Here is a 56,942-nt window from a genome sequence, read left to right on the forward strand (position 1 = left end):
GGACCTGGCCAGATGCTCAATTCGCCGATCGATGCGGCGATTGCCGTCGCCAATCCGTACAAAGGCAAAGGCAAGGACGGCATGTTGGCCGATGAATCGCCTGAGCAAGCCAAGGCCCGCTGGCTGGGAACCTTCGACAAAAACTCTTACCACTCCAGTATCGTCAGTAATCCGATGCACTCCGAAAAAGCCACCGCCTATGATCTGTGCATAGGCGTCAGCGATATTTTGAAAGATGGCGATTTGACCTGGATCCGGTTTTTGCGGGCGGTTGCGGATTGGCGGACGAATTGGTTTGGGAAGGCCGCATCTGACCCTTCCAGTAACAAAAAAGATCCTTCATTTTCTCCACCGGCCGAGGATCTATTGATATTGTTGAATGATTCGAGTGAAATTGATACCGCTGAGCGCATCATTATTGAGGAAAACTACAACTATTATGCTATTTCTGGAAAAAATCCGGGAAGTCTGCCAGATATGGTCAAAGAGTGCACATTAAAAAATTTGGAACCGCATGTCAAATCAGAGACTACACGGGAAGCAAGTGCAAGAAAAGAAAAATATGTCTATGGAGATAATTAAAATGATGGAAATGTGTGTTTTTAAAAATGTGCAGTTAAAGAAATTTATTGCGAGGCAGCATTCAAGAAATTTTCATAGAATAATGTGGCATATTATTTGCACGGTGCTTAGTTTTCCCTTCTTGGCCTGTGCTATGCCGATATCAATATTTACGGAGAATGATAATTTCATGTCATCCATAAAGAAAAGTGGTAATACAGGAATTGAATCGTTGGAAATTGTCGGTGTTGGCATCAGTGTCGAGACATGGAGGAATCATCCAGGCTACCCGAAACTCAATTTGTGGAAGGCCGTTGATGAGGGAAATGGTGCTTACATCATTTCACAAGATCCACAGCAATACCCTCATAATATTGAATCGTCAGGAATGATGAGTGCGAAACGCAAGGAGGACGCTGTAGAGACCGCGATGCGCGATTTTATGGATTGCTATCCACTTCCGATAGCGATTGTAGGGCCCGCTTTGCAGGGTTCGAATAAAGAAAGCGACAAACACAAAGTGCGCGAATCAAACGCCGATAGCTTTGTCGTGACGAAAGATTCTGAACCCTACACATCTGAAGGCGAGTTTGCCGGTCTCCTGACCCAGAGCGGTCAAGTGATGAATTCCTATTTGAACGACAATCCCGACAAGCTCTGGAATACCATTTTCATGACGTTTGACGAGCATGGCGATCTGCCTGCCGTCGGTGTGGCGGCCAAGGATGGTGCGTTTCAACGGACTGGGCGTTATTACTTTAACGACCGGCCTAAATTTAACGACATGGCCGAATTGGCCTACCACCCCAAAAATGTCCGTACGCCCACCGATAGCTGGACCTTCCTGACCCTGATACGGCGTGGCCGCATCGACTGGCTGCGGTCGTTCGCGCCCTTGGTGGAAGACAATATGACCATAAAAAACTGGCCTGCCGGACCTTCCCGCAACCGGTCCGAGTTTGTCGGCTGGAACAAGGAGCCGGATCAGCCTTTCGTGCCGACGCCTTTTATCCCCAAGCCATGGACACGATTCCAGATCGATCAGTACGATCATCTGGAAAACCTGGGTACTTTATACCGGCCGCAAGTGGTGTCTTATCTGGACGATCATGGGCAGCCGGTCAAACCGGCCGAACGACGGATGCGCATGGAAGCGGCCTTGCGCGCTGCGCTGGCGCCGTTGGGCGGCAAATCTCCGGCGCGGATCTTTTTCGATTACGGCAGTGTGCTGGATGACCGTAACGGCGCGGCGCGTTTCTTGCCGCTGGTACAGAGCTTGCAAGCGATAGACGACAATTTCAATCTGCTCGATCCCAGGCAGGGCTACGACCTGGCACGCATCCTCGGCGATATCGGCGCCGGCAGTCCTTTTATCGCGGTGGCGCTGGCGACGATGGCTGGCCGGCAGTCGGGCGGGGCGACGCTGGTGGCCAATATGCGGCGCGACGATGGCGCGACCTTGCTGCTGGTGACGCCGCCGAGCGCCGCACAGATCAAGAAGGACGCCGCCATCCAGCGTCCGTTCTGGCCGCGCCCGGGTTTCGGGAAGCTGCGCGTTTCAGAGGATAACTGAGATGGCGCGCCCGGTTTGCCGTGAAGGCGATGCGACCACCCACGGTGGCAAGGTGATCAAGGTCAGCGGCAATTTCCCGGTCAATGGCAAGCGTGCGGCGCGGGTTGGCGATATGGTCAGTTGCCCCTTGCATGGCGATAACCCTATCATCGAAGGAGGCGGCGCCACATTGGAGGGGGGAATTGCCGTGATCTTGCATGGTTGCCATACCGCTTGTGGCAGTGCCGTGATCGCCAATGCAAGCACCGTGGTCTCCGTATAAACTTTCCACCTTTGAGGCGATGATGATGCCATCTCAATCGGAAGTTCTCGTCGAGCAGGATATTTTCTCCGCTCCCCTGGATGTGCCTGCCGGTGCCGAACACATCGCACCGGTTCCCGCCCGGGACCTGGCGTCTTCAGCGCTGGCGCCTGCACCGTTAGTCGCTCATCTGACGCAACTGACTTCAGCGCCGGCCAAGGCCGGTGCTGCTGAGACCGGCACTTTTACGAAAATATGCGTATCGTCGGTATCGGCCATCTTCGCCATGCTGATATTATTTGCCTGGCTTGACTAAGCTCCCTGCAATACCATCAAGGCTAAGTTTTTACGATTATCAATCAATCTGTTAAACATTTCGCGGCCTGTTTCGTCATGCTTTTGCAATCTTGCGATGTGGATTATCGGCTTGGGCCGCCTGATCGTTTATGAAAGTTAATGTTCTTATGAAGCACGATATCTTTGGCTCCTCGGTGGCGCGCGCCTTTCCATGGTAGTGACCGTTATCGCCGCTGCATGGCTGGCTGCGTCATGCTTCTATCTTGCTTCGCAACATCAGTCACTGTGGGTACGCGCGCGCCAGTGGCCGCGCCTGTTGCGGGCCGGCGCCGGGGTGTTTGCCGTCGTGTCGGTCTGGCTGGCGGTCCTGGCCAGCGGTTTTTTCTGTGGCGTCTTTATCGCCTTGTCGGCATGGATGCCGGCCCTGGTCGCGCTGCCGTATGTTGATGCCTGGCGGCGGGTGACGCATGTGGCTTAAATCATTGGCCGCGCTGGTGCTTGGCCTGCCGTTGGCGGTCGCCGTGATCGGCCTTGCAGTCTTGCTCAGCGGCGATCATGTCCGTTATACCTTGCCGTGGCTGCTGATGTTTTTCCCGGCCTGGGTAGGTGCGATGAGCATGGCCTTCCTGTTCCAGAGCGGCGCACGGGCCTGCTTATGGATGGGCGGCGCCAATCTGCTGGCCTACGCGGTGCTGTATGGCGTGAAGGCTGGCGGCCTGGTCACTATTGGCGCATGAGGTATCCACTGCGCACTGCCTGATGCCGGACGACGCACCGCTGCAAGGCGGTGCCGGCGATCGATGGCAAGGCGACCAGCAAGTTTTTTCGTCGTCATCGGCTATCTGTCTCGTATCGTCAAGAAACGAGCAGGTTGATAGCGCAAACTTGCCGGCGCCTTGCGGGGCGCGCTTATGCGGCTTCGGCCGGATAACCGGCCTGGTTCAGTACCGTCAGTAATTGCAGCTGTGAAGCGCGCTGTTCGTCGAAGCAGACGCTGGCGGCTTGCTGTATCAGCGATACGCTGACGGTGCTGACGCCATCGACCGCTTCCAATACCTGGTTGACTTCATCGGCGCAGCCTTCATGATCCATGCCGATAATACTTAATTGTGCTGTTTGCATCGTAGTATCTTTTCCGAATCAAAATGAAGAGCTTATGTGATATTAATAATATCGTCCAGCCCCGCACGATGCAGCGGAAAGAAATATTGATAATTTTTGATGTAAATTAAAATAGTTATCTGGTTTTCACTTTCATCGGCCGGATTATTGAGAGCGCCTAACAAAACGTTTTAAGGCTAGTGCTGGCGCAAGATGCGGCGAATTTCCAAAATCGCTTGCGGATTTTCCTGCACGCTGTGCCACGAAGGAATCACTTTTTCCGATAGCGCGCCATCCAGGTGCGCGCTGGTATACGGCACCACGCCGTCGCTCGATGCTTGCAGCGGCAGCGCAGGGGTATCGTTGCCCATGATCGAGTAATAACGCACCCGCGGGCTGATCGGCAGATCGGCCGCCAGCCGCACGAAGCCATCCTTGTCGCTCAGGTTGTCGATGCTGTTTGGTATGCGCAGCGGTTCATGGCTGGTTTGACCCGGCCCCAGTTGCGCCAGCGTGCGGCTGACGTCGCTCAACTGGTCCAGCATCGACAGCGGCAACGTGACCAGGTTGGCGATCCAGCGCGCCACCCGGTGGTTGGCGAACGAGGTGCCGCGGTGCGGTGCGGCGATAAAGATGGCGCTGGACACTTGCGGCATCGGCTCGAATTGCAGATACGGCGCCAGGCTGGTCCGCGCCTTGGCCGCCTGCTTGCCGCTGAGCTTGTATTCGGCGCCGACCGCGTCGAGCAATTGCTGGTCCGAACGCGACACCAGCAGGCGCGACAACACACCGCCCATGCTGTGGCCGATCAGCACCATGTCGTGCGACGCGCGCGCCTTGCCGGATGGATCGACGCTGTGCAGCGTCGCTTCGAGCGCCTGGCGAATGGCCAGGTTGTTGACCGCCAGCGGCGCATTGGTCGGATAATACACTTGCCAGATTTGATAGCGGCGCCGCAATTGTTCGTCGCCCAACACTTCATTCGCCACATTGATCCACGCCTCCGGGCTGCTGGCCAGGCCATGCAGCATGACGATGGTGCGCCGTTCGGGATCGTAGGGCTGCATCAGCAATACTTGCGGCCGGTTCAAGCCATCGGCGCGGCCAAACAGCGTGCGCAGCGCCTGGCCGGCAAAACCGGAGCGCGCCAGCCACAAGCCGTAACCGGCGGTGAAATTGGCCGCCACCGGCAATTGCTGGCCGGCCATCTTGACCGACGCCGTGCGGTAGGGATCGACCAGCAACACCATCAATGCGCGCGTCGCCAGTACTTGCTCCAGCGTGTCGCCGCTGAAGCGGATCAGCGCGGTAATCACCGGAAACTGGTTTTCCAGGTAAGGCTGCGGCGTCTCGTCGTCCTGGGCGGGGCGCGGCATCACGGCCACCAGTTCGGCGCCAAAACCGTCGCGCCGGTACACATTGCGCAAGCCGGAGAATTTCAGCGACGCGGCCGCCACCAGTTCTTGCGGAACGCCGCCGTCCTGCGGCAGGCGCAGCGCCGACAGTTCGCTGTCGACCGACCAGCCTGCCACGTGGCTGACCGCGCCGTCCGGCTTGCGTCCGCCGGCGCGGCGGAACATATTGCCGACCGCTTTTTGCACCGCGTAATTGTAATAATCGCGGATCTGGGTCTGGCGCTCCTCGAACGCCCGTTGACCCGGCGTGCGCGCGGTGAAAAACAGGTAGGCATACGCGTGGCGCGCCGTTTCCAGCCAGGCGTTCAGCGTCGCATCGCTGTCCGGCGCGCTATCGCGCTCGGCGGCCAGCGCGCTGCCCAGCCACAATTCGGCCAGCGCGGACAGGCGCTGTTCATCCGACAAACCGTCCGACCTGGCCAGCTCGCCACGGCAGGCTGGCGCATTGCCGGCGCACGCTTCCGGTTCGCTGCCGATCACGCGCAATACCTCCTGCGCCGAAGAGCTGAGCTTGCCAGTGGTCAAGATGTCGCCGCGGCGCTGCTGCAGATAGTCGGCCGGCGAAATCGATTCGACCTTGACGGCGGCGCAGCCGCTCAACAGTAGCAAGGCCAGCATCAGCAGGTAAGGACGCAGGTAAGGACGGCGCAATATTTTCATGGGGTGGACAGAATGGCGATGCGGCGATTATTGGCGGCAGGTGGTGTTTCTTGCAAGCATAATCTATCCAGTGCGCCAGCCATCTTGCCATCGCTGCCGGCGGCATGGCACGCTCGGGTATACTTGTCGATTGGATTAACAGTAATTATCGACAGGCATCGTATCGGAATGGATCAACAGAATAAGAATAACAAGGCGGCCGGCCGCTGGCGTCTGCCGGAATGGGCGCGTGCCGCCGCAACGCGCTGCCAGGCGCTGTATGTCCGTGGCCATGCACATTTGATGCGCCGCCCGCCGGCCCGCCGTGCCTTGCTGCTGCTGGTGTGGGGTGGCGGCGCTCTGTGCGGCTTGCTGCTGATCTATCTGCTCATCCTGATTCCATTGACACCCGGCATTGCCGACTTGCGCCAGGCGCGCATTGCGCAAGCGAGCACGGTAGTGTCGGCGGACGGCAAGTTGCTGGCCAGTTTCGATGAAGGATTGCAAGAGCGGGTGACGCTGAAACAGATTGCGCCGCAAGTGGTCAGCGCATTGATCGCGACCGAAGACCGGCGCTTTTATGACCATCACGGCATCGATTTTCACCGCATCGGCGGCGCCATGCTGGCCAGCGCCAAGGGCGATGCGCAGGGCGGTTCGACGATTACGCAGCAATTGGCGCGCAATATGTTTCCAGAGGAAATAGGCCGTTCGCGCAACCTGAACCGCAAGCTGAAGGAGTTGATTACCGCGCTGAAGATCGAAGCGACGTACAGCAAGACGGAAATCCTGGAAGCGTACCTGAACACCGTGCCCTTCCTGTACAACACGTTCGGCATCGAAATGGCGGCGCGTACGTATTTCGACAAGCCGGCCGCCAGGCTCGACATCCTGGAAAGCGCGACGCTGGTCGGCATGCTGAAGGGCACCAATTACTACAATCCGGTGAATAATCCGGAACGCTCGGTGCAGCGCCGCAATGTGGTGCTGGGCCAGATGCGCAAGCAGGATGTGATCACCGAAGCGCGTTACCGCGAATTGCTGAAACGCCCGCTGCGGCTGCACTTTGCGCGGCAAACCGAGCGCAGCCAGACCGACACCCATTTCACCGCCTATGTACGCAAATGGCTGCTGGACTGGGCCGATGAAAACGACTACAACTTGCAACTCGATGGCCTGGTGGTGCACACCACGCTCGATTTCGCGCTGCAAACGGCGGCGATGAAGGCGGTCGAACGGCAAGGCAATGCGCTGCAAATGATCGCCGACGTGGAATGGAGCCGGCCCGGACTGACCGGTTCGACCTCGACCGGCACGTTTGCAGAAATGCATGGCGGCATCAAGCCCTTCGATTATTTCTGGCAATCGCATGGCGCGCTGGCCGATGCCGTGGTGCGCGAATCGGCGTCCTACCGCAAGGCGGTCGAGGGCGGCGAAGCGCCGGCCGAGGTATTAAAGCGCTTGAAGGCCGACCGCAATTTCATTAGCCAATTGCATGAAGCCAAGTCGCGGCTGGAAGCGGGTTTTGTCGCGATGGACCCGGCCAGCGGCGAGTTGAAGGCGTGGGTCGGCAGCCGCAATTTCCAGCGCGAACAGTTCGATCACGTATCGCAAGCGGCGCGCCAGCCCGGCTCGACCTTCAAACCCATCGTGTATGGCGCGGCGCTGGAAAAAGGCTTGTTGCCGGACCATTTGTACCGCGACGCCGTGCTCGACATCAAGGCGGCCGACGGCACGATCTGGCGGCCGACCGACATGAGCGGCACCAGCGGTCAGCAGATCCCGATGCGCGACGGCTTGATCTACTCGAAAAACACCATTACCGCGCAAGTGATGCAAGACACCGGCTTGCCGGGCATCATCAAGCTGGCGCGCGGGCTTGGCATCCGCGACAGTAAATTACAGGCGGTGCCGTCGCTGGCGCTGGGTACCAGTCCGGTGACCTTGCTGGAAATGGTCAACGCCTATGCCAGCATCGCCGCGCAGGGCGCATACCGCAAGCCGGTGTTCGTCACGCATATTACCGACCGCAGCGGCAAGACCATCGCCAGCTTTAGCAGCGACAAGACCGAGCGCGCGCTGTCGGAAACGTCCGCCGTCGAATTGATCGACATGATGCGCGGCGTCATCAATCGCGGTACCGGCACCGGCATCCGCTACCGCTTCGGCATCAATAGCGACGTGGCCGGCAAGACCGGCACCACGCAAAATAATGCCGACGGCTGGTTCATCCTGATGCACCCGAACCTGGTGGCGGGCGCGTGGGTCGGCTTCAACGATGCGCGAGTGACCATGCGCAGCAATTATTGGGGGCAGGGCGGCCACAATGCGGTGTTGCTGGTCGGCGATTTCTTCAAGACCGCGATCGATAGCGGCAAGCTGGACCGCAACGCCATCTTCCCGGGCGGACACCGTCCGGCGCCGCTCAAGCCGGAAGAACCGCCGGAAGAGGCTGTTGAAGAGCCGGGCGACTTGCAGCCGGAAGGGGGCGTCCCGGCCGTGCCCGCCGCAACTGCTGCGCCGACGGCGCCGTTCCCGTCCGACGCCGAGCAAGTCATGCCGGGTCCCGACCGCACGGCGCCAGCGGCTCCGGCCACGCCGCCGCCGGACGATGCGGTCCGGCCGGAATCGCCATGATGTGCGGATGCGCCTTGCACAGTTCCGCCAGCCATTCGGTAAATACCCGCACGCGCGGCCGCGGATGCTGTTCAGCGATATGCTGCGCCCTTATACTTTTTTAGGCGGCGATGGCGGCGCTAGGGAGCATGCCGATTAATGAGACTGGCCGCGTGCGATTTCCTTGGGGGCGTCAAGATCCTATAGTTCGTCAAGATCCTATAGTTCGTCAAGATCCTATAGTTCCTCAAGATCCTATAGTTCCTCAAGATCCTATATCATGCGACTTATGCCTGCCTCTCCTGCTCCCGCCCCTATTTCGCCCGAACCGCCATCGGAACCATCGGTGCGCGTGTTGCGCCAGTTCCGCATGCTGTTCAACGCGGTCAAGGATCACTTTCGCCAGATCGAGCGCGATGCCGGCATCGGTGGCGCGCAATTGTGGGCGTTGAGCAAGATCAGCGCGAGCCCCGGCATCGGCATCAACGACCTGGCCGCCGCGCTCGATATCCAGCAATCGACCGCCAGCAACCTGGTCAAATCGCTGATCGAACGGCAATTGATCGCCACCGAACGGCGCGAAGACGACCGCCGCGCGGTGGCCTTGTTGGCCTTGCCCGCCGGGCAGAGCGTGCTGGACAGCGCGCCGGCGCCGTTCAGCGGCGTGTTGCCGGCCGCGCTCGATAGCCTGGACCAAGCCACGCTGGGCCGTCTGGAGCAAGACTTGGCCAGCCTGATCGTGTTATTGCGCGCCGACGAGCGCAACGCCAAGACCCCGCTGGCGGATCTTTAATCCGCTGGCGCTTGCGGCAAGCGCCGCAATTGCAGTTGCGCCAGCGCGCCATACAGCGGCGGGCCGAGCACCTTCGACAAGGTGCTGGCCACCACTGCGCACGCCATCAGGCTGAGCACCATGCCGTGGCCGTCGACCATTTCCATGACGATGATGAAGGCGGTCAGCGGCGCTTGCGTGGTGGCCGCCAGGAAACCGACCATGCCCAGCGCGATCAGCGCCGGCGCATGCGGGTAATGGGTCAGCAGCGCGATGTCGTGGCCGAGCGCGGCGCCGATCGACAGCGCCGGCGCAAAGATACCGGCCGGCACGCCCGACCAGACCGTCAGCCAGGTCGCCGCATATTTGAACAGCACGAACGCGCCGGGCATGGCGCCGTCTTCCAGCATGGTACGGGTGGCTTCGTTGCCGCTGCCGTAGGTGGCGCCGCCGCTGGCCACGCCGATGATTGCCACCAGCAAGCCGCACAGGCCGGCGAACAGCAGCGGATGGGCGGCGCGCCAGCGGCTGACCCGGCCGGCCGGAGCGCCGCCCAGCGAGGCCAGCAGCAAACGGGCGAACAAGCCGCCCGCCACGCCGCAGCACAAGGTCAGCAGTAAGCCGGGCCACAGCAACGCCAGGCCGATCGGGCCGGCATGGATCACGCCGAAGTGGGTGGCGTTGCCGTAGAACGATACCGCGATCAAGCCGGCCAGCACGATGCCGGCCACGATCAAGCCGCTGTTGCGCTGCTCCGGCGCGCGCGACAATTCCTCGATGGCGAACATGACGCCGGCCAGCGGTGTATTAAACGCGGCGGCGATGCCGGCCGCGCCGCCAGCCACCAGCAGCGCGTGGGCGCTGACCAGTGCATTTTGCGGCAAGAAGCGGCGCATCGCCAGCATGACGCCGGCGGCGATTTGCACCGACGGGCCTTCGCGGCCCAGCGACAAGCCGCCCAGCAAGCCGGACGCGGTCAGTACGATCTTGGCACAACTCAATTTCAATGAAACGAACAGCCGACGCTGGCCCGGCTCCAGCGCCGGGTCGAGCGCGGCCATTACTTGCGGAATGCCGGACCCGGCGGCGCCGGCCGCATAACGCCGCGTCAGCCAGACGATCGCCGCGCAGCACAGCGGTGTCCAACACAGCGGCATCCACCATGCCTGTCTGGCAAAGTGCATGAAGCAAGCCAGCGCCCCTTCCGCCAGCCAGGTAAACCCGACCACGGTCAGGCCGGCCAGGGCCGCCGCGCCGACCACCACGATGCGTGCCTGCCAGAGGCCGGGCGTGGCGAATTCGCGTTTGAAGGCGGAACGGATGTCGTGCGAGTGTTGCATGTGGGGGTGGGGGGATGAGGGTGGAAAGTACTTCCTATTATAAATACATTTGGACAAATGTATTTGTTGGCGATGAAAATAAGGCCGTTTTTCTGTTGATTGTTGCCAGTCGAACTATTCCGTGTGGAAAATTGTTTCTATATGATGGTATCGATGTGAGCCGGTTCGACCATGCTGTCGCGGCATCGCCGTGGGCGCTGGCTGTATCCGTTTTCAGGCTGGCGCCGTAGCTTGACTTTACAAACAATGGAGTTGAATTGATGCGTTTTATATCGAAAGCAGGAACGACTGTATCCCTTGGTATCTCCGGCTTGCTGTTGCTTGGCGCTGTGCAGGCAAAAGATGCCGCGCCAGCCGTGAAGGTGGAAACCATCTCGAAGAGCAGCGCCGCCTGGGATGGCCAGCAGTACCAGGCCTATCCCGCCGGCACGCCTGAAATCACGGTATTGCGAATCAGCATTCCGGCGCACTCGCAATTGCCTTGGCATACCCATCCGATGCCGAATACCGGTTACATCCTGTCCGGTGAGCTGACGCTCGAGAAAAAGGACACCGGCCAGAAGGAGGTTTTCAAGGCGGGGCAGGCGGTCAATGAAACAATCGGCGAAGTCCATCGTGGCGTGACCGGCGACCAGCCGGTGGAATTGATCGTGTTTTATGCCGGTCAGAAGGGCATGCCGCTCTCTGAAAAAACGCTGCCTTAATATAATGCTTCCTTGATATAACATTAAGGAAGCAGATCCGGGCCGGTCTGGGTGAGCGCAAGACATGCATGCGCTGATGGACGCCTTCCTGCCCGGCATCGGCGACTGGACGAATGTCTGGCTGATGTGCGACCTGTGGCATTTCCATTTCTATGGCAAGACGCCGGAAGCGCTGGTGCAGGGCCGCGAACGGATTTACCTGGAACATTTCTGGAACGACTTTGCGGCCGATCCATCGAAATCGCTGCCGGAAGCCGACCGCCGCTTTTACGCCGCGCAATACGCCAAGCCCGGCCATATGCACGCCGGCATGGAATATTTCCGCAATTTCGAGCAAGACGCCAAGGAGTTTGCCGCCTTTGCCCGGACGCCGCTGACGATGCCGATGCTGCTGCTGAGCGGCGACAAGGCGTCCGGCCGCTTCCTGATCGAACAAGCACGGCTGATGGCCGGCAATCTCGACGGCGTGCTGGTGCAAGATTCCGGCCATTGGCTGATGGAAGAGGCGCCGGGCCAGGTGATACCGAAACTGGTGGCGTTTTTCAGCCGCGAATGAAAGCCGGATAACGTTCATGTTCCGGCAGCGCTTCCTTCAGCATGTGATACAGTTCTTGCGCGCCTGGCGATAATATGCGTCCGGTGCGCCGGATAATGCCCAGCGTGCGGGTGATTTCCGGATCGACCAGCGGTACCGCCCTCAGCGCGCTCGGATTATCGTGCGGCAGCGCCAGTTGCGGCACCACCGCGATGCCCAGTCGCGCCTTGACCATTTCCAGCAGCGACGTCACGTGGCGCACTTCGATAAACGACGGCGGCCGCCGTTCCGCCGGCGCCATGGCCTGGTCCAGCATCATGCGGTTGCCGCTGGACTTGCCGACTGTCATATACGGATATTGCGCGATATCGTCCCAGGTCACCGCGTCGCGGCTGGACAGCGGGTGGTCGGACAGGCAGGCCAGCACAAAACGCTCCAGTACGATGGCTTCGAAATCGATGCCTTTTTCGTGCTCCCCCAGAAAGTTCACGCCAAAATCGGCGTCGCCGCGCGCCACATGGTTCAGCACTTCGTGGGCGCCCTCGTCGACGATGCGGATGCGGATGCGCGGGTAGTGCTGGTGGAAACGCTGCAAGATCGGCGGCAGGAAATTATGCGCCACCGACGGCACGCAGGCGACGGTGACCTGGCTGTAATGGCTGCGTGAAATATCGCTGATGTTGTGCAGCGAACGCTGCACGCCGTCGAGAATTTCCTGCGCCTTGTTAAAAAACTCGCGGCCGACCAGCGTCAGCGCGACGCGCCGCGTGGTGCGCTCGAATAATTGCACATTGAGCGCTTGTTCCAGCTTGGCGATCCGGCGCGACAGCGCTGGCTGCGAAATATTCAAGGCCAGCGCGGCGCTGCGGAAGCCGCCCTGGTCGACTACCGCCACCATCGCCTGCAAATCATTCAAATCGAACAGCAGCTGGTCCATCGGGCCTCACAAGTTGATTGGTTGATGCCTTGCAGGTATCAATTGCAAGGAATTATGCATTTTACTTTATAAATTTCGTTTGTAATAATGCGCCCGCAAGCTCAGCAATTTGAGCGAGCAAAAAGCCGGCTCAATCTAGTCATAAAATAAACAGCAAGAGACAGTGGAATGAAAAAGAATACAGCAGTGTCGCGCCTGCTTGCCGCCGCTGCGGCCAGCCTGGTGCTGTGTTTCGGCACAGCGCAAGCGGAACAAATCAAGGTCATGAATTCCGGCGGTTTTTCCGCCGCCTATAAAGCCCTGGCGCCCAAATTCGAAGCCGCCAGCGGCGATACCCTCGATATCATCTGGGGGCCGTCGATGGGCAAATCCCCCGAATCCATTCCGAATCGTTTGCAACGCGGCGAAGAAGCCGATGTCGTCATCATGGTCGGCTACGCGCTGGACGATTTGATCAGGCAGGGCAAGGTCTTGCCGGACAGCCGGGTCGACCTGGCCGAATCGCGTATCGGCCTGTCGGTCAAGGCCGGCAGCGCCAGGCCGGATATTTCCAGCGCCGAAGCGTTCAAGGCGGCATTGTTGAACGCCCAGTCGATCGCGTATTCCGACAGTGCCAGCGGGGTCTATATCGAAAGCACGCTGTTCAAGAAGCTCGGCATCGAAGACCAGGTCAAGGCCAAGGCGCGCATGGTGGCGCGGATACCGGTGGCGTCGGTGGTGGCCGACGGCCAGTTCGAGATCGGCTTGCAGCAAGTCAGTGAATTGCTGCCGGTGGCCGGCGCCGAGTTTGTCGGCCGCATCCCGGAGCCATTGCAAAGCGTGACGACCTTTTCGGCCGGCATTCCGGTCGGATCGAAACATCCCGAGGCGGCGCGCACGCTGATACGTTATCTGGCGTCGCCGGCGGCGCAGGCCGACGTGCTGCACAGCGGACTGGATATCAAGCAGTAATCAATAAAAGGGCGGCCATCAACGCCATCGGCTGCCGGAAAAACACGATCGAGACCCTACATGACCACACTCTCTACCCCTGTCCAGTCGAAATTCGGCACGGTTTTACGTGTCACCAGCGGCAACTTCATGGAAATGTTCGACTTTTTCCTGTTCGGTTTTTACGCCACCCATATTTCGAAGACGTTCTTCCCGGCCGGCGATGAATTCGCGTCGCTGATGCTGACTTTCATGACCTTCGGCGCCGGCTTCCTGATGCGTCCGCTAGGCGCGATCTTGCTCGGCGCTTATGTCGACCGGGTCGGCCGCCGCCAGGGCTTGATCGTCACGCTGGCGCTGATGGCCACCGGCACCGTGCTGATCGCCTGCGTGCCGGGCTTTGCCACCATCGGTTATCTGGCGCCGTTGCTGGTATTGACTGGCCGCTTGCTGCAAGGCTTTTCGGCCGGCGTCGAACTGGGCGGCGTTTCGGTGTACCTGGCTGAAATGGCGACGCCGGGCCGCAAGGGCTTTTATGTCAGCTGGCAATCGGCCAGCCAGCAAGTGGCGATCATCGTCGCCGCCGCGCTCGGTTATGCCTTGAACCTGTGGCTGAGTCCCCAGCAAGTGGGCGACTGGGGCTGGCGCGTGCCGTTCTTCATCGGTTGCCTGATCGTGCCGGTGCTGTTCATGATACGCCGCTCGCTGCAGGAGACCGAGGAATTCAAGCAACGCAAGCACCGTCCTGAATTGAAGGCGATTTTTCGCTCGATGGTCGACAATTGGCGCCTGGTGATTGCCGGCATGATGCTGGTGTCGATGACGACGGTATCGTTTTACCTGATCACCGTCTACACGCCAACTTTTGGCAAGAGCGTGCTGAAATTGAGCACCAGCGACAGCTTGATCGTGACCTTGTGCATCGGTGTCTCGAACTTCATCTGGCTGCCGCTGATGGGCGCGTTGTCCGACCGCATCGGCCGCAAGCCTTTGCTGCTGTGCTTTACCCTGCTGACCATCGTCAGCGCCTATCCGGCGATGAGCTGGCTGGTGCATGCAGCCAGCTTCGAGAAAATGCTGATCGTCGAACTGTGGCTGTCGTTCCTGTACGCCAGCTACAACGGCGCGATGGTGGTGGCGCTGACCGAAGTGATGCCGGTCGACGTGCGCACCGTCGGCTTTTCGCTGGCTTACAGCCTGGCGACGGCGATCTTCGGCGGCTTTACGCCGGCGATTGCGACCGGCCTGATCGAAGCGACCGGCGACAAGGCCGCGCCGGGATTATGGATGACCTTCGCCGCGATCTGCGGCCTGGCCGCTACCGTGCTGCTGTACCGCAAGGGCAGGACGGCGCCGGTGGTGCGTGCCAGCGAGGCCGGGCAGGATACACGGCGCAGCGCATAATTTGCCGTATAAAAAAAAATCCCCGCGCTCGAGAGCTGAGCGCGGGGATTTTTTTATTGTCGGCTGAAATCACATCAATCGCGGATTTCCAGCGCCCGGTTCAAGCTCAGCGCCGCCAGCGAGCAAGCCGCGCCGGACAGCAGATAGACGCTGACATAGGCCAGCCCGAAATGGGCCGACAAGCCCAGCGCCACCAGCGGTGCGAAACCGGCGCCGACCAGCCACGCCAGGTCGGACGTCAGCGCCGCGCCGGTGTAGCGGAATTTCGATGGGAAATTGGCGGTCACGGCGCCGGCGGCCTGGCCGTAGGACAAGCCCAGCAAGGCAAAGCCCAGCAAGATAAAGATATCCTGGCCCAGGTCGCCGCCATCCATCAGCGTCGGCACGAAGCCGCTGAACACGGCAATCGTCACCGCCAGCGTACCCAGCGTGGTGCGGCGGCCGACCTTGTCGGCGATCAGGCCGGAAATGATGATGCCGCCCGCCAATAAGGCCGCGCCTATCATCTGGATAGCTAAAAAGTCGCTGATCGAGCGTTTGGAGTAGATTGAAATCCACGACAGCGGGAACACCGTGACCAGGTGAAACAAGGCATAACTGGCCAGTGCGGCGAGGGCGCCGATGATCAGGTTGCGCCCTTGGGAGCGGGCCATTTCGAAGATTTTGGTCGGCTGCAATTCGCGTTCTTCAAGCAGGCGCGAGTATTCATCGGTGGACACCAGCCGCAAGCGTGCAAACAAGGCCACTACATTGATGGCGAATGCCACGTAGAATGGGTAGCGCCAGCCCCAGTCGAGGAAGTCGGCGTTGCTCAGGTTGCCGGTCAGGTAGCAGAACAGGCCGGCGGCAATGAAGAAGCCGACCGGCGCGCCCAGCTGGCCCAGCATCGCATACCAGCCGCGCTTGTTTTGCGGGGCGTTCAGGGCCAGCAGCGACGGCAAGCCGTCCCACGAGCCGCCCAGCGCCAGGCCCTGGCCGATGCGCAGCAGCGACAGCAGCACGATGGAAGCGAAGCCCAGATGGGAGTAAGTCGGCAGGAAGGCGATGCCGGCGGTGGAAATGCCGAGCAGGAACAGGGCCAGCGTCAGCTTGGCTTCGCGTCCGAAACGGCGCTGCACCGCCATTGAAATCACGGTGCCGATCGGGCGGGCCAGGAAGGCGAATGAAAAGATGACGAACGCATATAAAGTGCCTTCCAGCCGGTTTTCAAACGGAAAGAATACCGAGGGAAACACTAATACAGAGGCGATGGCGTAGACGAAAAAGTCGAAGTATTCCGAGGCGCGGCCGATCACCACGCCGATGGCGATTTCTCCGGGGGAAATCTGGCCGTCATGGTCGGCGTTGATCTGCCTGGCGTCGTTGCCGATGGTGGTGGGGGAAAAGTCTGCCGAGGAATTGACTGCGGGGGTATTGATGGTTGACATAGTAGGCGTCTCTCAAATTGTTTTCGTCTGTCAATACATTCCGCCGCTCCAGGCGCAGGGTAGGACAAAACGTCCAATGTGCAACCTGACGCGGTCAATGTACATTAACATATTCCTACTCCTATGTATTGCACACACCGCATGATTATTTCAATAATTCGTCGCGGATTGATGTTATTACCACTCGGATTGCTGGCAGCTTGCAATACGGTGGTGATGAATCCTTCCGGAGACATTGCCGTTCAGCAGGGAAACCTCATCGTTGTTTCGACGCTGTTGATGCTGCTGATCATTATTCCGGTGATCGCCCTGATCGTTATTTTTGCCTGGCGTTATCGCAAAGGCAACACGGAAGCGAAATATACCCCCGACTGGGATCATTCGACCGGTCTTGAGCTGGTGATCTGGGGCGCGCCGCTGCTGATCATCATCGCCTTGGGCCTGATCACCTGGATCAGCACCCACACGCTCGATCCCTACCGTCCGCTGGCGCGCATCGACGAACACCGTCCGCTGGCGGCCGGCCACAAGCCGTTGACCGTGCAAGTGGTGGCGCTGGACTGGAAATGGCTGTTCATCTATCCGGACCTGGGCATCGCGACGGTGAATGAATTGGCGGCGCCCGTGGATGTGCCGGTACGCTTCAAGATCACCGCATCGACCGTGATGAACTCGTTCTACATTCCAGCACTGGCCGGCCAGATCTACGCCATGCCGGGCATGGAAACGACGTTGAACGCGGTCATCAACAAACCTGGCGTGTACGACGGCTTCTCGGCCAACTACAGCGGCGCCGGTTTTTCGGACATGCGTTTCAAGTTCCACGGCATGAGTTCGGCCGACTTCGATGCCTGGGTCGCCCAGACCAAGGCTGGCGGCGAACTGAAGCGCGCGGAATATGTGGAACTGGAAAAACCTAGCCAGCGCGATCCGGTGCGTCATTACGGTGCGGTCGAAGCGCAATTGTTCGACGCCATCGTCAACCGTTGCGTCGACCTGAATGCGACTTGCATGAAGGATATGATGACCACCGATGCCAATCGCATCAAGGATAGCAACATGAGCAAGATGGCCCAGCAAAAATCGGGACTGCCTGCCGTTGCCGACGCCGGCGCTGAAATTTGCGTCACGCCCCCAATTACAATGAAGAAACAATAATGCTAGACCATATTGACTTGACGAAGCTTATCTTCGGCCGTCTGAGCTGGGACGCGATTCCATTCCATGAGCCGATCCTGCTGGTGACATTCGCCATGGTGGCGCTGGGCGGCCTGGTGGTGCTCGGCCTGATGACTTACTACCGCCTGTGGGGCCCGTTGTGGCGCGACTGGATCACCAGTATCGACCATAAGAAAATCGGCATCATGTATATCGTGTTCGGCCTGATCATGTTGCTGCGCGGCTTTGCCGACGCGCTGATGATGCGCGCCCAGCAGGCGTTCGCCTTCGGCGGTTCGGAAGGCTTCCTGCCGCCGCACCATTACGACCAGATCTTCACCGCCCACGGCGTGATCATGATCTTCTTTGTCGCGATGCCGCTGGTGACCGGTTTGATGAACTACGTGGTGCCGCTGCAAATCGGCGCGCGCGACGTGGCTTTCCCATTCCTCAATAACTTCAGCTTCTGGATGAGTGCATTCGGCGGCGTGCTGGTGATGGCGTCGCTGTTCGTCGGCGAATTCGCCCGCACCGGCTGGCTGGCGTATCCGCCGCTGTCGGGCATCCTGGCCAGTCCGGATGTCGGGGTCGACTATTACATCTGGTCGCTGCAGATCGCCGGGGTAGGTACCTTGCTGTCCGGCGTCAACCTGATCGCCACCATCGTCAAGATGCGCGCGCCAGGCATGACCATGATGAAAATGCCGGTCTTCACCTGGACCGCACTGTGCACCAACGTGCTGATCGTTGCCGCTTTCCCGGTCCTGACCGCGGTATTGGGCATGTTGTCGCTGGACCGTCTGGCCGGCACCAACTTCTTCACCAATGAACTGGGCGGCAACGCCATGATGTACGTCAACCTGATCTGGATCTGGGGCCACCCTGAGGTCTACATCCTGGTGTTGCCGGCCTTCGGTATTTTCTCGGAAGTCGTGTCGACTTTCTGCAGCAAGCGCCTGTTCGGCTACACCTCGATGGTGTATGCGACCGTCGTGATCACCATCCTGTCCTACCTGGTCTGGCTGCATCACTTCTTCACCATGGGTTCCGGCGCCAGCGTCAACTCGTTCTTCGGCATTACCACGATGATTATCTCGATCCCGACCGGCGCGAAGATTTTCAACTGGCTGTTCACCATGTACCGCGGCCGCATCCGTTTCGAGCTGCCGATGATGTGGACCATCGCGTTCATGATCACCTTCGTGATCGGTGGCATGACCGGCGTGCTGCTGGCGGTGCCGCCAGCCGACTTCGTGCTGCATAACAGCCTGTTCCTGATCGCCCACTTTCATAACGTGATTATCGGCGGCGTGGTGTTCGGCATGTTCGCCGGTATTAACTACTGGTTCCCGAAAGCCTTCGGCTTCAAGCTCGACGAATTCTGGGGCAAATGCTCGTTCTGGTTCTGGGTCATCGGTTTCTACGTTGCCTTCATGCCGCTGTACGTGCTGGGCTTGATGGGCGTGACCCGCCGCATGGGCCACTTCGCCGATCCTTCGCTGCAAATCTGGTTCCAGATCGCCGCGTTCGGCGCCGTCCTGATCGCCCTGGGCATCGCGTCGATGATCATGCAGTTCGCTGTCAGTATCAAGAACCGCAAGGCACTGCGCGACGTGACCGGCGACCCATGGGATGGCCGTACGCTGGAGTGGTCGACGTCGTCGCCTCCGCCAGACTATAATTTTGCCTTTACGCCAAAAGTGTATGACAACGATACCTGGGCGGATATGAAGAAAAACAACTATGTGCGTCCTGTGAAAGACTTCATGGCGATCCACATGCCGAAGAACACCGGCGCCGGTTTCATCATTTCCGCGCTGAGCGCCGCGGTCGGCTTCGCGCTGATCTGGCAAATGTGGCTGCCGGTAATCGCTGGTTTCATCGTCTTGATGGCGGCGATCATCATCCACACCTTTAATTACAAACGCGATTATTACATCTCTGCGGAAGACGTTACCCGCACGGAAAATGAGCGCACTCGCTTGCTGGAAAGCCATGTCTGAGATCACCGCTAATAAAGCCGGCGCCCTGAGCGCCGACCCGAGCTCGCGTTTTTATGTACGCGAGCATCATCCGGAAAACGGCACCTTGCTGGGTTTCTGGCTGTACCTGATGAGCGATTGCCTGATCTTCGCCTGTCTGTTCGCCGTCTACGCCGTGCTGGGCCGCAACTATGCGGGCGGCCCGTCCGGCGCCGAACTGTTCGACCTGCCGCTGGTGGCGCTCAATACCGCGTTCCTGCTGGTATCGTCGATCACCTACGGTTTTGCGATGTTGTCGATGCAAGCGAAACACTTGCGCAGCACCATGGTCTGGCTGGCCATCACCGGCATCCTCGGCGCCTGCTTCCTGGGCCTGGAACTGTATGAGTTCAGCCACCTGATCCATGAAGGCGCGGGTCCGCAACGCAGCGGTTTCCTGACCTCGTTCTTCGCGCTGGTCGGCACCCACGGCCTGCACGTGACGTTCGGTATCGTATGGCTGATCACCTTGATGGTGCAGTTGGGCAAGCATGGCTTGACCCCTGAAAACGGCCGCCGCCTGATGTGCCTGTCGATGTTCTGGCATTTCCTGGACGTGATCTGGATCGGCGTGTTCACCTTTGTTTACCTGATGGGAGTCTTGCCATGAGCGAGCATCATAATCATTCCGCTCATGATGGCCATGACCATCATGAGCACCACGAAACCCATGCCGACCATGGCAGCCTGAAGACGTACGCGATCGGTTTCGTCCTGTCGGTGATCTTGACGGCGATCCCGTTCTGGATGGTGATGGGCAATGTGTTCAGCAAGTCGAGCACGGCCGGCCTGGTGTTGCTGGGTTTTGCCGCGGTGCAAATCGTGGTGCACATGGTGTACTTCCTGCACATGAACACCAAGTCGGAAGGCGGCTGGTCGATGCTGGCCCTGATCTTCACGATCATGGTGGTGGTGATCAGCTTGTCCGGTTCGATCTGGGTCATGTATCACCTGAATCACAACATGATGCCTGGCATGATGCATGACGCTGCTCAGCAAATGCAAGACATGCGCACCATGCCATGATGAAGGCGCCGCGTAGCGAGGCGGGGGCGGGAAGCGAGTCTCGGCCGCGCCGACGCTCCGCGGCGCTGTCGTATACCCTGGTGATGTTGGCGGGGCTGGTGTTTGCCGGCTTCGTCGCACTGGGTTCCTGGCAAGTCAAGCGTCTGTTCTGGAAGCTTGACTTGATAGCACGGGTCGACCAGCGCGTGCATGCCGCACCGGTGGCCGTACCCGGTCCCGGGCGTTGGGCGGCAGTGACCGCCGACAGCGATGAATACCGCCATGTCAGCCTGGCCGGACATTTCCTCTACCAATTAACCACCCGGGTACAAGCCACCACCGAGCTGGGCGGCGGCTTTTGGCTGCTGACGCCGTTGTGCATGGCTGACGGTTATACGGTGCTGGTCAACCGCGGTTTTGTGCCGGGCGATATCGGCGCGCCGCCGAATGTTCCCCATCCGGTGGCAGGCAGCTGCGCGCAAGCGGCCGGGACCTTGGTATCTGCGCCGTTATCGACGATTTCCGGATTGCTGCGCATCAGCGAGCCGGGCGGCGCCTATCTGCGCCATAACGACCCGGCCAACAACCGCTGGTATTCGCGCGACGTGGCCGCCATCGCCAGCGCGCATCAGTTGACGCACGTGGCGCCGTATTTTGTCGACGCCGATGCGAAACAGGTGTCTGCCGGCGCGCCGGATGCGCCGACCGGCGGCCTGACCGTCATTTCTTTTCATAATAATCACTTGGTGTATGCTTTGACTTGGTATGCTCTTGCCTTGATGATCGCCGGCGCCGTTTTTTGGGTGGTGCGCCAGGAGCGGCGGTCGCGACTTTCCGGCAAAGAGTAATCAAGAAAGCAACGATGGCGCGTTTTAAAGAAACACCCGCCACGCCGTCAGGCGGGCGGGAAAAGCCGGGGGCGGTGCTGGAGCACGCCGCCGGCCACAAGAATATGCTGCAACTGATACAGTTGCGCTGGATCGCCGTACTCGGCCAGGTCAGCACGATCTTTGGCGTCAGCATCGGTTTCGGCGTGCCGTTGCCGCTGCCGCACATGCTGGAAGTGCTGGCGTGCCTGATCGCCTTCAATATCGCCAGCCAGCTGCGCTGGCACGAACGGCGCGTGGTCGCCAACCGCGAACTGTTCTTTGCGCTGCTGGTCGACGTGGCCAGCCTGACCGCGCAACTGTATTTGAGCGGCGGCACCACCAATCCATTTGCTTTCCTGTACCTGCTGCAAGTGATCCTCAGCGCGGTGCTGCTGGAAGCGTGGTCGACCTGGACCATCGTCGCCATCACCAGCGTGTGCCTGGGCGGACTGGCGCTGTTTTCCAAGCCGCTGGCCTTGCCGTTCGACCATGAGCGGGGATTTTCCAGCCTGTATGTGCAGGGCATGCTGATCTGTTTCATCTTGAACGCCTTGTTGCTGGTCACTTTTATTACCCGTATTTCCAGCAATTTGAAGGCGGGCGCCGCCAAGCTGGCGGGCTTGCGCCAGCGCGCCGCCGAAGAGGAACATATCGTCCGCATGGGTTTGCTCGCTTCGGGCGCCGCGCATGAACTGGGCACGCCGCTGGCGACGCTGGCGGTGATCCTCGGCGACTGGCGCCGCATGCCGGAATTCGCCAGCAATGCCGAATTGCTGGAAGAAATCAGCGAAATGCAAACTCAGTTGCAACGCTGCAAAAGCATCGTCAGCGGCATCTTGCTGTCGGCCGGCGAGGCGCGCGGCGAATCGTCGGTCAAGACCACCATCCATACCTTCCTCGACGAACTGGCCGACGAATGGCGCGCCAGCCGGCCGGTCGGGGCATTCAGCTACGACAATTTGATCGAGCAAGACTTGCCGGTGGTATTCGATTCGGCGCTGAAGCAAATGATTTGCAATGTGCTCGACAATGCGCTGGAAGCGTCGCCTGAATGGCTGAGCATGGAAGCCCGCTGCGCCGGCGATGCGCTGCACCTGGTGATTACCGACGCCGGTCCCGGCTTTTCGTCCGATATATTGGAACATTTCGGCAAACCCTATAATTCCAGCAAGGGCCGTCCCGGCGGCGGACTGGGACTATTTCTGGTCGTCAATGTTGCACGCACCCTGGGCGGCAACGTCCACGTGCGCAACCGGCCGCAGGGCGGGGCGGTGGTCGAACTGAGTTTGCCGCTGTCGGCCATTATCATCGAAGAGGAAGTACCGCATGCCATCTGATCGTTTGCTGTTGATCATCGAAGACGACGCCGCATTCGCGCGCACCCTCGGCCGCTCGTTCGAGCGGCGCGACTACCACGTATTGCTGGCCTCTAACCAGGAAGAGGCCAGCGCGATGCTGTTGCAGCATGCGCCGAAATATGCGGTGGTGGATTTGAAATTGAATGGCAATACTTCCGGGCTGGCTTGCGTGCAAATGCTGCACCAGTACGATCCGGAAATGCTGATCGTCGTGCTGACCGGTTTCGCCAGCATCAATACCGCGGTCGAGGCAATCAAGCTGGGCGCTTGCCAGTACCTGGCGAAACCGTCGAATACCGACGATATCGAGGCCGCCTTCAAGCACGTGGCCGGCAGCAGCGAGATCGAACTGACCAACCGGGCCACGTCGATCAAGACGCTGGAGTGGGAACGGATCCACGCGACGCTGGCGGAAACCGATTTTAATATTTCAGAAACCGCGCGCCGGCTCGGCATGCATCGCCGCACCCTGGCGCGCAAGCTGGAGAAGCAGCGCGTTAAATAAGAGCTCAAGCGTGCTGTGCTGTGGCCTTGGCGTCGATACGCCAGCTACTCATCAAGATGCGGTCGGCCAGCGCCAGGCTATTGTTGTACTGGCTATGGTTCATGTGACAGGCTTTCTTGCTTGCTTGGATTAAATGTTCAGGTCGCTGCGTATGTGTTCGATCCGCGCTTCGCCCTGGCGCAAGGCCGCGGCGCTGCTGTGCACCGAGTAGTAGCCCATCACCAGCTCATGCGGATGCCTGGCCGCCGAGCCAAGCACAAAGTCGGTGTCGCCGCTGGCGCTGAAGTGGAGCGGCGCGCTTGACTCTTCAAAGACGGCGATTTCTTCTTGTAAGGTAACGCCGGACACCTGCAAGGCGCCTTGCGCCAGCGCGACCCAGGCCACGTCATGGCCGGCCGGCGGCTGGTAGCTCCAGCGTTCGCCATCCTTCAGCGTCACATGCAGGTAATTGAGCGATGCGCGGGTGGCGATCAGGCTGTCCGCCGCGCCGTAGCTGCCGAGGATCACCCGCGCCGGACCGGCCGAGGGAATCTCGGCCGGGGCCAGGTAGCGGCTGTGGGCCGGGCCGTTTTCATCTTCCGGCGGCAAGGCCAGCCATAACTGGAAACCGCGCACGCGCTGGCCCGGCTTGACGCTGCCGCCATGCCACACGCCGCCGCCGGCCTGCATCCATTCGACGTCGCCGGCCGCCAGGCTGCCGCGGCCGCCGCTGGTATCGAGATAATCCATTTGCCCTGAGCGCACCAGCGTGACGGTGGCGATGCCGGAATGCGGATGCAAGCCATCGCCGCGCGCCGCATCGCCGGCCATGTCGAAATCGTCGAGGAAGATGAAAGGTTTGATATGCTGGCCCAGGTCGGACGGGCTCATCAAGCGGTTGAACCAGCCGTGGCGCCGGCCGCGCGAGCGGTACAGCACTTGCCGGACCGGGATGTTGGGGACTGCGCTCATCAAAGACTCCTGTTCGGAAAACGATGCAGTCATGGTAGCGGCTGGACTTCCATCGGGGAAGCCTATATATTTAGATGGAATATATCTAAAGGATCGATAGATGTTGGACGCCATGTCGATGGACCAGTTGCGTACCTTCATCGCCGCAGCCGATGAAGGCAGTTTTTCCGCCGCCGGGCGCAAGCTGGGGCGGGCCCAGTCGGTGGTCAGCCAGACGCTGGCCAACCTGGAGCAGCAGATCGGCCTGGCGCTGTTTTGCCGCAAGGGCCGCTATCCGGCATTGACCGAGGCCGGCAAGGCGTTGTTGAGCGACGCCCGCGCGGCGGCCTCGGCTGGGGTTATATGCCGCGCCATATGGTGGCCGACGACCTGGAGCGCGGCGCGCTGGTGCAACTCGACGTCGAAGCGCATCCCGGTATCGGCGCGGCGTTTTCGATGCATGCGATTCACCGCAAGGATGCGCCGCCGGGGCCGGCGGGGCGCTGGTTTATCCAGTAATTGATACGGACCGATCAATATTCCAGCAAGTTTCCGTTGCAGGGAAAAGTGTAGCATATAGTCATTTATGCTACACATCGAATTGCGAATGAGAATGATTCGTGTTAAAGTGTTGCGCATACGCCAGCAATCTTCCCTGTAGCACTGTGTGCCAAAACGGGTTCAAGAGCCAGCCCCTCACTCTTAACCCGGATTATCATGACTACAGTGCATTTGCAGCCGCTGGTTGCGTCCTCGTTTGCTTCTTTTATTCCACGCCGTCTCAACCTGGCCGTCAAGGCCGCCTTGCTGGGCTTGTTCGCGGCGCCGTTGCCGGGGCATGCCGACGAACCGTCGAAACAGGCGGTATTCCCGGAAATCCTGGTACAGGCCAGGCAGGACGATGTGCGCAAGCCCGGCACGCGCACCGTCATCACCAGCGAGGAACTGGAACGCCGCAACGTCACCGGCCTGGCCGGCCTGGTGCGTTATGAACCGTTGATCAGCGCGCCGATTTCGGCCAGCGGCAGCGGGTCGGTGTGGGACAGCTCGGGCAATAGCGGCTACAACATCCGTGGCATCGAAGGTAACCGGGTCAGCCTCGACATCGATGGCATTTCCTTGCCGGACGCCGCGCCGAAACCGGACGCGACCAGCTTGAACAGCTTCGGCATCGGCCGCGAATACTTCGATCCTGAAACTTTCCATGAAGTGCGTATCGGTTCCGGCACCTCGCCGGCCGGCGCGGCCACGCCGGGCCTGGGCGGCAGCGTGGCGTTTATCACCAAGTCGCCGGAAGATTTCCTGGGCAACGGACGCGACAGCTATGTCAGCTACAAGCTCGGTTATACCGCGGCCGACCGCGCCGCCGCCAATACGCTGACCGGCGCGGCGCGGGTCGGCAATCTGCAGGCGCTGGCCGTGCTGGTGCACCGCAAGGGCAGTGAAACCAAGAGTCTCGGCGACTCTCCGCTGAACCCGGACAACTGGAGCTCGAACGCGATCTTGACCAAGCTGGTGTGGGCCTTGCCGGGCGACCAGAAAATCGACTTCACCATTGACGCCTACGAGCGCGACAACAAGCGCGTCTACCTGAACAAGCAGAGCGCCGCGTATCCGGACGGCGCCAGCCAGGATTCGACCACCCGCCGCAACCGCTTCAGCCTCGGGCATACCATCGCCGTCAAGGATGTGGCGCTGTTCGATACGCTGACGTCGAAGATTTACATGCAGAACTCCAGGGTCGAAGACCAGACCACCGCGCATTACATCACCGGCCGGGTGCGGTACGACCGGCTGATCAATACCGGCTATTTCAACAACAGCTACGGTGTCACCAGCGAAGCGTTCAAGCAAGTCAACGCCGGCAATGCGCTGACCTATGGCGTCAGCGCGGAACAGACCTCGACCCGCCGGCCATGGCTGGAAGACCGCACCGTGATCAGCACCGGCGCGCACCAGATCACGATGAAGAACCGCATGGCCGACATGGACACCACCAAGGTGGCGGTCTTTGTGCGCGATGAACTGGGTTTTGGCCTGGGCGGCTACAAGGCCACGCTGACGCCGGGCTTGCGCGCCGAATACCGCAGCCTGAAACCGAAGAACCTGGATCAATACCTGATCGCGGTGCCAGGCGCGGCCAAGGAAATCAAGGAAGAAAGCGATACTTACCTGACGCCTGGCCTGGGCCTGTCGGTGGAAGTGGCGCCCAACCTGGACCTGTATGGCCAATATAGCCGCGGCACCCGTTTGCCGACCGCGGCCGAACGCACCGGCACCTACGATTCCTTCAGTTACACCGGCGCCGGCAACGGTTATGCGGTACTCGGCAATCCGAACTTGCAGAAGGAAACCAGCAACGCTTTTGAACTCGGTCTGAAGGGCACGGCGACCAAGGGCTTGACCTTCCGCAGCGCGCTGTTCTACACCAAATACAACAACTTCATCGACTATCAGGCGCAGCCGGCCGATCCGGTGAATTACCCGACGATTACGTTTGGTTTGTTCCGTCCTGAAAATATCGGCAATGCCCGCACCTGGGGCGGCGAAGTGTCGGCGCGGGCCGAGCTGGGCAGCTGGTCGCCGGCCATGCAAGGCTGGTATGTCGACGCCGCCGCCGGCCTGACGCGCGGTTCGTCGCAAGACAAGCTGACCGGCATCAGCACGCCGCTGGCGTCGGTGGCGCCTTACAAGGGCACGTTCAGCATCGGTTACGACCATGCGTCGCAACTGTTCGGCATCGACCTGACCGCCGTCAAGGTTGGCGCCAAGCAGGCGCCTGACCAGTCGGTCAATGGCGTCGTCACGCCGAATTTCGCGGTGCCGGGCTACACCTTGTTCGACTTGTCGACCTATTGGAATGTGCATAAAAACGCCAAGCTGGTATTCGGCGTGTACAACCTGGGCAACCGCAAATACTGGGACTATGCCTCGTCGCGCAGCCTGGTGGCGGACACCGGCGGCGCGTCGCACAGCGATATCCAGCGCCAGGCGATGGCCGGGCGCAATGTGGCGGCCAGCCTGACCGTCAGCTTTTAATCCCGATTAGTTAACCTGACTAATTATTGTCATGCGGTTCGCGGGAGGCGTGCATCGTCTCCTGTTTTTCTTTGTTTTTTAACGGAATGTCCATGAAGCTTACAAAACTTGTTGTCGCCCTGCTGGGCAGCCTGCTGATCGCCCAGGCCCACGCGGCCCCGGCCAACCTGGCCGAGCGCTGGAGCACCTTGCGCAGCGAACAGCCGAAGTTGCAAATCCGCGATGCGGCCCGTACCCTGGGCGTGTCCGAAGCCGACTTGCTGGCGACCAAGCTCGGTAGCGGCGTGACGCGCCTGCTGGCCGACGGCAACAATCCGCGTGAAATCATGCGCCGCGCGCTGGACCTGGGCCTGGTACTGGCCACCACCCGCAACGAAAACGGCGTCATCGAGCGCACCGGCACCGCCAGCCGCCTGAAACAGCCGGAACCAGCGCCGACCGGCGACAAGGACAAGGATGCCGAACGCGAAGCGCGCATGCGCAATATCGCCGGCGGCTACCTGGGCGGCGAGATCGACTTGCGTTTCCATTTTGCCGACTGGACGTATGCGTTTGCCGTCACGCAAGCCGGTCGCGACGGCAAGCCGGCGCGCAGCCTGCAATTTTTCGACAGCCACGGCACCTCGGTGCATAAAGTATTCCTGCGCAACGATGCCGGCATTGCGCCATTCGACAAGCTGGTGGCCGACTTCCGCGCGCCGCAACAGGAGGCCGACCTGAAGGTGGCCGCCGCCGCGCCGGCCGTGCCTGAAAAGGCCGACGCCCAGGTCGACCTGAAGGAATTTCAGTTGGCATGGACCGAGATGACCGACGTGCATCAATTCGCCCGCATCCTGCGCGAGTTCGGCCTGTCGCGCGAACAGGCGCTGCGCTTGGCGCCGGCCGGCGCGGCCGAACGCATCGCGCCGCAAGCGGTGCGCAAGCTGCTCGACGATGCCGCCAAGCAGCAAGTGGCGATCATGGTATTCCTCGGCAATGAAGGATTGACGCAGATTTTCAGCGGCAAGATCAACAAGACGGCGGAAGGGGGCGGCTTTTACAATGTGCTCGATCCCGAATTCAACCTGCATCTGCGCGACTCGGCCTTCACCAGCGGCTGGGTAGTCAAGCGCGGCGGCGTCACCTCGGTCGAATTCTTCGACAAGACAGGTGAGCAAGTGGTGTCGTTCTTCGGCGTGCGCGAGCGTGGACAGCCGCAACCGCAAGCGTGGGACGACCTGGCGGCCAGCCTGCCGCGCGCGGCAAAATAGTCAGTGATCAGCTTTCTTGAAACCCGCAGCCTTGCCTGGCTGCGGGTTTTTTGCATTTTGGACACACGATTGAACGCACCACAGCGTAGCAGGGCGCCGGCCTGAAAAATGGTATGCTCAATCCATATTGATTGTCGTATGGATAGAACGTTATTGCTGTTTGGACTGTAAGGAAACGATATCGTGGCGACCCTTAGCGCAAACGGCATGACCATCGCCTATGACACCCATGGCGATCCGCGCGATCCGGCGGTATTGCTGATCATGGGCCTGGGCATGCAATTGATTTCCTGGCCGATCGACCTGGTCGACGGCCTGGTGGAACAGGGTTTGTATGTGATCCGCTACGATCACCGCGATGCCGGCCTGTCGACCAAGCTGGACCAGTTCGGTACGCCGAACTTGCCGCTGCTCTATATCAAGAATGTGCTGGGCTGGAAGGTGCGCAGCGCTTACACGCTGTACGACATGGCCGACGACGCGCTGGGCTTGCTGGATGGGCTGAAGATCCGGCAGGCGCACCTGATCGGCGTATCGATGGGCGGCATGATCGCCCAGGTGATGGCGGCGCGCTTTCCGCGGCGTACATTGAGCCTGACGTCGATCATGTCCAGCAGCGGCCGGCGCGGTTTGCCGGGACCGGCAAAAACGGCGCGCAAGGCGCTGCTGAGCCGGCCGAAAAATCCGCTGGACCGGGAGCAGGTGATCGCCCACATGGCGCGCAGCGCGCACCTGATCGGCAGCCCGGCGTATCCGACGCCGGACAGGGTGATGCGCCAGCACGTGGAACAGTTTTTGACGCGCGGCAGTTGCCCGGCCGGCATGGCGCGCCAGATGGCGGCGATTGCCGCCTCGGGCCAGCGTACCGGATTGCTGAAAACCATCACTTGTCCCAGCATGGTGATTCACGGCATGGCCGATCCGCTGATACCGGCCGCTTGCGGCATCGATACGGCGGCGCTGATTCCAGGTGCCGATCTGCATCTGATCGAAGGCATGGGCCACGATTTGCCGGCGCAATTGATCGAACGCCTGCTCGCCTTGATCGATGGGCATCTGCACGGTAAGATGGCAGCGCAGTCGAGTTCGCAAATCGCCCAAAGCTGAGACGAACGCTGAGCCACCATCTGATCGAGATATCTTGAAAACACCCCAAATCGGCATCGCGATTGCCGCCCCCGGCGGTTACGCGCTGGACCCGGATGCGCTGCAGCGCGGCATCGAGCGCCTGCGCGAGCAGGGCTGCCTGGTCCATAATTACTACGACCCGGCGCAAAAATTCCAGCGCTTCGGCGGCACCGAGGCGGGCCGGCTGGCGCAGCTGCACGCCGCCGCCGCCGACCCCGAAGTGCAGGTGGTGATGGCGCTGCGCGGCAGCTACGGCATCAGCCGCATCTTGCCGGACATCGATTTTGATGCGATGGCGGCCAGCGGCAAACTGTTCGTCGGCTACAGCGATTTCACCGCCTTCCACATGGGCTTGATGGCCAGGACCGGCCGGGGCAGCTTTGCCGGACCGATGTTTTGCGACGATTTCATCCGCGATGAGCCGGTCGATTTCACCTTGCAGCAATTATGGGATTGCCTGCAAGGCCCGAGCCACACGATCACCGCCAGGGCCAGCGGCAATCCGCAGGTCGATCTGTCCGGCAAATTATGGGGCGGCAACCTGGCGATGCTGGTGCATTTGCTGGGCACGCCGTATTTCCCGCACATCGATGGCGGCATCCTGTTCGTCGAAGACGTCAACGAACATCCGTACCGGGTCGAACGCATGTTGCTGCAACTATTCCATGCCGGCGTGATCGGCCGCCAGCAAGCGGTGCTGCTGGGCGATTTTTCGCTGTACCGGCTCGGCGAGCAAGACAATGGCTACGACTTCGACGCGATGCTGGCCTATCTGCGCCAGCGCCTGCCGGTGCCGCTGCTGACCGGGCTGGAATTCGGCCACATCAAGCGCCGCGTCACATTGCCGTTCGGCGGCCAGGCGCGGCTGCGTTCCGATGCCGACGGTTTTGAGCTCAGCGTCACCGATTATCCGACCTTGCCGGCCGGCTGAATGGCGCGACGATGACCGCGCCGCGCCTGCTGCATGTGGATGTCTTGCGCGGACTGGCGGTGTTCGGCATCTTGCTGGTGAATATCTGGAGCTTTGCGTGGGGCACGTCGTCGCTGCGTTATGGCGTGTTGCCGCCAGATGCGTCGGTGCTCGATGGCCTGGCCGTGTTCGGCGTCGCCTTGCTGGCGGAACTGAAGTTTTATCCGATCTTCGCCTTCCTGTTCGGCGCCGGTTTCGCCTTGCAAACCCGCAGCCTGAAGCGCCAACTGGGCAACTGGCAGGCGGCGCAAGCCCGTTACTGGCGCCGCCTGATGTGGCTGCTCGGCTGCGGCATATTGCATGGCATGCTGGTGTGGAGCGGCGACGTGCTGACCTCGTATGCCTTCAGCGGCTTGCTGATCCTGCGCCTGTCGACCGCGCCGGTGCACCGCATTTGCCGCGCGGTATTGACGGCAGCCTTGGCCTTCGCCGCGGTCATCCTGGCCTTGTACCTGTTGCTGGGCGTGGTGATTTCCTACCGCGAAGTGAACGATATCTGGCTGGCCGCCGAGAACTTGCGCGCCGTCTACAGTCAAGGTTCCTTGCCGGACATCGCCTGGCAACGGGCCGGCGATTATGTGACCGCGCAACTGGCCGGTGTGCTGATGCTGCCGCATACCATCGCCCTGTTTTTGCTGGGCATGCTGGCGGTGCGCCTCGGCTGGCTGACCCGGCCCGAACGGCATCGTGCCGCATGGCGCCGGGTGCGCCTGCTCGGCCTCGGCCTGGGCTTGCCGCTGAATCTGCTGTGGGCTTGTGCCGCGTTGCTGCAAGCGCTCAACCCGCATCAAGCGACCATCAATGTGCCGCTGCTGGAATACCTGATGTATTTCACCGGCCCCTTGCTGGCCGCCGCCTATGTCGCCGCGCTGGTGCTGGCGCGGAAAACGGTGCTGGCGTTGCTGGCCCGCTGGCTGGAGCCGGTTGGCCGCATGGCGCTGAGCAATTATTTGCTGCAATCGCTGGCAGGCACCTTGCTGCTGCAAGGTAGCGGCCTGGGCTGGGCCGCCACGATCACGCCGTCGCAACTGATGTTGCTGGCGTTAGCCATGATGCTGTTCCAGGCCGGATTGAGCCGCTGGTGGATGGCGCGCTACCAGCAGGGGCCGGCCGAGGCGCTGTGGCGGCACTATGTGCTGGGCGGACGACAGGCATGAGTGGTGCAGCTCGTTTTGTCGATTAATATCAAACGGGTAACGTGGTACGGTTACTATAATAAATAAAATGTGAAGATATTAAAAAAAGAAGAAGGAGAGTGTTGTTTCATTTCTTTATTAGGTTGCCAACTAAATTGAGTATTGCCAGCGCCGCTTAAACAACTTGCTCCGAGCAGCATGCGAGGAGCCGGGCTTGATAAAGGATCGGAGGAGCTATTATGGAATCGATGGAACATCGTGTCGAAAAGCTCGAAGAGTTGGCCGTGGATGCCAAGCAACGCTTGGTGCGCATGGAGACGCGTTTGGGTGGCATCGATCATCGTCTCGACACGACGATGGCAAGCAAGGCCGATATAGCGAGTATGCTGGCGGCGATGGTGACCAAAGCCGATATGGCAAAAGTTGAAGAAAAAATGGCACGGATGGAAACTCGTGCAGATGCTACCGATCACTTACTGGCAATAACCGTTGCGACCAAGGCCGATCTTGCGCACCTTGAGTCGAATTTGATTCGCTTATTCATTGGCATAACGATATCACTTGCCGGAGTTGCTTTCGCCGCTGCAAGATTGGTGCATTAAAATTGCTAAATACTTCACTCTCGGCCATTGCCAGAGTGAAGCAATACTCAGGGCCGGGCGGGTCTTCACGATAAATCCTTACGCATGAATACCCGGCTGCTGCCCGACGGCTGGCAGGGGATTTCGCCAAATACCGACCAGCCCTGGCGCTGGTAAAAGCCGGGGGCCTGGAAACTGATGGTGTATAGCACCGCTGAACGGCAGCCGCGGCGGCGGGCTTCATCTTCCGCCATTTTCAGCAGGGTGCTGCCAAAACCGCCGCCGCGCAAGGTTTCCGGTAAATAGAACAGGTCGATGAACAGCAAGCCGAGCGAGGTGCGTCCGCTGATGCCGCCCAGTACCGCCTGGGTGTCCGGATCGGTCAGCAAGACCGCCAGCGGGCGGTGATCGTCGATGCCGCTGATATCGATATTGAACTGGCTTAAGCCTTGCGCCAGTTGGGACATGGCCGCCGCATGTGGCGCTTCCGTCATGACGATCCTGGGTTGTTTCACCGGCGACTCCACATGGTTGTTTTTAAATGGCTGTATAAATATACAGTACTTCGGCCATGTGGTGAAGTCCGGCTTATGCCGTCAGCTGGATCTTGAAACCTTCATGGCTGGCGCTAAATCCCAGCCGCGCATAAAAGCGGTGCGCTTCGGTGCGGGTCTTGTCGCTGGTCAGTTGAGCAACATTGCAGCCCCGTTCACGCGCCAGTCGCAAGGCCTGGGCGATGATCCAGTGGCCAATGCCCTGGCCGCGCAAGCTGCTGTCGACGCGCACCGTTTCGATATTGGCGCGCAAGGCGCCGCGCCGGCTCAGGCCGGGGATATAGCTCAGTTGCAGCATGCCGATCACGCGGCCATCGAGTTCGCCCAGCAACAGGTATTGGTTGGCGTCGGTATCGATCGCCTCGAATGCCTGGACATACACACTGTCGTCGCTGCCGGCCGCGTCGCGGGCCTGGCCCAGCACATCGTCGGCCAGCAATTCCAGCAGGCGCGGCAAGTCGGCGCGCACGGCGCGGCGTGTCGTCAGGTTTTTATGGTGAATCGTCTGTGTCATATCAGCTTGCTCCAAGGCTCGTTGGTGATGGACCAGACAGTATATGCCTCGCCACACAATCCCGCCGCCAGCCCTTGCCGGCCGGCGGTTTATAGAATAGCGGCCAGTCGGTGCTGTATAATAAAGAGAAAGTATCTAACTACCTGATTTAACTGAATAAAGAATAATCACCTTACATGTTATCCACCGCAAATATTACGATGCAATTTGGCGCAAAGCCATTGTTTGAAAATATCTCCGTCAAGTTCGGCGACGGCAACCGCTATGGTTTGATCGGCGCCAACGGCTGCGGCAAATCGACTTTCATGAAGATTCTCGGCGGCGACCTGGAGCCGTCGGCAGGCAATGTGATGCTCGACACCAACGAGCGGCTCGGTAAATTGCGCCAGGATCAATTTGCCTATGAAGACATGCGCGTACTCGACGTGGTCATGATGGGCCACACCGAGATGTGGGCCGCGATCCAGCAGCGCGACGCGATCTATGCCAATCCGGAAGCCACCGACGACGACTACATGCTGGCCGCCGAACTGGAAGGCAAAGTCTCCGAATACGACGGTTATACCGCTGAATCGCGCGCCGGCGAACTGTTGCTGGGCGCCGGCGTGGCGATCGATTTGCACCACGGCCCGATGAGCAATGTGTCGCCCGGCTGGAAACTGCGGGTGTTGCTGGCGCAGGCGCTGTTCTCGAATCCGGATATCCTGTTGCTCGACGAACCGACCAACAACCTGGACATCAACACCATCCGCTGGCTGGAAGACGTGCTGAACGAGCGCAATTCGACGATGATCATCATTTCCCATGATCGCCACTTCCTGAACCAGGTCTGCACCCACGTGGCCGACATGGATTACGGCACGCTGAAGATTTATCCGGGCAATTACGACGAATACATGTTCGCCTCGACCCAGGCGCGCAACCAGCAACTGGCCAACAATGCCAAAGCGAAAGACAAGGTCGCCGAATTGCAGGAATTCGTGCGCCGTTTCGCCGCCAATAAATCGAAAGCCCGCCAGGCGACGTCGCGCGCCAAGCAAATCGAAAAGATCAAGGTCGACGATATCAAGCCATCGTCGCGCGCCTATCCCTTCGTGCGTTTCGACGGCGAAAAGAAATTGCACCGCCTGGCGGTGGAAGTCGAGAATATCTCGAAAGGTTTCGACCGCCAGCTGTTCAAGAACTTCAGCATCATGGTCGAAGCGGGCGAGCGCATCGCCATCATCGGCGCCAACGGCGCCGGCAAGACCACCATGCTGCGTTGCATCGCGGGCGATATGGCCGGCTTGCAGCCGGATCAAGGCCGCGTCAAGTGGGCCGAAAACGCCAACGTCGGCTACATGCCGCAAGATCCGACCGAAGATTTCGCCAAGGATACCAACTTGACCGACTGGATGGGCAAGTGGACCAAGGAAGGCGACGACGACCAGGCCGTGCGTTCTATCCTGGGCCGTTTGCTGTTCGGCGGCGACGATGTCAAGAAGGCCGTCAAGGTACTGTCCGGCGGTGAAAAGGGCCGCATGATGTACGGCAAGCTGATGCTGGGCCGCCACAACGTGCTGTTGCTCGATGAACCGACCAACCACATGGACATGGAATCGATCGAATCGTTGAACATCGCGCTGGAAAAATACGCCGGCACGCTGATTTTCGTGTCGCATGACCGCGAATTCGTGTCGTCGCTGGCCAACCGCATCATCGAGATCAAGGAAAACGAGATCGTCGATTACAGCGGCAATTACGAAGAGTACCTGAAGAGCCAGGGTATCGACTGATTGTGCGGGGGAGGGGCGGATGACGCGCCAGGCGCTGATCCTTCCCGCCGTGCGGAGCCAGCCGGCTCCGGCGAAAATCCCGCCGATATGCGATAGTGTCGATCTACCCAGCTTTTGTTTGACGAATCACCATGCAAACCTTATCGATCAAATCCGTCGAGTATGAACATCCTCAAGACGGTGCCAGCTGCACAGCCCACGCCTGGGCACGCACGCCAGCCACGCCTTCCCCGGCCGAAAAAGCCGAACTCATCACGCGCATCAAGCGTTTGCTGAAGGAACGCGAAGCAGTACTGGTTGCGCATTATTACGTTGATGCGGACTTGCAAGACCTGGCCGAAGAAACCGGCGGCTGCGTCTCCGACTCGCTGGAAATGGCCCGTTTCGGGCGCGACCATCCGGCCCAGACCCTGGTGGTCGCCGGCGTCCGCTTCATGGGCGAAACCGCGAAAATCCTGAGCCCCGAAAAAACCGTGCTGATGCCCGACCTCGACGCGACTTGCTCGCTCGACCTGGGTTGCCCGGCCGATGAATTCACCGCCTTTTGCGACGCCCATCCGGACCGCACCGTGGTGGTGTACGCCAACACCAGCGCCGCCGTCAAGGCGCGCGCCGACTGGATGGTGACATCGTCGATCGGCCTCGACATCGTGGCCCACCTGCATGCGCAGGGCAAGAAAATCCTGTGGGCGCCGGACAAGCACCTGGGTTCCTACATACAAAAGGAAACCGGCGCCGACATGCTGTTGTGGCAAGGCTCCTGCCTGGTGCACGATGAATTCAAGGGCATCGAGCTGGACTTGCTGAAGGAAGAATATCCCGGCGCCAAGGTGCTGGTGCACCCGGAATCGCCGGCCAATGTGGTGGCGCTGGCGGACGTGGTCGGCTCGACGTCGCAAATGATCGCGGCCGCGCAAACCATGGACGCCGACACCTTCATCGTCGCCACCGACAATGGCATCTTGCACAAGATGCGCGCCGCCGCGCCGGGCAAGCGTTTCATCGAAGCGCCGACCGCCGGCAATAGCGCCACCTGTAAAAGCTGCGCGCATTGCCCGTGGATGGCGATGAATGGCTTGCTGAACCTGGCCCAGGTATTGGAAAACATGGACCATCCAATCCACGTCGATCCCGCCGTCGGCCAGTTGGCGGTGCGCTCGATCAATCGCATGCTCGATTTCGCCGCCGCGAAGAAAGCGGGGATCGCGCCGGGCGCCGATCTGGCGCAAGAAAGTAAATTGTTTGCAGGAATAGGACCGGCATGAGTACCTTGAAGAATTCTTTTGCGCCGTTCGATGCGGCGCTGGCGCGCGCTTTCGAAGGCAATTTGCTGGCGGCGCTGCTGGAAGATGTCGGCACGCTGGACTTGACCGGCGAACTGGTGCCGCCGGACCATATCGTCAGCGCGCGCGTGATCGTGCGCGAACTGGCGGTGCTGTGCGGCGCGCCCTGGTTTGAAGGCATCATGAAGAGCCTCGACCGCGGCATCCGGATCGACTGGCATTATGCCGAGGGCGCGCTGATGGCGGCCGACAGCGTGGTGTGCACCATCGAAGCGCCGGCGCGCGCCTTGCTGACGGCGGAACGCAGCGCCTTGAATTTCCTGCAATTGCTGTCGGCGGTCGCCACCGCGACGCGGCGCTATGTCGATGTGGTGGCCGGCACGTCGGCGGTAATCCTCGACACCCGCAAGACCTTGCCGGGTTTGCGCCTGGCGCAGAAATACGCGGTGCGTGTCGGCGGCGGGCAAAACCAGCGCCTGGCCTTGTACGACGGCATCCTGATCAAGGAAAACCATATCGCGGCCGCCGGCGGCGTCACGCAAGCGCTGGAAAACGCCCGCAAGCTCGACGCCGGCGTGCCGGTGCAAATCGAGGTGGAAACGCTGGAACAATTGCACGAAGCGCTGGGCGCCGGCGCCACCTCGGTCTTGCTGGATAACTTCAGCAACGAGCGGATGCGCGAAGCCGTCAAGATCACGGCCGGCAGGGCGCTGCTGGAAGCGTCCGGCGGCATCAATTTCGATACCGTGCGCGCCATCGCCGAAACCGGCGTCGACCGTATTTCGATCGGCAGCCTGACCAAGGATATCCGGGCCACCGATTATTCCTTGCGGATTATTGGCTGAAATGCTGTTTGAGGTGCAACACCAACACGGGCCGCGACATGCGGCCCGTTTGCATTACAACTGCCGCGCCTCGAAGGTATTGCACTGGGCGATTTCGCCCTGGTCCAGCCCCTTGCTGAACCAGCGCACCCGTTGCTCCGACGTGCCATGGGTAAACGAATCCGGCACCACTTCACCGCGCGCCTGGCGCTGCAACGCGTCGTCGCCGATCGCGCTGGCGGTCTTCAGCGCCGCTTCCACGTCGCCCTGTTCCAGTATCTTGCGGGTCTGGTTGGCGTGGTAAGCCCAGACGCCGGCGAAGCAGTCGGCCTGCAATTCCAGCCGCACCGACAAGGCGTTGGCCTGGCGCTCCGATGCGCTGCGGCGGGCATGGTCGACCTTGGCCGTCAGCCCCATCAGGTTTTGCACATGGTGGCCGACTTCATGCGCGATCACATACGCTTCGGCAAATTCGCTGGAGACTTTGAAACGTTGCCGCATCAAATTGAAGAAATCCAGGTCCAGGTACACTTTCTGGTCGCCGGGGCAATAGAATGGCCCGGTGGCGGACTGGCCGGTGCCGCAGGCGGTCGGCGTGCTGCCCGAGTATAAGACCAGTTTCGGCCTGGCGTAATTGGCGCCTTGCTCGCGGAACAGGGCGCTCCAGGTATCTTCGGTATCGGCCAGCACCACGCTGGCGAATTTCGCGGTACGGTCGTCGGCCGGCGGCGCATGGGCCGGTCCCTGGCTGGTGTGCACCGGGCCGCCGGCGCCGCTCAGCAGGTTCAGGATGGTGACCGGGCTGACGCCGAAGACATACGAACCGAGCAGCGCCACGACGATGGTGCCGATGCCGATCGAGCGTCCGCCGAATCCGAACCCGCCGCCGCCGCCATCGTCTTCACCGCGCCGGTCTTCCACATTGTCGCTTTCGCGATTACCTTCCCATTTCATGATGTACTCCTGATGTCGCTGATTGCTTGTTGATTGTTGGTTTGCCTATTATTCCATGGATTCCATGGTATATCGCCCCCATCGTCTGCCGTGCAGCTAGCGTCAGTGTGTTCTTTCCACCCCACATGCACCCGGCGCATTTCTTGCGCTGGCAACAGGGGATTCGGTATGATGTTCCTTGATGGAAATATATCCTGCATGTGAAAACATGCTTGCCGAACGTGTCCAGGATTTGCCAGCGGGAGGGGTTTTGCGCATCACACCATATCGGCGCGGCAATGTTTTCCCGCTCAAGCTGCGCTGCCTGCTGGCCGCGCTGTCGCTGGCGGCCTGCTGGCCGCTGCAGGCGCGCGAATGGCAGGTGGCCGGCACCCATTTCGAACGTATCTATCAGTTGGACAAGGACGGCGATTATACCGGAATGGGGCCGGACATCATCCGCCAGGTGGCCGCGCAACTGGGCGATACAGTAAGTTTCAAGATCTATCCGTGGGCGCGGGCGCAGGCGCTGGTGGCCCAGGGCAAGGCCGACATCCTGGTCGGCCCGTACAAATCGGCGCGGCGCCAGGCCAGAATGGCGTTTTCCGAACGGCCGTTTTATCAAGACCAGATGGTGCTGTATGCCCGTGCCGATAGCGGTTTCGCGTGGAATGGCGACTATGCCAGCCTGGCCGGCAAACGTATCGTGGTGTTGAACGGCTGGTTATATGGCGAGGCGTTTGAACACGCCACAAGCAGCAACGGCGCGCGCATCAGCATCGCCAATACGGTCGAAAATGGCTTGAAAATGTTGATGTACAACCACGTCGATGTGTTTGCCAGCAACCACCGCAATACCGAACCAGTGATCGCGCACCTCGGATACGGCGCCAGAATCGCGCCGCTGGCGGGTGTCATCGAGGTGCAAAACGGCTATTTCGCTTTTCCGAAACGGCCATCGTCGGATGCCTTGCGCTTGCGTTTCGACCAAGCCTTCAATGCGCTGGCCGATAGCGGAGAACTGAAAAAGCTGGGCAGGCGCTACGAAGTCACCGTGCCGTGACACGGCGCCGGCGACCTGGCAGCATTAACGGTGACCCGGCGTCAGCACGCTCGGCAGCGCTTTCGGCAAGGTTTCCGGATAGTCGCGGCTGAAGTGCAAGCCGCGGCTTTCACGGCGCGACAAGGCGCTGTTGACGATCAGCGACGCGACATCGACCAGGTTGCGCAATTCCAGCAAATCATGCGTGATGCGGAAGTTGCGGTAATACTCGTCGATTTCTTCCTTCAGCAGCGCGATGCGGTGCTGGGCCCGTTCCAATCGCTTGGTGGTGCGCACGATGCCGACATAATTCCACATGAAGCGGCGTAATTCGTCCCAATTGTGCGAAATGACCACTTCTTCGTCGGCGTCGCTGACCCGGCTTTCATCCCAGTCGGGCAAGTAGGGCGCGCCATTGATTTCCTGGCTTTCGATGTCTTGCGCACAAGCGCGGCCGATCACCACGCATTCCAGCAGGGAATTGCTGGCCAGCCGGTTGGCGCCGTGCAAGCCGGTGCAGGCGGTTTCGCCGACCGCGTACAGGCCGGGCAAGTCGGTGCGGCCGAACAAGTCGGTGACCACGCCGCCGCAAGTGTAGTGGGCCGCCGGCACGATCGGAATCGGCTCCTTGGTGATGTCGATGCCCAGTTCCAGGCAGCGCGCGTAGATCGTCGGGAAGTGTTCGATCAGGAAGTCGGCCGGCTTGTGGCTGATATCCAGGTGCACATAATCGAGGCCGCGTTTCTTGATCTCGAAGTCGATGGCGCGCGCCACCACGTCGCGCGGCGCCAGTTCGGCCCGTTCGTCGTGGGCCAGCATGAAGCGCGTGCCGGCCGCCGCCCCGGCTTCCGGCGGCAATTTCAGCAAGCCGCCTTCGCCGCGGATCGCCTCGGTGATCAGGAAGGACTTGGCGTACGGGTGATACAGGCAGGTCGGGTGGAACTGGATGAATTCCATGTTCGACACGCGGCAGCCGGCGCGCCAGGCCATCGCGATGCCGTCGCCGCTGGCGGTGTCCGGGTTGGTGGTGTACAAATACACCTTGCCGGCGCCGCCGGTGGCCATCACCGTGTGCTGGGCGGCAAAGGTCAATACCTTGCCGGTTTGCTCATCTTGCACGTACAGGCCGTGGCATTTCGGCTGGGCGTTGCGCTGGCCCGGTTTCGGTCCCAGCTTGTCGGAGGTGATCAGGTCGATCGCGCAATGGTGTTCGAACAGCGTGATATTCGGATGGGCGCGGACTTTTTCTTCCAGCGTGGTTTGCACCGCGTGGCCGGTGGCGTCGGCCGCATGGATGATGCGGCGCTGGCTGTGGCCGCCTTCGCGGGTCAGGTGGAAACCCAGCTCGGCGTTCGCGTCGCGGGTGAAGGGCACGCCTTGTTCGATCAGCCACTCGATCGCTTCGCGGCCGTGTTCGACGATGTAGCGGGTCGCGCTTTCGTCGCACAGGCCGGCGCCGGCCACCAGCGTGTCGTCGATATGCTCCTCGTAGCTGTCGCCCGAGTCGAGCACTGCGGCGATGCCGCCCTGGGCCCAGTTGCTGGCGCCGTCCAGCAGCGCACGTTTGGAAATGATCGCGACAGTGCGCGTTTCAGCCAGATGCAGCGCGACCGATAAACCCGCCAGTCCGCTGCCGACAATCGCTACATCAAATTTCATGACTTATTTTATTTTGTTTTTTGGGAAGCATACTATAGAGCATTTAGCCTCAGTGCGTCTGCATTGATCTAGATTTTGCCAGCCTCATATAGCTGCGCCTGCCGCTTGTGGAGTCTCAACATGTTAGCAAGATAGACAGCCCATCATGATTAAGAGCGACTAACAAAACGTTCAAGGCAAGGCGCATTGCCGTAGGCAGTACGAATGTACGACAAGGCAATGTAACGCCGCCATGGATGTTTTGTTAGACGCTCTAAACCGTTTATCCGCGTGCGCCGCCGGCCGCTACGCAACAGGGGGGCGATCATGATTCGTATCTTCAGTCATTATGTGTCGAAAACAGCCTTCATTTTATTGTTGCTGGAAGTGCTGATCTTGCTGGTGTCGGCGCTGTTGACGTCGATGATCTGGCTGGTCGACAATCACCGGCCCGAGCATGCCGCCGAGATTTACCTGTCGGCGCTGGTATTCGCGGTGGTGGTGGTATTTAGCATGAGCGCGCTGGGCATGTACCAGCACAGCTCGCGCGAGGATATCCGCAATACCTTGCTGCGCATCATGCCGTCCTTCGCGCTCGGCTTTGCCTTGCTCAGCTTGCTGGTCTACATGGTGCCGGCGATTCATTTCGGGCGCGGCGCCGGCGTGGTGTTCGGACTGGGAGGCATCGGCGTGGTGCTGGCGCGGCTGGTGGTGTTCAAGTCGGCCCAGTCGACGATGATGGAAGCGCGCCTGATCCTGGTCGGCAGCGGCGCGCTGGCGCGTGAATGCATCGATTTGGCGAGCAGCAAGATCGGCTTCCACCAGTTCACCGTGGTCGGCTGCATCGATGTGGCAGGCGAAGAACGTTGCGTCCCTGTATCTAAATTGTTACCGGAAGGAAGCTCTTTGCTGGTCATGGCGCAGCGCTACGATGTGCATGAAATCGTGGTATCGGTGACCGACCGGCGCAATGGTGCATTTCCCGTACGGCAATTGCTGGAATGTGCGCTGGGCGGCGTCAAGGTGATCGACGCGGCCACTTTTTTCGAGCGCGAATCGTGCCAGATCCGCATCGATTCATTGCAACCCAGCTATCTGATCTATGGCGGCGGTTTCGACCAGAGTTTCGTGCGCGCCACCTCCAAGCGGCTGTTCGATCTGGTCGCCAGCGCCTTGATTTGCGTCGCCGCCTTGCCGGTGATGCTGCTCACTTCGCTGGCGATCTGGCTGGAAGATGGCGGGCCGGTGTTTTACCAGCAAGAACGGGTGGGGCGCGACGGCAGCATCTTTAATGTCTTGAAATTTCGCAGCATGCGTTGCGACGCGGAACAGGATGGCAAGCCGCAATGGGCCAGTGCCGACGATCCGCGCGTGACGCGGGTCGGCCATATCATCCGCAAGCTGCGCATCGATGAGTTGCCGCAAATGCTGAACGTGTTCAAGGGAGAAATGAGCTTTGTCGGGCCGCGCCCGGAGCGCGCGTATTTCGTCGACCAGCTGAAGACGCAGGTGCCGTATTACGATATCCGCCACAGCATCAAGCCTGGCGTGACCGGATTGGCGCAAGTGCGTTATCAATATGGCGCGTCGGTCGACGACGCCGTGCATAAACTGCAATACGATTTATATTATGTCAAAAATAACAGCCTGTTCCTGGATCTGCTGATCTTGCTCGATACGGTACAGGTGGTGTTGTTCGGCAAGGGCGGCAGATGATCATGCGGGCCGGACTGTCGTCGGACGATATGACCGCGCTCAGTTACGGCCTGGCTTCGCTGGCATTTTTTGCCTTGTCGCTATTATTGTTGGGTAATTGGCGGGCTCGGCGCAATGCCCGCGCGCTATGCCTCGCCTGCCTGTGCACGGCGCTGTGGGCCACCGGCACGCTGGTCCTGGCGCTGGGCGGCCAGCCACCATGGAGCGTGGCTGGCGACTTGCTGGAAATCTTGCGTTCCGGTGCCTGGATGGTGTTTTTGCTATTATTGCTGGAGTCGCCAGGCTTGCGCCGCAATGTGCTGATCGGCCTGCTTGCCGGCCTCGCCGCGGTGCAGTTGCTGGCCGGTATGATGGCGCCGCTCTCGACGCTGGCGCTGATGGTCCTGATCGTCGGCCGGCTGTTGCTGGCCGTGCTGGGCATGTTGCTGGTGGAGCAGTGGTACCGCAACACGCCGGCGCCGCAGCGCTGGGGCATCAAGTTTGCTTGCCTGGGTGTCGGCGGCTTGTTCACCTACGATTTTTACCTGTATAGCGACGCCTTGCTGTTTCGCAGCATTAACGGCGAAATCTGGGCCGCGCGCGGCATCGTCAACGCGCTGTGCGCGCCGCTGCTGGCCTTGTCGGCCGCGCGCAATCCGGCCTGGGCGCTGGGTTTGTCGATTTCGCGCCAGATGATGTTCCGTTCGGCCGCGTTGCTGGGCGCGGCCATGTATCTGCTGGCGATGGCGTCGAGTGCGTACTACCTGCGTTATTTCGGCGGCAAGTGGGGCGCCGTGATGCAAGTGGCTTACCTGGGCGGCGCCGGCCTGCTGCTGGCCGGCGTGCTGTTTTCCGGCGCGCTGCGCGCCAAGTTGAAAGTCTTCATCAACAAGCATTTTTACAAGGCAATCTTTGATTACCGCGAGGAATGGCTGCGATTTACGCGGGCGCTGTCCGAAGACGGCCCGGCGCTCGGCGAACGCACCATACAGGCGGTCGGGCAATTGGTGGAAAGTCCGGCCGGCGCCTTGTGGATCGTCCGCGAGCAAGGCTGTTGCGAACCGGCCGCCAGCTGGAACATGCCGCCGCAAAGCGCGTCGCTGCCGGTGGCCAGCCAGTGTTGCCAATTCATGGAGAGCCGGTCATGGGTCATCGATGTCGCCGATTGCCAGCGCCATCCGCAGCATTATGACGGCCTGGCGCTGCCGGATTTCTTGCTGGCCTTGCCGCAACTGTGGCTGCTGGTGCCGCTGATGCTGCATGGCCGGCTATTCGGTTTTGTCGCGCTGGCGCGGCCGCGCACCCGCATCGGCTTGAACTGGGAAATCCGCGACGTGCTGAAAATTGCCGCCAGCCAGGCCGCCAGCTATCTGGCGCACCGCGAATCGGCCGATTCGCTGACGGTGGCGCGCCAGTTCGAGTCGTTCAACCGCATGTCCACCTTCATCGTGCACGACTTGAAAAACCTGGTATTCCAATTGTCGCTGCTGCTCAGCAATGCCGAAAAGCACAAGGCCAATCCCGCATTCCAGCAAGACATGCTGGGCACGCTGGACCATTCGGTCAAGAAAATGACCTTGCTGCTGCAAAAACTGAGCCGCGGCGAGGCGCCGGATATGGCTGCACCGTTGCAGATCGAACAATTGCTGCGCCAGGCGGTGCTGGCCAAGGCCAATGCCGAACCGGCGCCGCGGCTGGAAATCGGCGCCGCCGGCCTGACCGTGCTGGCCCATCCGGCGCGGCTGGAACGGGTGCTGGGGCATATTATCCAGAATGCGATCGAAGCGACCGCCAAGGATGGCAAGGTGCTGGTGCGGCTGCTGCGCGAACAATGTTATGCGGTGGTCGAACTGAACGATACCGGGCAGGGCATGAGCGAACAATTCATCCGCGAGCGCTTGTTCAAGCCATTCGAATCGACCAAGACCGCCGGCATGGGCATCGGCGTGTTTGAAAGCCGGGAATATATCCGCGAAGTGGGCGGCCAATTGGAAGTATCCAGCGTGCCGGCGGTCGGCACCACTTTCCGCGTGATCCTGCCGTTGCATGTGAGTTAGCGAGGAACATCATGGGCAAGCAAAAACTGCTGGTCATCGAAGACGATTGCGGCCTGCAAAAGCAGTTGCGCTGGAGTTTCGATGCCTATGACGTGCTGGTGGCCGGCGAGCGCGACACGGCGCTGGCCCAGGTGCGCCGCCACCAGCCGGCGGTGGTGACGATGGACCTGGGCTTGCCGCCCGACCCGGATGGCGCCAGCGAGGGCCTGGCGACCTTGCAGCAAATCCTGGCGCTGGCGCCGGATACCAAGGTGATCATCCTGTCCGGCAACCAGGAGCGGAGCAACGCCTTGAAAGCGATCGGCATGGGCGCCTACGATTTCCATCAAAAACCGTTCGACGCCGACATGCTGGGGCTGGTGATCGCGCGTGCGTTTTATTTGCACGCGATGCAGCAGGAAAACCGCCGCATGCTGCAAACCCAGGCCGATTCGCCGCTGGCCGGCATCGTCAGCCGCGATCCCGGCATGCTGAAACTGTGCCGCAGCGTTGAAAAAGTGGCGCCGTCGTCGGCCAGCGTGATGTTGCTGGGCGATTCGGGCAGCGGCAAGGAATTGATCGCGCGGGGTTTGCATACGCTCAGCGCGCGGCATGACAAGCGTTTTGTCGCCATCAATTGCGCGGCGATCCCGGAAACCTTGCTGGAAAGCGAGTTGTTCGGTTATGAAAAGGGCGCGTTCACCGGCGCCGCCAAGCAAACCCTGGGCAAGATCGAACTGGCCCATGGCGGCACTTTTTTTCTGGATGAAATCGGCGACATGGCGCTGGGTTTGCAAGCCAAGCTGCTGCGTTTCTTGCAGGAACGAGTCATCGAGCGCATCGGCGGACGCGGCGAAATCGCGGTCGATGTGCGGATTGTTTGCGCCACGCACCAGAACCTGAAGGCGCTGGCCGAGGCTGGCCGTTTTCGCGAAGACCTGTTTTACCGGCTCAGCGAAATCGTGCTGACGATACCGCCGCTGCGCGCGCGCGACGGCGACAGCGCCTTGCTGGCCCACCATTTCAAGAATAAATTCAGCGCCAGCGAAGGGCGCCCGGCGCTCAATTTCAGTCCCGACGCGCTGGCCGCGATCGAATCGTATGGCTGGCCGGGCAATGTGCGCGAAATGGAAAATTGCATCAAGCGGGCGGTGATCATGTCGGATGGACCGCAGATCGGCGTCGACGACCTGGGCTTGCCGCAAGGGCCGCTGGCGGCGTGCGACGAAACCGTCAACCTGCGCCAGGCACGCGACGCGGCCGAATACAGGGTGATGGTCAAGGCGCTGGCGCGGGCCGACGGCAATATCGTCAAGGCCGCCGAATTGCTGGGCGTTAGCAGGCCGACTTTATACGACTTGATGAATCACCACGGCATCAAAAGCACCTGAAAAAACGCCGATGGCGGTATTGCATCGACTTGCCTTGACGGTTTTGCCAGGCGCGCCAGCATGGTATTAATTTAAGTGCAAGTTTATGTTTGGTGCCGCACATACTGGCATCGCCGCGCGGCGCATCCTAGGAACACCTCAATCAGGTAACCATCCCAAGGAGCATCCATGCAAACTTACAATGTCACATCCGACGCTCACACTTCCGGCGTGTCGTGGGGCGCGGTCTTTGCCGGCGCGGCGGCGGCGGCCGCGCTGTCGTTCATCCTGCTGATCCTCGGCGTCGGCCTGGGCCTGTCGTCGGTATCGCCATGGTCGTACAACGCCGGCGCCATCGGCGTGTCGACCATCGTCTGGCTGGCCTTCATGCAATTGGCGGCGTCCGGCATCGGCGGCTACATCGCCGGCCGGCTGCGCGTCAAATGGACCGCCGTGCATGGCGATGAAGTGCATTTTCGCGATACCGCCCACGGCTTGCTGGCATGGGCGGTGGCAACCTTGCTGACGGTAATCCTGCTGGCCAGCGGCGTGCGCGCCATCCTCGGCGGCGCGATCGACGCCGGCGCCGCCGCTGGCGCCGCGGTGGCGCCGGTCGCCGCCACCGCGCTGGCCAAGGGGAGCGATGGTGCGGTCTCCAGTCCGGTCGATTATTTCTCCGATATGTTGCTGCGCACCGATCCGTCCGCGGCTGACAGCGGCAATCCGGGACAGCGCGCCGAAATCAACAAGATATTGGCCACCGATTTGCTGCAAGGCCAATTGTCGCCGGAAGACCGTACTTATCTGGCGCAAGTGGTCGCCAAGCGCACCGGCTTGAGCCAGCCGGACGCCGAACGCCGGGTCGACGATATCTATGCGCGCGCCGCCAAGGCGGTCAGCGATGCGAAAGTGGCGGCGCAGCAAGCGGCCGACACCGCGCGCAAGGCTGCCGCCCATGCGGCGCTGTGGATGTTCGTCGCCTTGCTGCTGGGTGCCTTTGTCGCGAGCCTGGCCGCGACGCTGGGCGGACGCCAGCGTGACAATGAGCGCGTACAACTGCGCAATCCCGTCTGAACCATCGAGGAGATCACCATGCGTTCGATTTTATTACTGTTACTGGGCATTCCATTGCCGATCGTGATCCTGATCGCCTTGTTTGTCCATTAAGCAAGGTCGCTTTTTCCACCCCGGAGTGAAGTAGCCCATGCTGACCGCTGGCGGCCCGGGCCGCCAGCGGTGTAAGATAGCGGCGCTCTTACACACTGGACCCATCATGTTATTGAATGCTTCCGGCAAGGCTCTGCCGCTGCTGAAAAATGCCGCCCTGGTGGCGGCCTGTGTCTTGCTGGCGTCGTGCTCGACGCTGATCGGTCCGCGCCAGGTCGACGTGCCGCTGGCCAGGATGCAGCAGGGCTTGGATAAACGCTTTCCGCTGCACAAGCGCATGTTGTCGATACTCGACGTGCAATTGACCCATCCGCAGTTGAGTGTGTTGCCGGAACGCGAGCGCGTCGCGATTTCGCTTGACGCCAGCGTGGCGCCGCCCTTCATCCGCCAAAGCTGGAGCGGCAGCCTGGCCTTGTCCGGCCACCTGGTGATCGACACCCAGCGCAACGCGGTATTGCTCAGCGATGCGACGCTCGACAAGGTACTCATCGACGGTCTCGACGCGTCGCAGCAAAAGCAATTCGCCAAGGTCGCCAACCTGGTGACCGAGCAGTTGATGCGCGACACGCCGATTTACAGTTTCAAACCGGAAGATTTGCGCTATGCGGGCGTACAATTCGTGCCGACCCAGATCAATACCACGGCAAATGGTATCGTTGTGACATTTGAACCGGTAAAATAGAAGATTCACCGATTACTTGTCCTACATGACCATGACCGAATTAAAACGCCCCGTACTGGATTTGCCGCCTGGCCGTAAAAAAGTATTGATGCATTCCTGCTGCGCGCCGTGTTCCGGCGAAGTGATGGAAGCGATGCAGGCGTCCGGCATCGATTACGCGATTTATTTTTATAATCCGAATATTCATCCAGTCAAGGAATATGAAATCCGCAAACAGGAAAATATCCGGTTCGCGGAAAAGCACGGCATCACGTTCATCGACGCCGACTACGACATGGACAATTGGTTCGACCGGGTCAAGGGCCTGGAACATACGCCGGAGCGCGGCGAGCGCTGCACCGAGTGTTTCGACATGCGTTTCGAGCGCACCGCGCTGTATGCGCATGAACATGGCTACGACACCATCACCAGTTCGCTCGGTATTTCACGCTGGAAAGACATGAACCAGATTAATGGCTGCGGCGAACGGGCCGCGGCGCGTTATGGCGACCTGGTGTACTGGACCTATAACTGGCGCAAGGGCGGCGGTTCGGCGCGCATGATTGAAATCAGCAAGCGCGAGAATTTCTATCAGCAAGAATATTGCGGTTGTGTTTATTCCTTGCGCGACACCAATAAACACCGTCGCGAAATGGGGCGCGAACGCATCCATATCGGGGTCAAGTTTTACGGCAAAGAAGAAATCGATTTCGGTAATGAACCGGACTGATCCGCCGCTCTTTCCCCCCGCATTTCCAGCCGCATCGGCAGCTTGCTGATTGCGCACCGGAAACTTTGATCCGCCACAAGTCCGGCACTCACCGTGCTGCCACAATGGAATTGTCCGTGCTGGATCGCAAGGAATTCAGCCAGGCCCGCGGCGACATGCCGTGCCTGGCTGAAAATGCCTTGGTGAATGCCGACTGGCTGCCATAACCCACCTTGATCGCTACCGCCTTGACGGTATTGTTGTCCTTGAGCAGAGCCTGTGCCAGCAGCATGCGCTGTTCGGATAAATAATCGGCTGGCGTGGTGCCGATCAGTTGATGGAACAGTTGCGCAAATTTGCTGCGCGACATGCCGCCAAGGTCGGCCAGTTGCTGCAAGGTCCATGGTTTGTCGGCTTCCTTGTGCATCAGGTCAAGCACGCGCGACATGCCCGTGTCGGCATGGCCCGCCAGGAGGCCGGTTTGCAAGTTGCCGCTGGCATGCAAATGACATAGCAATTGCGCCAGCACCACGTCGCACAGGCGGTCCAGCACCAGTTGCTGGCCGGGGCAGCAGTGGGCAGCGTTGCTGTATAGCAGTTCCAGGGTGGCCGGCAAGCCATCGACTTGTTGTGTTTGTACATGTACCAGCTCGGGCAGCGCCAGCGCCAACGTATTGTGCTTGCCGTGTTGAAGCTGTATCCGGGCGCACAAAAGCAGGGCGCTTTCATGCGCTTCGACATGCAAGCGGTGCTGCATGCCGCTCGGATAAAACACCAGGTGATTGCCGGTCATTTCGAGTGCCGGATGGTGCTGGTGATGCATCACGGCGCGGCCGGCCCGCACGATGTGCAAGTAGCCGTATTGCTGGTCTTCGTCAAAGTTGTTTGAACCGCAAAATTCGGCGTGATGAAACACTTGCGCTTGGTAAGGATGACGCTGTAATAGCGTCGATAAGTTGTCCATTTGGCACCTAAATAGACGTTGAGACATTAAAAATGGACTTGCGGAACTGTTTTTTTGTTGCCCAGTGGATATAGTACGTGCCGCGCCGATAACATGCGTCGCACGCTCAAGTGTATTGCAAAGTATTGACAAGCTGACTGCCTAAACAATGCAAGTTAGTGCGCCGGCAACGTGCGCATTCGCAAACGACTTCCATTTCGCCGCCTACCGGCGAGTTTCTTTACAGCAGCCATAGGATATACGATGAAATCACTTAGCAGTTTGAAAATTGGCACCCGTTTGATGCTCGGCTTCGGCACACTGGTGCTGTTAATGCTGGGGCTGGCCGCAATCGCGTTGTTGCGCATCGGCGCCATCGCGGACGCGGTCGAATACCAGCAAAAAATACGCGCCGACAAGCTCGAACCATTATATGTGGCGCGCGAGGCGCTTGACCAGACCGGCCTAGCGGCGCGCAACGCCTTTATCTTTCATAACGAAACCGATGCGCGCCGGGAACTCGATATCGTCGATACCCAGAAAGCCCGCTACCTGGAAGCGTTGGCGACGCTGGAGCCGGTCTATGGCGCCCATCCGGATTTCCAGAAAGTCAGTAGCGGCTTGAAAGCCATGGCCGATGAATTGAAGCGTCCGCGCCAGTTCCGCGAATCGGGCCAGATGGATGCGTACGGCACCTTCCTGGTCGATGAATGCAGTCCGCTGCGGCGCCGCATCGTCGCCGACATCGAGGTGGTACTGAAGGCGGCGCAGCAGGAAACCGATGCCGCCGGTTTTAATGCGCACGATATTTACAGCCAGGCGATCCGCTGGATCCTGGTCCTCGCCATCTTCATCAGCGTTATCTGTATCGTCATCGCCGCATTTATCACCCGCGGCTTGCTGAAGCAATTGGGCGGCGAACCGGCGTATGCGGCTGAAATCGCCGGCCGGATCGCCCAGGGCGAACTGGCGGTCGAGGTGCACACCGCGGCACACGATAGCTCCAGCCTGCTGTTCGCGATCAAGACCATGCGCGACAACCTGGCCGCCATCGTCGGCAAGGTGCGTATCGGCACCGACACCATCGCCACCGCGTCGACTGAAATTGCCAGCGGCAACCGCGACTTGTCGGTGCGTACCGAACAGCAAGCCGGCTCGCTGGAAGAGGTGGCGTCGTCGATGGAAGAATTGATTTCCACAGTGCGTCAAAATGCCGAAAATGCCTTGCAGGCCAACCAGCTGGCGCAAGCCGCAGCCGATATTTCCCAGCGCGGCGGACAAGCCGTCGGCCAGGTGGTCACCACCATGGACATGATCCACGCGTCGTCGAACAAGATCGTCGACATCATCGGCGTGATCGACAGCATCGCTTTCCAGACCAATATCCTGGCGCTGAACGCCGCCGTCGAAGCGGCCCGGGCCGGCGAGCAGGGCCGCGGTTTCGCGGTGGTGGCGACCGAAGTGCGCAGCCTGGCGCAACGCTCGGCCGCCGCCGCCAAGGAAATCAAGGTCTTGATCGACGATTCCGTCAGCAAGGTCGGCACCGGCACCAAGCTGGTGCAGCAGGCCGGCGCCACCATGCACGACGTGGTGTCCGGCATCAAGCGGGTGACCGACATCATGGCCGAGATCAGCCACGCGACGCGCGAACAAAGCAGCGGCATCGAACAAGTCAACCGCGCCATCATCGAAATGGATCATGTCACCCAGCAAAACTCGGCACTGGTCGAGCAAGCGGCGGCCGCCGCGCAAGAATTGCAAAACCAGGCAGGCGGCCTGGCGCAAGTGGTCGGCGTGTTCAAGCTCGGCCTCGATGCCGTACCGCGCAAACGCCTCGCCTTGCGCGCCTGATCGTTTCCTCTCCCGGCGCCGCCGCGCCCTTGCTTTTCTGTCCTCTCCTTGATTGGATGCCGGTAGTCTCTACCGGCATCCTGCAGTAATGCCCCTCCGATAACTTGTTTGATACACTGCAAGTGCTAAGAAAAATATAATAATTTCCCCTTTGCGGAGAATTCCACGGCGCAGGCAGGTGGCACGCGGTGTATCGCCAAGGGCAACTTCACTTGAAACGGATTAAACATGCTGGGTTTCGACATTCGGACAGGGAAAATAGTGTGGACGACGGCATTGCTTTTGTTGCTGTTTTATATGGTTTATCTGGCGTCGGTGACGATCGTCGTGATGGTGTTCGCGGTATTTTTCAGTTACCTGGTGTATCCGCTGGTGGAGCTGGCCGAGCGCCGCGCGTCGAAACGGATTCCGCGCACGGTCTGGATCGCGCTGGTGTTTGTGCTGGTGATCGTGCTGGCCGGCCTGGGCGTGGCGCTGTTCGGCAGCCAGATCCAGGCGGAAGCGATTACCCTGAGCCAAAGGTTGCCGACGCTGATCAATTCGCAAAACGTGGTCGACCGGATTCCGTTGCCGGATGCGATGGAACCGATGCGTGCCCGCATCATGGATTTCGTGCGCTCGCAAATCGCGGCCGGTACCGACCAGGCCATGCCGCTGGCCAAGAATTTCGCCGGCGGCTTGATGCATGCGGCCGGCAACCTGATCTACATCGTGCTGATTCCGGTGCTGAGTTTCCTGATGATCAAGGAAGCGCCGGCCATGCGCGGCGCCTTGCTGGCGTGGCTGGGGCAGGCCAACCGCCGCTTGTGGGGTGGCATCATCGACGACCTCGACGTGCTGCTGTCGAAATACGTACGCGCGCTGCTACTGTTGTCGCTGGCGACCTTCATTGCCTACGGCATTGCTTTCTGGCTGCTGGATGTGCCATACGGCATGTTGCTGGCTGGTTTGTCGGCCTTGCTGGAATTCATACCGTTTGCCGGACCGCTGGGCGCCATCGTGGTCACGCTGGTGGTGGCGGTCTTCAGCGGCCATGAACACATGCTGTGGCTGGTGATCTTTTTCCTGGCCTATCGCATGTTCCAGGATTATGTCGTCAATCCCTACCTGATGAGCGAAGGCGTCGAAGTCAGCCCGCTGCTGGTGATCGTCGGCTTGCTGGCCGGCGACCAGATCGGCGGCGTGGTCGGCATCTTCCTGTCGGTGCCGGTGATGGCCGCGCTCAAAATCGTCGCCGTGCGGCTGGTTGCCGCCAAGGCCAGGAAAGCTGCCGAGGCCGAGCAGCAGGCCGCGCCGCCTGTTGATCTGGAAAAATCCGCCGTTACTTGAGTAGAATAGACCACATACTGACCAGGAGGATGCATGAGCAATGCGATACACCGTGCGGCGGCCGACGGCTACACCATCAATGCCGACAGTTATGTCAAGGGCCGGCCGGATTATCCACCTGAACTCGCCGGCTGGCTGCGCGGCGCGCTGGGCTTGCACGAAGGCAGCACGGTGCTGGACCTGGGCGCCGGCACTGGCAAATTCACGCCGCGCCTGGTGGCCACCGGCGCCCGCGTGATCGCGGTCGAGCCGGTCGGGCAGATGCGCGCCAAATTGTCTGCGGCCTTGCCGCAAGTCGAGGCGCTGGCCGGCAGCGCCGAAGCGATTCCGTTGCCGGATGCGTCGCTCGACGCCGTCATTTGCGCGCAAGCGTTTCACTGGTTCGCCACGCCGGCCGCGCTGGCTGAAATCCGCCGCGTGCTGAAACCGGGCGGCAAGCTCGGGCTGGTGTGGAATATGCGTGATGCGCGGGTCGGCTGGGTGGCCAGCCTGGATGCCATCGTCAACCAGGTCGAAGGCGACACGCCGCGTTATTACACCGGCGCCTGGCGCAAGGTATTCCCGGCGCCGGGTTTTGGACCGTTGCACGCGTCGCATTTTTCACATGGCCACAGCGGCAGCCCGGAAGACGTGGTGCTGAACCGGGTCCGTTCGACCAGTTTTGTCGCCGCATTGCCGCCGGAGCAACGCAGCAGCATCGACCGCCAGGTGGCGGCGCTGATCGCCAGTACCGCCGAACTGGCCGGCAAGGACGTGGTGACAGTGCCTTACGAAACCGCAGCGTTTGTCATCGCCAAGGAAGCTTGACCGGGGGGGGCGATCCGATGCGCGCCGATATGCTGCCGGTATGGAAATCCGGATGACGTCGCCATCCGTCCTGCGTCAGGTGGCGCTTGGCCTGTGCTGGGGCTTGCCGACCTATGGCGTCGGCGTGCTGGCGCTGTTGCTCGGCAAACTGATGCTGCCGCACCATTTGTGGGGCGCGGATGCCGGCGCGGCGATGTTCGAACGCGAAATGCCGGTATTCCAGCTGTTTTTCTGGGGGGTGATATATGCGCCCATCTTTGAAACGTTCGTGGGCCAATTGCTGCCGCTGGAAATACTGCGCCGCTTCGGCGCGCGCAGGGCGCTGTGCATCGCCGCCGGCGCGCTGGTGTGGGGCGCCGGCCATTATCTGTATGGCGGCATGCTGCATGGACTGGTCGCCGCCGCGTCCGGCGCACTGTTGTCGTACATTTACCTGCGCTACCGGGAACCCGGCGTGGCGCTCGCATATTCCACCGCGACCATCGCGCATGCGTGCAGCAATGCGCTGGTGCTGATCGTCAATTACCTGGGGCTGACAATGTGATGCGGACACAGCCTGATGATCAAGGCTGCCCGGTTAACCAGGCAGCCTTTATTCTCAGAACGAATACACCAGCGTCAGCGACGTTTGCGTATCGGTATTCTTCTTATCTTCCGGCACATTGCTATCGTTGCGGGCGACGAAGGCCGCCTTCATTTGCATGGTGCCGTTGATCTTGGCGCTCAGCGCCGATTCCGCGTTGGAATGCATGTTCGACGTACCGCGCTCGACGCTGAGGCTTTGCGTAAAGGTCGCCGATGAGCTGACTTTCCACTTGAACGCGGCCGCGCCGCGCACCGTCATGCCGCTTTCGGACTCGCCGGATTCGCGGATGCCGTTGAAATAACCCGGACCGAGTTCGACATCCAGGCTTTTGTCGTCGGTTTGATACCAGCGCGAGCTGTGACCGACCGCCAGTGTCGAGTATTTGGTATAGGCGCCGAATTTGTCGTTGACATGCGATGCCAGCACGAACAGTTTTGCATTGTCTTCCAGCAGCTTGTAAGCCGCTTTGGCCGACACCGAAAACCGCTCGGCGGAGCGTTCGCGGGTGCGCTGACCTTCATCGTTGGCGATTTCATCTTCCTTGAAATAACCGCTGAAGATGTATTGGTTACTCCAGTCGTCCAATTCCTGGCGCGCATCGATCTTGCCGGTGACCGAGGTGCCCTCGGTATTGCCGGAAGTCGTGATCGCGCCCAGTTCGGCGGAGGTGGCCCAGGTGCCGATCGGGACTTCGTCGAACAGGTAGCGGCTTTTTTTGACTTTGGCGGCTGGCGTGCCGGTGCTGTCTTGCGTGTCTTTGGTGTTCTCGGCGGCAGCGCCGCCGTGGGCGATGGCCAGCGCCAACGCCAGTAGCGAAAATAATTTCATGTGATGTTATCTGCGACTTGCGTTCATGCGGCGAGGCATTGCGCCAGGGCACCGTATGGGCAAGCCTTCTTTCGTCAAAAAAACGCGTCCTTCAAAGATACCCCGCTACGCTGCCATGGCGTGCGGCCCTATGGCTTGATCCTGGCAGCTGAGTCCGTATTGTACCCGAGCGGCACGCTAACGTCCGCCCGGGGGGGCAACTTTTCAATTGACGAAACGGCGCCGTTATTTTTATTGGAAACATCACCGGCGACGATTTTTTTGACAATATTTTCAGGCGGATCAGCTTGCGCCGGCCAGCACCTTCATCCACGGATAGGCCAGCGCATGAGCGGCCTCGAAGTCGCTGATCTGCTGATCCAGCTGCAAGGTCATATCGATCATGTCGATGCCTTCGACGATCATGCGCTTGTCGCGCGGGGCCAGCGTGAATGGCGTCATGCGGCCGTTGGGGCTGCCGATCGTCATGCGTTCCAGGTCGATTTCCAGGCTGGCGCTGCCGGGTGTGGCGACGTCGGCGATCAGGTGATCGATGGCGGCCTGGTCCAGCTTGATCACCAATAAACGGTTGTTCAAGGCATTGCCAAAGAAAATTTCTCCGTAGCTCGGCGCGATCACGGCGGCGATGCCGAATTGCTGCAAGCCCCATACCGCATGTTCGCGGCTGGAACCGCAACCGAAGTTCGAGCCGGCGATCAGGATGCGCGCGCCTTGATAAGCTGGCCGGTTCAGGATGAAGTCCGGCCGCAGCCGGCCATCGCCGTCGAAGCGCAAGTCGTACAGCACGCCCTGGTCCAGGCCTTCCTTGCTAATCGTGCGCAAGAATTGCTTGGGCATGATCTGGTCGGTGTCGAGGTTGTCGATCAAGACCGGCGCGGCGACGCCGGCGATCTTGCCGGGCATGGTTTTGTCAGGCATGCTGTTCTCCCAAAGTGCGCACGTCGGTGATGACACCGGTGATCGCGGCGGCGGCGGCCATGGCCGGGCTCATCAGGTGAGTGCGGCCGGCGCGGCCCTGGCGCCCTTCAAAATTGCGGTTGGTGGTCGAGGCGCAGCGCTCGAACGGGGCCAGCACGTCGTCGTTCATCGCCAGGCACATCGAACAGCCCGGCTGGCGCCATTCAAAACCGGCGTCGATGAAAATTTGCGCCAGCCCTTCCTGTTCGGCCTGGCGCCGCACGGCACCGGAGCCGGGCACCACCATGGCGCGCACTCGCGGCGCTACTTTATGCTTGCCGACAATCGCGGCGGCGGCGCGCAAGTCTTCGATGCGGCTATTGGTGCAGGAACCGATGAAGACGCGGTCGATCGCCAGGCCGGTGATCGGCTGGCCGGCCTGCAAGCCCATGTAATCGAGCGCCTTGACGGTCATCGCCGACGCGTGCGGATCGCCGGACTGGCTGTCGCCCGGGCCGGGCACGGCGCCATTGACCGGCATGCCCTGGTCCGGACTGGTGCCCCAGGTGAGGTACGGCGCCACGTCGGCCGCGTCGAATACGTGTTCGGCGTCGAACACGGCGCCGGGATCGGTATGCAAATCGTCCCACGCGGCGGGCAGGGTGGCGTGGCCGGCTTCATCGGTGAAACCGGCCACATGGCTGGCCAGGTAGGCGCGGGTGGCCTGGTCCGGCGCGATCAGCGCGGCGCGCGCGCCGGCTTCGACCGCCATATTGCACAAGGTCATGCGTGCCTCGACCGACAGGCTATCGATCGCCTTGCCGCAGAATTCGACCGCGTAGCCGCGCGCGCCTTGCGCGCCGATGCGGCCGATCAGGTACAGCGTCAAATCCTTGACCGAGGTGCCGGGTGGCAAGCTGCCATCGATGCGGATGCGCATCGTGCTTGCCAGCCGGTAGACCAGCGTCTGGGTCGCCATGATGTGCTCGACTTCCGAGGTGCCGACGCCGAAACCCAGCGCGCCCAGCGCGCCGTAGGTGGTGGTGTGGCTGTCGCCG

Annotated in this window: 53 protein-coding genes and 1 pseudogene (1 of these 54 running past the window's edge); 40 read left to right on the forward strand and 14 right to left on the reverse strand. The window is 60.5% G+C overall.

Going from position 1 to position 56,942, the window contains the following annotated elements:
- The first annotated feature begins 12 nt into the window (after positions 1–12).
- From GJA_RS10615 to GJA_RS10640, 6 genes are all read left to right on the forward strand, one after another.
- The gene (locus tag GJA_RS10615; protein ID WP_038491883.1) at positions 13–582 is read left to right on the forward strand and encodes an effector protein Tle3 domain-containing protein; all 570 of its coding nucleotides are present in this window, start codon (positions 13–15) and stop codon (positions 580–582) included.
- Entirely contained in the window at positions 545–2,134 is a 1,590-nt protein-coding gene (locus GJA_RS26130; protein WP_167541097.1) for a type VI lipase adapter Tla3 domain-containing protein, read from the forward strand. Before GJA_RS10615 ends, GJA_RS26130 begins: the two co-directional genes overlap by 38 nt.
- A gap of 1 nt (position 2,135) precedes the next feature.
- A complete protein-coding gene (locus GJA_RS10625) occupies positions 2,136–2,396 on the forward strand; it encodes a PAAR domain-containing protein (protein WP_038491886.1) in 261 nt (86 codons plus the stop codon).
- A complete protein-coding gene (locus GJA_RS10630; protein ID WP_144241483.1) occupies positions 2,371–2,691 on the forward strand; it encodes a hypothetical protein in 321 nt (106 codons plus the stop codon). Before GJA_RS10625 ends, GJA_RS10630 begins: the two co-directional genes overlap by 26 nt.
- Positions 2,692–2,883: 192 nt before the next feature.
- Complete coding sequence (locus GJA_RS10635; RefSeq protein ID WP_038491892.1) at positions 2,884–3,150, forward strand: hypothetical protein; 267 nt, start codon at positions 2,884–2,886, stop codon at positions 3,148–3,150.
- Positions 3,140–3,409 (forward strand): hypothetical protein, encoded by a 270-nt coding sequence (locus GJA_RS10640; protein WP_038491895.1) that lies wholly within the window; start codon positions 3,140–3,142, stop codon positions 3,407–3,409. The genes GJA_RS10635 and GJA_RS10640 overlap by 11 nt, the downstream gene beginning before the upstream one ends.
- 172 nt (positions 3,410–3,581) lie before the next feature.
- Here the strand turns inward: GJA_RS10640 and GJA_RS10645 are convergent, their stop codons facing one another.
- Positions 3,582–3,794 carry a heavy-metal-associated domain-containing protein gene (locus GJA_RS10645; protein WP_038499435.1) on the reverse strand — a complete coding sequence of 71 codons (213 nt, stop codon included), beginning with the start codon at positions 3,792–3,794 and terminating at the stop codon, positions 3,582–3,584.
- A 176-nt stretch (positions 3,795–3,970) separates the two neighbouring features.
- Entirely contained in the window at positions 3,971–5,848 is a 1,878-nt protein-coding gene (locus GJA_RS10650) for an esterase/lipase family protein (protein ID WP_051780639.1), read from the reverse strand.
- Positions 5,849–6,016: 168 nt separating this feature from the next.
- Between GJA_RS10650 and GJA_RS10655 the strand changes: the two genes are divergently transcribed.
- Positions 6,017–8,464, forward strand: coding sequence for a penicillin-binding protein 1A (locus GJA_RS10655; protein WP_081905336.1), 2,448 nt, complete (start codon positions 6,017–6,019; stop codon positions 8,462–8,464).
- 268 nt (positions 8,465–8,732) lie between these two features.
- A complete protein-coding gene (locus GJA_RS10660; protein WP_144241484.1) occupies positions 8,733–9,236 on the forward strand; it encodes a MarR family winged helix-turn-helix transcriptional regulator in 504 nt (167 codons plus the stop codon).
- On the opposite strand, the gene GJA_RS10665 is transcribed toward GJA_RS10660, so the two are convergent.
- Positions 9,233–10,555 (reverse strand): chloride channel protein, encoded by a 1,323-nt coding sequence (locus GJA_RS10665; RefSeq protein ID WP_038491901.1) that lies wholly within the window; start codon positions 10,553–10,555, stop codon positions 9,233–9,235. The two genes, GJA_RS10660 and GJA_RS10665, sit on opposite strands and share 4 nt — an antisense overlap.
- 260 nt (positions 10,556–10,815) lie before the next feature.
- Between GJA_RS10665 and GJA_RS10670 the strand changes: the two genes are divergently transcribed.
- Both GJA_RS10670 and GJA_RS10675 read left to right on the forward strand, forming a co-directional pair.
- Entirely contained in the window at positions 10,816–11,259 is a 444-nt protein-coding gene (locus GJA_RS10670; RefSeq protein WP_038499444.1) for a cupin domain-containing protein, read from the forward strand.
- Positions 11,260–11,323: 64 nt separating this feature from the next.
- Positions 11,324–11,815: an alpha/beta fold hydrolase gene (locus GJA_RS10675; RefSeq protein WP_422567908.1), complete on the forward strand. Its 492-nt coding sequence runs from the start codon at positions 11,324–11,326 to the stop codon at positions 11,813–11,815.
- On the opposite strand, the gene GJA_RS10680 is transcribed toward GJA_RS10675, so the two are convergent.
- On the reverse strand, positions 11,802–12,731 hold the full coding sequence (locus GJA_RS10680) for a LysR family transcriptional regulator (protein WP_051780641.1): 930 nt from the start codon (positions 12,729–12,731) through the stop codon (positions 11,802–11,804). The two genes, GJA_RS10675 and GJA_RS10680, sit on opposite strands and share 14 nt — an antisense overlap.
- Before the next feature lie 168 nt (positions 12,732–12,899).
- On the opposite strand from GJA_RS10680, the gene GJA_RS10685 reads away from it, so the two are divergent.
- Entirely contained in the window at positions 12,900–13,682 is a 783-nt protein-coding gene (locus GJA_RS10685; RefSeq protein ID WP_038491903.1) for a substrate-binding domain-containing protein, read from the forward strand.
- 60 nt (positions 13,683–13,742) lie between these two features.
- Positions 13,743–15,065 (forward strand): MFS transporter, encoded by a 1,323-nt coding sequence (tcuC, locus tag GJA_RS10690; RefSeq protein ID WP_038491906.1) that lies wholly within the window; start codon positions 13,743–13,745, stop codon positions 15,063–15,065.
- 74 nt (positions 15,066–15,139) lie between these two features.
- Here tcuC and GJA_RS10695 read toward each other — a convergent pair whose 3' ends face one another.
- Positions 15,140–16,492: an MFS transporter gene (locus GJA_RS10695; protein ID WP_038491910.1), complete on the reverse strand. Its 1,353-nt coding sequence runs from the start codon at positions 16,490–16,492 to the stop codon at positions 15,140–15,142.
- 141 nt (positions 16,493–16,633) lie between these two features.
- On the opposite strand from GJA_RS10695, the gene cyoA reads away from it, so the two are divergent.
- The 7 genes from cyoA to GJA_RS10730 are packed head-to-tail and all read left to right on the forward strand — an operon-like array spanning position 16,634 to position 23,408.
- Positions 16,634–17,650: a ubiquinol oxidase subunit II gene (gene cyoA / locus GJA_RS10700; protein WP_038491913.1), complete on the forward strand. Its 1,017-nt coding sequence runs from the start codon at positions 16,634–16,636 to the stop codon at positions 17,648–17,650.
- Positions 17,650–19,653, forward strand: coding sequence for a cytochrome o ubiquinol oxidase subunit I (gene cyoB, locus GJA_RS10705; protein WP_038491916.1), 2,004 nt, complete (start codon positions 17,650–17,652; stop codon positions 19,651–19,653). Before cyoA ends, cyoB begins: the two co-directional genes overlap by 1 nt.
- On the forward strand, positions 19,646–20,281 hold the full coding sequence (gene cyoC / locus GJA_RS10710) for a cytochrome o ubiquinol oxidase subunit III (protein ID WP_038491920.1): 636 nt from the start codon (positions 19,646–19,648) through the stop codon (positions 20,279–20,281). Before cyoB ends, cyoC begins: the two co-directional genes overlap by 8 nt.
- Entirely contained in the window at positions 20,278–20,697 is a 420-nt protein-coding gene (gene cyoD, locus GJA_RS10715; RefSeq protein ID WP_038491923.1) for a cytochrome o ubiquinol oxidase subunit IV, read from the forward strand. The genes cyoC and cyoD overlap by 4 nt, the downstream gene beginning before the upstream one ends.
- Entirely contained in the window at positions 20,694–21,524 is an 831-nt protein-coding gene (locus GJA_RS10720) for an SURF1 family protein (RefSeq protein WP_038491926.1), read from the forward strand. The genes cyoD and GJA_RS10720 overlap by 4 nt, the downstream gene beginning before the upstream one ends.
- Positions 21,525–21,538: 14 nt before the next feature.
- The gene (locus tag GJA_RS10725; protein WP_038491929.1) at positions 21,539–22,882 is read left to right on the forward strand and encodes an ATP-binding protein; all 1,344 of its coding nucleotides are present in this window, start codon (positions 21,539–21,541) and stop codon (positions 22,880–22,882) included.
- Positions 22,872–23,408: a response regulator transcription factor gene (locus GJA_RS10730; protein WP_038491932.1), complete on the forward strand. Its 537-nt coding sequence runs from the start codon at positions 22,872–22,874 to the stop codon at positions 23,406–23,408. Before GJA_RS10725 ends, GJA_RS10730 begins: the two co-directional genes overlap by 11 nt.
- A 129-nt stretch (positions 23,409–23,537) precedes the next feature.
- On the opposite strand, the gene GJA_RS10735 is transcribed toward GJA_RS10730, so the two are convergent.
- Positions 23,538–24,359, reverse strand: coding sequence for a pirin family protein (locus GJA_RS10735; protein WP_038491935.1), 822 nt, complete (start codon positions 24,357–24,359; stop codon positions 23,538–23,540).
- Positions 24,360–24,459: 100 nt separating this feature from the next.
- On the opposite strand from GJA_RS10735, the pseudogene GJA_RS28790 reads away from it, so the two are divergent.
- From GJA_RS28790 to GJA_RS10770, 7 genes and pseudogenes are all read left to right on the forward strand, one after another.
- Positions 24,460–24,690, forward strand: a pseudogene (locus GJA_RS28790) (LysR family transcriptional regulator); the annotation flags it as partial.
- A 365-nt stretch (positions 24,691–25,055) separates the two neighbouring features.
- A complete protein-coding gene (locus GJA_RS10745) occupies positions 25,056–27,377 on the forward strand; it encodes a TonB-dependent hemoglobin/transferrin/lactoferrin family receptor (protein ID WP_038491938.1) in 2,322 nt (773 codons plus the stop codon).
- Positions 27,378–27,469: 92 nt separating this feature from the next.
- On the forward strand, positions 27,470–28,627 hold the full coding sequence (locus GJA_RS10750) for a hemin-degrading factor (RefSeq protein WP_038491941.1): 1,158 nt from the start codon (positions 27,470–27,472) through the stop codon (positions 28,625–28,627).
- A gap of 183 nt (positions 28,628–28,810) precedes the next feature.
- Positions 28,811–29,734, forward strand: a complete 924-nt coding sequence (locus GJA_RS10755; protein WP_038491944.1) for an alpha/beta fold hydrolase — start codon at positions 28,811–28,813, stop codon at positions 29,732–29,734.
- Between the two features lie 34 nt (positions 29,735–29,768).
- Positions 29,769–30,686, forward strand: a complete 918-nt coding sequence (gene ldcA / locus GJA_RS10760) for a muramoyltetrapeptide carboxypeptidase (RefSeq protein ID WP_038491947.1) — start codon at positions 29,769–29,771, stop codon at positions 30,684–30,686.
- 11 nt (positions 30,687–30,697) lie between these two features.
- Complete coding sequence (locus GJA_RS10765) at positions 30,698–31,882, forward strand: DUF418 domain-containing protein (protein ID WP_038491949.1); 1,185 nt, start codon at positions 30,698–30,700, stop codon at positions 31,880–31,882.
- A 218-nt stretch (positions 31,883–32,100) separates the two neighbouring features.
- Positions 32,101–32,463, forward strand: coding sequence for a hypothetical protein (locus GJA_RS10770; RefSeq protein WP_061301641.1), 363 nt, complete (start codon positions 32,101–32,103; stop codon positions 32,461–32,463).
- Between the two features lie 65 nt (positions 32,464–32,528).
- On the opposite strand, the gene GJA_RS10775 is transcribed toward GJA_RS10770, so the two are convergent.
- Together GJA_RS10775 and GJA_RS10780 are read right to left on the reverse strand one after the other, a co-directional pair.
- Complete coding sequence (locus tag GJA_RS10775; RefSeq protein WP_038499453.1) at positions 32,529–32,957, reverse strand: GNAT family N-acetyltransferase; 429 nt, start codon at positions 32,955–32,957, stop codon at positions 32,529–32,531.
- A gap of 73 nt (positions 32,958–33,030) precedes the next feature.
- Positions 33,031–33,510, reverse strand: coding sequence for a GNAT family N-acetyltransferase (locus GJA_RS10780; protein ID WP_038491954.1), 480 nt, complete (start codon positions 33,508–33,510; stop codon positions 33,031–33,033).
- 176 nt (positions 33,511–33,686) lie between these two features.
- Between GJA_RS10780 and GJA_RS10785 the strand changes: the two genes are divergently transcribed.
- From GJA_RS10785 to nadC, 3 genes are all read left to right on the forward strand, one after another.
- On the forward strand, positions 33,687–35,285 hold the full coding sequence (locus GJA_RS10785; protein WP_038491957.1) for an ABC-F family ATPase: 1,599 nt from the start codon (positions 33,687–33,689) through the stop codon (positions 35,283–35,285).
- 131 nt (positions 35,286–35,416) lie between these two features.
- Positions 35,417–36,550, forward strand: coding sequence for a quinolinate synthase NadA (gene nadA / locus GJA_RS10790; protein WP_038491960.1), 1,134 nt, complete (start codon positions 35,417–35,419; stop codon positions 36,548–36,550).
- A complete protein-coding gene (gene nadC, locus GJA_RS10795) occupies positions 36,547–37,413 on the forward strand; it encodes a carboxylating nicotinate-nucleotide diphosphorylase (protein ID WP_038491963.1) in 867 nt (288 codons plus the stop codon). The genes nadA and nadC overlap by 4 nt, the downstream gene beginning before the upstream one ends.
- Positions 37,414–37,467: 54 nt before the next feature.
- Here nadC and ypfJ read toward each other — a convergent pair whose 3' ends face one another.
- Entirely contained in the window at positions 37,468–38,346 is an 879-nt protein-coding gene (gene ypfJ, locus GJA_RS10800) for a KPN_02809 family neutral zinc metallopeptidase (RefSeq protein WP_038491966.1), read from the reverse strand.
- A 250-nt stretch (positions 38,347–38,596) separates the two neighbouring features.
- Between ypfJ and GJA_RS10805 the strand changes: the two genes are divergently transcribed.
- Positions 38,597–39,388 carry a substrate-binding periplasmic protein gene (locus tag GJA_RS10805; protein WP_242404510.1) on the forward strand — a complete coding sequence of 264 codons (792 nt, stop codon included), beginning with the start codon at positions 38,597–38,599 and terminating at the stop codon, positions 39,386–39,388.
- A 24-nt stretch (positions 39,389–39,412) separates the two neighbouring features.
- On the opposite strand, the gene nadB is transcribed toward GJA_RS10805, so the two are convergent.
- A complete protein-coding gene (gene nadB, locus GJA_RS10810) occupies positions 39,413–41,026 on the reverse strand; it encodes an L-aspartate oxidase (protein WP_038491969.1) in 1,614 nt (537 codons plus the stop codon).
- Positions 41,027–41,332: 306 nt separating this feature from the next.
- On the opposite strand from nadB, the gene GJA_RS10815 reads away from it, so the two are divergent.
- From GJA_RS10815 to GJA_RS10840, 6 genes are all read left to right on the forward strand, one after another.
- On the forward strand, positions 41,333–42,721 hold the full coding sequence (locus GJA_RS10815; protein ID WP_038491973.1) for a TIGR03013 family XrtA/PEP-CTERM system glycosyltransferase: 1,389 nt from the start codon (positions 41,333–41,335) through the stop codon (positions 42,719–42,721).
- 2 nt (positions 42,722–42,723) lie between these two features.
- Complete coding sequence (prsK, locus tag GJA_RS10820) at positions 42,724–44,757, forward strand: XrtA/PEP-CTERM system histidine kinase PrsK (protein WP_242404511.1); 2,034 nt, start codon at positions 42,724–42,726, stop codon at positions 44,755–44,757.
- Positions 44,758–44,768: 11 nt separating this feature from the next.
- The gene (prsR, locus tag GJA_RS10825) at positions 44,769–46,127 is read left to right on the forward strand and encodes a PEP-CTERM-box response regulator transcription factor (RefSeq protein ID WP_038491975.1); all 1,359 of its coding nucleotides are present in this window, start codon (positions 44,769–44,771) and stop codon (positions 46,125–46,127) included.
- 168 nt (positions 46,128–46,295) lie between these two features.
- Positions 46,296–47,180 (forward strand): hypothetical protein, encoded by an 885-nt coding sequence (locus GJA_RS10830; protein WP_038491977.1) that lies wholly within the window; start codon positions 46,296–46,298, stop codon positions 47,178–47,180.
- 199 nt (positions 47,181–47,379) lie between these two features.
- Positions 47,380–47,955 (forward strand): DUF1439 domain-containing protein, encoded by a 576-nt coding sequence (locus GJA_RS10835; RefSeq protein WP_038491980.1) that lies wholly within the window; start codon positions 47,380–47,382, stop codon positions 47,953–47,955.
- A 31-nt stretch (positions 47,956–47,986) separates the two neighbouring features.
- The gene (locus GJA_RS10840; protein ID WP_038499461.1) at positions 47,987–48,664 is read left to right on the forward strand and encodes an epoxyqueuosine reductase QueH; all 678 of its coding nucleotides are present in this window, start codon (positions 47,987–47,989) and stop codon (positions 48,662–48,664) included.
- An 88-nt stretch (positions 48,665–48,752) separates the two neighbouring features.
- Here the strand turns inward: GJA_RS10840 and GJA_RS10845 are convergent, their stop codons facing one another.
- Positions 48,753–49,607 (reverse strand): helix-turn-helix transcriptional regulator, encoded by an 855-nt coding sequence (locus tag GJA_RS10845; RefSeq protein WP_038491983.1) that lies wholly within the window; start codon positions 49,605–49,607, stop codon positions 48,753–48,755.
- A gap of 243 nt (positions 49,608–49,850) precedes the next feature.
- Here GJA_RS10845 and GJA_RS10850 point away from each other — a divergent pair, with 243 nt between their 5' ends.
- The 4 genes from GJA_RS10850 (at position 49,851) to GJA_RS10865 (ending at position 54,117) form a co-directional block, all read left to right on the forward strand.
- A complete protein-coding gene (locus tag GJA_RS10850; RefSeq protein WP_038491986.1) occupies positions 49,851–51,437 on the forward strand; it encodes a methyl-accepting chemotaxis protein in 1,587 nt (528 codons plus the stop codon).
- A 228-nt stretch (positions 51,438–51,665) separates the two neighbouring features.
- Positions 51,666–52,766 (forward strand): AI-2E family transporter, encoded by a 1,101-nt coding sequence (locus GJA_RS10855; protein ID WP_051780645.1) that lies wholly within the window; start codon positions 51,666–51,668, stop codon positions 52,764–52,766.
- Positions 52,767–52,799: 33 nt separating this feature from the next.
- Positions 52,800–53,573 carry a class I SAM-dependent methyltransferase gene (locus GJA_RS10860; RefSeq protein WP_038491988.1) on the forward strand — a complete coding sequence of 258 codons (774 nt, stop codon included), beginning with the start codon at positions 52,800–52,802 and terminating at the stop codon, positions 53,571–53,573.
- Between the two features lie 52 nt (positions 53,574–53,625).
- Positions 53,626–54,117: a CPBP family glutamic-type intramembrane protease gene (locus tag GJA_RS10865; protein ID WP_038491991.1), complete on the forward strand. Its 492-nt coding sequence runs from the start codon at positions 53,626–53,628 to the stop codon at positions 54,115–54,117.
- A 54-nt stretch (positions 54,118–54,171) separates the two neighbouring features.
- On the opposite strand, the gene GJA_RS10870 is transcribed toward GJA_RS10865, so the two are convergent.
- From GJA_RS10870 to leuC, 3 genes are all read right to left on the reverse strand, one after another.
- Positions 54,172–54,987, reverse strand: a complete 816-nt coding sequence (locus GJA_RS10870) for a DUF481 domain-containing protein (RefSeq protein WP_038491994.1) — start codon at positions 54,985–54,987, stop codon at positions 54,172–54,174.
- A 282-nt stretch (positions 54,988–55,269) separates the two neighbouring features.
- Positions 55,270–55,905 (reverse strand): 3-isopropylmalate dehydratase small subunit, encoded by a 636-nt coding sequence (gene leuD, locus GJA_RS10875; protein ID WP_081905341.1) that lies wholly within the window; start codon positions 55,903–55,905, stop codon positions 55,270–55,272.
- Positions 55,898–56,942: the 3' portion of a 3-isopropylmalate dehydratase large subunit gene (gene leuC, locus GJA_RS10880; protein WP_242404512.1), read on the reverse strand. 422 nt of this gene lie beyond the right edge of the window; 1,045 of the gene's 1,467 nt are visible here — the last part of the coding sequence; its start codon lies beyond the right edge, outside the window — the gene reads right to left on this strand; the stop codon is at positions 55,898–55,900. The genes leuD and leuC overlap by 8 nt, the downstream gene beginning before the upstream one ends.

Source organism: Janthinobacterium agaricidamnosum NBRC 102515 = DSM 9628 (genome assembly GCF_000723165.1).
Classification (GTDB): domain Bacteria; phylum Pseudomonadota; class Gammaproteobacteria; order Burkholderiales; family Burkholderiaceae_D; genus Janthinobacterium; species Janthinobacterium agaricidamnosum.

Bases quoted from the DNA above. Each gene is read 5' to 3' on its own strand.
- GJA_RS10635 (WP_038491892.1), top strand. From the start codon at position 2,884: ATGGTAGTGACCGTTATCGCCGCTGCATGGCTGGCTGCGTCATGCTTC.
- GJA_RS10830 (WP_038491977.1), top strand. From the start codon at position 46,296: ATGCAAACTTACAATGTCACATCCGACGCTCACACTTCCGGCGTGTCG.
- GJA_RS10725 (WP_038491929.1), top strand. From the start codon at position 21,539: ATGGCGCGTTTTAAAGAAACACCCGCCACGCCGTCAGGCGGGCGGGAA.
- nadC (WP_038491963.1), top strand. From the start codon at position 36,547: ATGAGTACCTTGAAGAATTCTTTTGCGCCGTTCGATGCGGCGCTGGCG.
- GJA_RS10770 (WP_061301641.1), top strand. From the start codon at position 32,101: ATGGAATCGATGGAACATCGTGTCGAAAAGCTCGAAGAGTTGGCCGTG.
- GJA_RS10870 (WP_038491994.1), bottom strand. From the start codon at position 54,987: ATGAAATTATTTTCGCTACTGGCGTTGGCGCTGGCCATCGCCCACGGC.
- GJA_RS10625 (WP_038491886.1), top strand. From the start codon at position 2,136: ATGGCGCGCCCGGTTTGCCGTGAAGGCGATGCGACCACCCACGGTGGC.
- GJA_RS10645 (WP_038499435.1), bottom strand. From the start codon at position 3,794: ATGCAAACAGCACAATTAAGTATTATCGGCATGGATCATGAAGGCTGC.
- GJA_RS10745 (WP_038491938.1), top strand. From the start codon at position 25,056: ATGACTACAGTGCATTTGCAGCCGCTGGTTGCGTCCTCGTTTGCTTCT.
- GJA_RS10660 (WP_144241484.1), top strand. From the start codon at position 8,733: ATGCCTGCCTCTCCTGCTCCCGCCCCTATTTCGCCCGAACCGCCATCG.
- GJA_RS10670 (WP_038499444.1), top strand. From the start codon at position 10,816: ATGCGTTTTATATCGAAAGCAGGAACGACTGTATCCCTTGGTATCTCC.
- GJA_RS10695 (WP_038491910.1), bottom strand. From the start codon at position 16,492: ATGTCAACCATCAATACCCCCGCAGTCAATTCCTCGGCAGACTTTTCC.
- ypfJ (WP_038491966.1), bottom strand. From the start codon at position 38,346: ATGAAATGGGAAGGTAATCGCGAAAGCGACAATGTGGAAGACCGGCGC.
- cyoC (WP_038491920.1), top strand. From the start codon at position 19,646: ATGTCTGAGATCACCGCTAATAAAGCCGGCGCCCTGAGCGCCGACCCG.
- GJA_RS10680 (WP_051780641.1), bottom strand. From the start codon at position 12,731: ATGGACCAGCTGCTGTTCGATTTGAATGATTTGCAGGCGATGGTGGCG.
- GJA_RS10835 (WP_038491980.1), top strand. From the start codon at position 47,380: ATGTTATTGAATGCTTCCGGCAAGGCTCTGCCGCTGCTGAAAAATGCC.
- tcuC (WP_038491906.1), top strand. From the start codon at position 13,743: ATGACCACACTCTCTACCCCTGTCCAGTCGAAATTCGGCACGGTTTTA.
- GJA_RS10720 (WP_038491926.1), top strand. From the start codon at position 20,694: ATGATGAAGGCGCCGCGTAGCGAGGCGGGGGCGGGAAGCGAGTCTCGG.
- GJA_RS10865 (WP_038491991.1), top strand. From the start codon at position 53,626: ATGACGTCGCCATCCGTCCTGCGTCAGGTGGCGCTTGGCCTGTGCTGG.
- leuD (WP_081905341.1), bottom strand. From the start codon at position 55,905: ATGCCTGACAAAACCATGCCCGGCAAGATCGCCGGCGTCGCCGCGCCG.
- GJA_RS10780 (WP_038491954.1), bottom strand. From the start codon at position 33,510: ATGACACAGACGATTCACCATAAAAACCTGACGACACGCCGCGCCGTG.
- GJA_RS10685 (WP_038491903.1), top strand. From the start codon at position 12,900: ATGAAAAAGAATACAGCAGTGTCGCGCCTGCTTGCCGCCGCTGCGGCC.
- GJA_RS10655 (WP_081905336.1), top strand. From the start codon at position 6,017: ATGGATCAACAGAATAAGAATAACAAGGCGGCCGGCCGCTGGCGTCTG.
- GJA_RS10650 (WP_051780639.1), bottom strand. From the start codon at position 5,848: ATGAAAATATTGCGCCGTCCTTACCTGCGTCCTTACCTGCTGATGCTG.
- GJA_RS10765 (WP_038491949.1), top strand. From the start codon at position 30,698: ATGACCGCGCCGCGCCTGCTGCATGTGGATGTCTTGCGCGGACTGGCG.
- cyoB (WP_038491916.1), top strand. From the start codon at position 17,650: ATGCTAGACCATATTGACTTGACGAAGCTTATCTTCGGCCGTCTGAGC.
- GJA_RS10675 (WP_422567908.1), top strand. From the start codon at position 11,324: ATGCATGCGCTGATGGACGCCTTCCTGCCCGGCATCGGCGACTGGACG.
- nadA (WP_038491960.1), top strand. From the start codon at position 35,417: ATGCAAACCTTATCGATCAAATCCGTCGAGTATGAACATCCTCAAGAC.
- GJA_RS10730 (WP_038491932.1), top strand. From the start codon at position 22,872: ATGCCATCTGATCGTTTGCTGTTGATCATCGAAGACGACGCCGCATTC.
- cyoD (WP_038491923.1), top strand. From the start codon at position 20,278: ATGAGCGAGCATCATAATCATTCCGCTCATGATGGCCATGACCATCAT.
- prsK (WP_242404511.1), top strand. From the start codon at position 42,724: ATGCGGGCCGGACTGTCGTCGGACGATATGACCGCGCTCAGTTACGGC.
- GJA_RS10860 (WP_038491988.1), top strand. From the start codon at position 52,800: ATGAGCAATGCGATACACCGTGCGGCGGCCGACGGCTACACCATCAAT.
- GJA_RS10750 (WP_038491941.1), top strand. From the start codon at position 27,470: ATGAAGCTTACAAAACTTGTTGTCGCCCTGCTGGGCAGCCTGCTGATC.
- cyoA (WP_038491913.1), top strand. From the start codon at position 16,634: ATGATTATTTCAATAATTCGTCGCGGATTGATGTTATTACCACTCGGA.
- GJA_RS10855 (WP_051780645.1), top strand. From the start codon at position 51,666: ATGCTGGGTTTCGACATTCGGACAGGGAAAATAGTGTGGACGACGGCA.
- GJA_RS10845 (WP_038491983.1), bottom strand. From the start codon at position 49,607: ATGGACAACTTATCGACGCTATTACAGCGTCATCCTTACCAAGCGCAA.
- GJA_RS10850 (WP_038491986.1), top strand. From the start codon at position 49,851: ATGAAATCACTTAGCAGTTTGAAAATTGGCACCCGTTTGATGCTCGGC.
- GJA_RS10735 (WP_038491935.1), bottom strand. From the start codon at position 24,359: ATGAGCGCAGTCCCCAACATCCCGGTCCGGCAAGTGCTGTACCGCTCG.
- GJA_RS10785 (WP_038491957.1), top strand. From the start codon at position 33,687: ATGTTATCCACCGCAAATATTACGATGCAATTTGGCGCAAAGCCATTG.
- nadB (WP_038491969.1), bottom strand. From the start codon at position 41,026: ATGAAATTTGATGTAGCGATTGTCGGCAGCGGACTGGCGGGTTTATCG.
- GJA_RS10665 (WP_038491901.1), bottom strand. From the start codon at position 10,555: ATGCAACACTCGCACGACATCCGTTCCGCCTTCAAACGCGAATTCGCC.
- GJA_RS10815 (WP_038491973.1), top strand. From the start codon at position 41,333: ATGATTCGTATCTTCAGTCATTATGTGTCGAAAACAGCCTTCATTTTA.
- prsR (WP_038491975.1), top strand. From the start codon at position 44,769: ATGGGCAAGCAAAAACTGCTGGTCATCGAAGACGATTGCGGCCTGCAA.
- GJA_RS10615 (WP_038491883.1), top strand. From the start codon at position 13: ATGCTCAATTCGCCGATCGATGCGGCGATTGCCGTCGCCAATCCGTAC.
- GJA_RS10630 (WP_144241483.1), top strand. From the start codon at position 2,371: ATGCAAGCACCGTGGTCTCCGTATAAACTTTCCACCTTTGAGGCGATG.
- GJA_RS10640 (WP_038491895.1), top strand. From the start codon at position 3,140: ATGTGGCTTAAATCATTGGCCGCGCTGGTGCTTGGCCTGCCGTTGGCG.
- GJA_RS10840 (WP_038499461.1), top strand. From the start codon at position 47,987: ATGACCGAATTAAAACGCCCCGTACTGGATTTGCCGCCTGGCCGTAAA.